This window comes from Tenacibaculum lutimaris (assembly GCF_003610735.1).
GTDB classification, from domain to species: Bacteria; Bacteroidota; Bacteroidia; order Flavobacteriales; family Flavobacteriaceae; genus Polaribacter; species Polaribacter lutimaris.
Genome location: NZ_RAQM01000006.1, coordinates 665,315 through 722,985 on the forward strand (window position 1 = coordinate 665,315; position 57,671 = coordinate 722,985).

Annotated in this window: 49 protein-coding genes and 1 tRNA gene (2 of these 50 running past the window's edge); 26 read left to right on the forward strand and 24 right to left on the reverse strand. The window is 32.2% G+C overall.

Going from position 1 to position 57,671, the window contains the following annotated elements; genetic code table 11:
• On the forward strand, positions 1-944 hold the final stretch of the coding sequence (locus C8N26_RS03210; RefSeq protein WP_120185975.1) for a PD-(D/E)XK nuclease family protein. Its footprint begins 1,813 nt before the window's first position; only the last 944 of its 2,757 coding nucleotides appear in the window; its start codon lies beyond the left edge, outside the window; it ends in the stop codon at positions 942-944.
• Here C8N26_RS03210 and C8N26_RS03215 read toward each other — a convergent pair.
• The 3 genes from C8N26_RS03215 to C8N26_RS03225 all read right to left on the reverse strand — a co-directional run bounded on the left by C8N26_RS03215 (position 941) and on the right by C8N26_RS03225 (position 2,094).
• Positions 941-1,474 carry a GNAT family N-acetyltransferase gene (locus tag C8N26_RS03215; protein ID WP_120185976.1) on the reverse strand — a complete coding sequence of 178 codons (534 nt, stop codon included), beginning with the start codon at positions 1,472-1,474 and terminating at the stop codon, positions 941-943. The genes C8N26_RS03210 and C8N26_RS03215 overlap by 4 nt on opposite strands.
• A 23-nt stretch (positions 1,475-1,497) precedes the next feature.
• Positions 1,498-1,571 (reverse strand) — tRNA-Ala (locus C8N26_RS03220).
• Between the two features lie 100 nt (positions 1,572-1,671).
• Positions 1,672-2,094: a molybdenum cofactor biosynthesis protein MoaE gene (locus tag C8N26_RS03225; protein ID WP_120185977.1), complete on the reverse strand. Its 423-nt coding sequence runs from the start codon at positions 2,092-2,094 to the stop codon at positions 1,672-1,674.
• Between the two features lie 111 nt (positions 2,095-2,205).
• On the opposite strand from C8N26_RS03225, the gene C8N26_RS03230 reads away from it, so the two are divergent.
• Positions 2,206-3,393, forward strand: a complete 1,188-nt coding sequence (locus tag C8N26_RS03230; protein ID WP_120185978.1) for a phosphoglycerate kinase — start codon at positions 2,206-2,208, stop codon at positions 3,391-3,393.
• Positions 3,394-3,529: 136 nt separating this feature from the next.
• Complete coding sequence (locus tag C8N26_RS03235; protein ID WP_120185979.1) at positions 3,530-4,570, forward strand: NADP(H)-dependent aldo-keto reductase; 1,041 nt, start codon at positions 3,530-3,532, stop codon at positions 4,568-4,570.
• Positions 4,571-4,622: 52 nt separating this feature from the next.
• On the opposite strand, the gene C8N26_RS03240 is transcribed toward C8N26_RS03235, so the two are convergent.
• From C8N26_RS03240 to trpS, 5 genes are all read right to left on the reverse strand, one after another.
• Positions 4,623-4,889, reverse strand: a complete 267-nt coding sequence (locus tag C8N26_RS03240) for a type II toxin-antitoxin system RelE family toxin (protein WP_120185980.1) — start codon at positions 4,887-4,889, stop codon at positions 4,623-4,625.
• Entirely contained in the window at positions 4,890-5,138 is a 249-nt protein-coding gene (locus C8N26_RS03245) for a hypothetical protein (RefSeq protein WP_120185981.1), read from the reverse strand.
• A gap of 147 nt (positions 5,139-5,285) precedes the next feature.
• The gene (locus tag C8N26_RS03250) at positions 5,286-5,591 is read right to left on the reverse strand and encodes a DUF6370 family protein (RefSeq protein WP_028891736.1); all 306 of its coding nucleotides are present in this window, start codon (positions 5,589-5,591) and stop codon (positions 5,286-5,288) included.
• Between the two features lie 75 nt (positions 5,592-5,666).
• Positions 5,667-5,921 (reverse strand): hypothetical protein, encoded by a 255-nt coding sequence (locus C8N26_RS03255; RefSeq protein ID WP_051435862.1) that lies wholly within the window; start codon positions 5,919-5,921, stop codon positions 5,667-5,669.
• A 133-nt stretch (positions 5,922-6,054) separates the two neighbouring features.
• Positions 6,055-7,023 carry a tryptophan--tRNA ligase gene (gene trpS, locus C8N26_RS03260; RefSeq protein ID WP_120185982.1) on the reverse strand — a complete coding sequence of 323 codons (969 nt, stop codon included), beginning with the start codon at positions 7,021-7,023 and terminating at the stop codon, positions 6,055-6,057.
• A 149-nt stretch (positions 7,024-7,172) separates the two neighbouring features.
• Between trpS and C8N26_RS03265 the strand changes: the two genes are divergently transcribed.
• Both C8N26_RS03265 and trhA read left to right on the forward strand, forming a co-directional pair.
• Positions 7,173-7,931: a lysophospholipid acyltransferase family protein gene (locus C8N26_RS03265; RefSeq protein WP_245962517.1), complete on the forward strand. Its 759-nt coding sequence runs from the start codon at positions 7,173-7,175 to the stop codon at positions 7,929-7,931.
• 3 nt (positions 7,932-7,934) lie between these two features.
• Positions 7,935-8,576 (forward strand): PAQR family membrane homeostasis protein TrhA, encoded by a 642-nt coding sequence (gene trhA, locus C8N26_RS03270; protein WP_120185984.1) that lies wholly within the window; start codon positions 7,935-7,937, stop codon positions 8,574-8,576.
• On the opposite strand, the gene C8N26_RS03275 is transcribed toward trhA, so the two are convergent.
• On the reverse strand, positions 8,573-9,049 hold the full coding sequence (locus C8N26_RS03275; protein WP_120185985.1) for a CYTH domain-containing protein: 477 nt from the start codon (positions 9,047-9,049) through the stop codon (positions 8,573-8,575). The genes trhA and C8N26_RS03275 overlap by 4 nt on opposite strands.
• Before the next feature lie 92 nt (positions 9,050-9,141).
• On the opposite strand from C8N26_RS03275, the gene recO reads away from it, so the two are divergent.
• From recO to C8N26_RS03290, 3 genes are read left to right on the forward strand one after another with little or no spacing between them, the layout of a single operon-like run.
• Complete coding sequence (gene recO / locus C8N26_RS03280) at positions 9,142-9,864, forward strand: DNA repair protein RecO (RefSeq protein ID WP_120185986.1); 723 nt, start codon at positions 9,142-9,144, stop codon at positions 9,862-9,864.
• A 3-nt stretch (positions 9,865-9,867) separates the two neighbouring features.
• On the forward strand, positions 9,868-12,369 hold the full coding sequence (locus C8N26_RS03285; RefSeq protein ID WP_120185987.1) for a TonB-dependent receptor: 2,502 nt from the start codon (positions 9,868-9,870) through the stop codon (positions 12,367-12,369).
• A gap of 11 nt (positions 12,370-12,380) precedes the next feature.
• Positions 12,381-12,662 (forward strand): DUF3817 domain-containing protein, encoded by a 282-nt coding sequence (locus C8N26_RS03290; RefSeq protein WP_120185988.1) that lies wholly within the window; start codon positions 12,381-12,383, stop codon positions 12,660-12,662.
• 100 nt (positions 12,663-12,762) lie between these two features.
• Here the strand turns inward: C8N26_RS03290 and moaD are convergent, their stop codons facing one another.
• From moaD to C8N26_RS03305, 3 genes are all read right to left on the reverse strand, one after another.
• On the reverse strand, positions 12,763-13,005 hold the full coding sequence (gene moaD / locus C8N26_RS03295) for a molybdopterin converting factor subunit 1 (protein WP_099214784.1): 243 nt from the start codon (positions 13,003-13,005) through the stop codon (positions 12,763-12,765).
• Positions 13,006-13,014: 9 nt separating this feature from the next.
• Complete coding sequence (locus tag C8N26_RS03300) at positions 13,015-15,480, reverse strand: DUF5686 family protein (protein ID WP_120185989.1); 2,466 nt, start codon at positions 15,478-15,480, stop codon at positions 13,015-13,017.
• 128 nt (positions 15,481-15,608) lie between these two features.
• On the reverse strand, positions 15,609-18,209 hold the full coding sequence (locus tag C8N26_RS03305; RefSeq protein ID WP_120185990.1) for an AsmA family protein: 2,601 nt from the start codon (positions 18,207-18,209) through the stop codon (positions 15,609-15,611).
• 119 nt (positions 18,210-18,328) lie between these two features.
• Between C8N26_RS03305 and queG the strand changes: the two genes are divergently transcribed.
• Entirely contained in the window at positions 18,329-19,255 is a 927-nt protein-coding gene (queG, locus tag C8N26_RS03310) for a tRNA epoxyqueuosine(34) reductase QueG (RefSeq protein WP_120185991.1), read from the forward strand.
• Positions 19,256-19,296: 41 nt separating this feature from the next.
• On the opposite strand, the gene C8N26_RS03315 is transcribed toward queG, so the two are convergent.
• Together C8N26_RS03315 and C8N26_RS03320 are read right to left on the reverse strand one after the other, a co-directional pair.
• Positions 19,297-19,938, reverse strand: coding sequence for a PAS domain-containing protein (locus C8N26_RS03315; RefSeq protein WP_120185992.1), 642 nt, complete (start codon positions 19,936-19,938; stop codon positions 19,297-19,299).
• A gap of 517 nt (positions 19,939-20,455) precedes the next feature.
• A complete protein-coding gene (locus tag C8N26_RS03320; RefSeq protein WP_120185993.1) occupies positions 20,456-21,073 on the reverse strand; it encodes a PAS domain-containing protein in 618 nt (205 codons plus the stop codon).
• A gap of 237 nt (positions 21,074-21,310) precedes the next feature.
• Here C8N26_RS03320 and C8N26_RS03325 point away from each other — a divergent pair, with 237 nt between their 5' ends.
• The 8 genes from C8N26_RS03325 (at position 21,311) to C8N26_RS03360 (ending at position 34,403) form a co-directional block, all read left to right on the forward strand.
• Positions 21,311-23,611: an NADP-dependent malic enzyme gene (locus tag C8N26_RS03325; RefSeq protein WP_120185994.1), complete on the forward strand. Its 2,301-nt coding sequence runs from the start codon at positions 21,311-21,313 to the stop codon at positions 23,609-23,611.
• Positions 23,612-23,677: 66 nt separating this feature from the next.
• On the forward strand, positions 23,678-24,259 hold the full coding sequence (gene ruvA, locus C8N26_RS03330) for a Holliday junction branch migration protein RuvA (protein ID WP_028891753.1): 582 nt from the start codon (positions 23,678-23,680) through the stop codon (positions 24,257-24,259).
• 21 nt (positions 24,260-24,280) lie between these two features.
• Positions 24,281-31,387 (forward strand): T9SS outer membrane translocon Sov/SprA, encoded by a 7,107-nt coding sequence (sov, locus tag C8N26_RS03335; RefSeq protein ID WP_211327781.1) that lies wholly within the window; start codon positions 24,281-24,283, stop codon positions 31,385-31,387.
• Positions 31,388-31,413: 26 nt separating this feature from the next.
• Entirely contained in the window at positions 31,414-31,794 is a 381-nt protein-coding gene (gene gcvH, locus C8N26_RS03340) for a glycine cleavage system protein GcvH (RefSeq protein ID WP_028891755.1), read from the forward strand.
• Positions 31,760-32,137, forward strand: a complete 378-nt coding sequence (locus C8N26_RS13650) for a VanZ family protein (protein WP_262607191.1) — start codon at positions 31,760-31,762, stop codon at positions 32,135-32,137. The genes gcvH and C8N26_RS13650 overlap by 35 nt, the downstream gene beginning before the upstream one ends.
• 63 nt (positions 32,138-32,200) lie before the next feature.
• A complete protein-coding gene (locus tag C8N26_RS03350) occupies positions 32,201-32,923 on the forward strand; it encodes an energy transducer TonB (protein WP_028891757.1) in 723 nt (240 codons plus the stop codon).
• Between the two features lie 106 nt (positions 32,924-33,029).
• The gene (locus C8N26_RS03355; protein WP_120185996.1) at positions 33,030-33,773 is read left to right on the forward strand and encodes an energy transducer TonB; all 744 of its coding nucleotides are present in this window, start codon (positions 33,030-33,032) and stop codon (positions 33,771-33,773) included.
• Between the two features lie 48 nt (positions 33,774-33,821).
• A complete protein-coding gene (locus C8N26_RS03360) occupies positions 33,822-34,403 on the forward strand; it encodes an acyltransferase (protein ID WP_120185997.1) in 582 nt (193 codons plus the stop codon).
• A gap of 135 nt (positions 34,404-34,538) precedes the next feature.
• On the opposite strand, the gene C8N26_RS03365 is transcribed toward C8N26_RS03360, so the two are convergent.
• From C8N26_RS03365 to C8N26_RS03385, 5 genes are read right to left on the reverse strand one after another with little or no spacing between them, the layout of a single operon-like run.
• Entirely contained in the window at positions 34,539-35,888 is a 1,350-nt protein-coding gene (locus C8N26_RS03365; protein WP_120185998.1) for a DUF2029 domain-containing protein, read from the reverse strand.
• Positions 35,889-37,379 (reverse strand): cellulose synthase family protein, encoded by a 1,491-nt coding sequence (locus C8N26_RS03370; RefSeq protein WP_120185999.1) that lies wholly within the window; start codon positions 37,377-37,379, stop codon positions 35,889-35,891.
• Positions 37,379-38,071, reverse strand: coding sequence for a glycosyltransferase family 2 protein (locus C8N26_RS03375; protein ID WP_120186000.1), 693 nt, complete (start codon positions 38,069-38,071; stop codon positions 37,379-37,381). The genes C8N26_RS03370 and C8N26_RS03375 overlap by 1 nt, the downstream gene beginning before the upstream one ends.
• Before the next feature lie 50 nt (positions 38,072-38,121).
• Positions 38,122-39,702, reverse strand: coding sequence for a 4Fe-4S binding protein (locus C8N26_RS03380; RefSeq protein WP_120186001.1), 1,581 nt, complete (start codon positions 39,700-39,702; stop codon positions 38,122-38,124).
• Between the two features lie 44 nt (positions 39,703-39,746).
• Positions 39,747-41,087, reverse strand: a complete 1,341-nt coding sequence (locus tag C8N26_RS03385) for an NAD(P)/FAD-dependent oxidoreductase (RefSeq protein WP_120186002.1) — start codon at positions 41,085-41,087, stop codon at positions 39,747-39,749.
• A gap of 252 nt (positions 41,088-41,339) precedes the next feature.
• Here C8N26_RS03385 and C8N26_RS03390 point away from each other — a divergent pair, with 252 nt between their 5' ends.
• Positions 41,340-41,801: a VapA/VapB family virulence-associated protein gene (locus C8N26_RS03390; RefSeq protein WP_051435865.1), complete on the forward strand. Its 462-nt coding sequence runs from the start codon at positions 41,340-41,342 to the stop codon at positions 41,799-41,801.
• Positions 41,802-41,902: 101 nt separating this feature from the next.
• On the opposite strand, the gene C8N26_RS03395 is transcribed toward C8N26_RS03390, so the two are convergent.
• From C8N26_RS03395 to C8N26_RS13700, 4 genes are all read right to left on the reverse strand, one after another.
• Positions 41,903-43,996 (reverse strand): S46 family peptidase, encoded by a 2,094-nt coding sequence (locus tag C8N26_RS03395; protein WP_120186003.1) that lies wholly within the window; start codon positions 43,994-43,996, stop codon positions 41,903-41,905.
• A 142-nt stretch (positions 43,997-44,138) separates the two neighbouring features.
• On the reverse strand, positions 44,139-45,023 hold the full coding sequence (locus C8N26_RS03400) for a sterol desaturase family protein (protein WP_120186004.1): 885 nt from the start codon (positions 45,021-45,023) through the stop codon (positions 44,139-44,141).
• A 141-nt stretch (positions 45,024-45,164) separates the two neighbouring features.
• Positions 45,165-45,911, reverse strand: coding sequence for a uroporphyrinogen-III synthase (locus C8N26_RS03405; protein WP_028891767.1), 747 nt, complete (start codon positions 45,909-45,911; stop codon positions 45,165-45,167).
• A 14-nt stretch (positions 45,912-45,925) separates the two neighbouring features.
• A complete protein-coding gene (locus tag C8N26_RS13700; protein WP_120186005.1) occupies positions 45,926-46,564 on the reverse strand; it encodes a DUF4271 domain-containing protein in 639 nt (212 codons plus the stop codon).
• Between the two features lie 76 nt (positions 46,565-46,640).
• Between C8N26_RS13700 and C8N26_RS03415 the strand changes: the two genes are divergently transcribed.
• From C8N26_RS03415 to C8N26_RS03425, 3 genes are read left to right on the forward strand one after another with little or no spacing between them, the layout of a single operon-like run.
• Positions 46,641-47,363, forward strand: coding sequence for a polyprenol monophosphomannose synthase (locus C8N26_RS03415; protein ID WP_120186006.1), 723 nt, complete (start codon positions 46,641-46,643; stop codon positions 47,361-47,363).
• 4 nt (positions 47,364-47,367) lie between these two features.
• Positions 47,368-48,705, forward strand: coding sequence for a dihydroorotase (locus C8N26_RS03420; protein WP_120186007.1), 1,338 nt, complete (start codon positions 47,368-47,370; stop codon positions 48,703-48,705).
• Positions 48,706-49,170 (forward strand): DUF4296 domain-containing protein, encoded by a 465-nt coding sequence (locus tag C8N26_RS03425; protein ID WP_120186008.1) that lies wholly within the window; start codon positions 48,706-48,708, stop codon positions 49,168-49,170. It begins immediately after the preceding gene.
• A 7-nt stretch (positions 49,171-49,177) separates the two neighbouring features.
• Here the strand turns inward: C8N26_RS03425 and C8N26_RS03430 are convergent, their stop codons facing one another.
• Positions 49,178-50,176 carry an NAD-dependent epimerase/dehydratase family protein gene (locus C8N26_RS03430; protein ID WP_120186009.1) on the reverse strand — a complete coding sequence of 333 codons (999 nt, stop codon included), beginning with the start codon at positions 50,174-50,176 and terminating at the stop codon, positions 49,178-49,180.
• Positions 50,177-50,238: 62 nt separating this feature from the next.
• On the opposite strand from C8N26_RS03430, the gene tyrS reads away from it, so the two are divergent.
• The 5 genes from tyrS to leuS form a co-directional block, all read left to right on the forward strand.
• Positions 50,239-51,543 (forward strand): tyrosine--tRNA ligase, encoded by a 1,305-nt coding sequence (tyrS, locus tag C8N26_RS03435; RefSeq protein ID WP_120186010.1) that lies wholly within the window; start codon positions 50,239-50,241, stop codon positions 51,541-51,543.
• Between the two features lie 465 nt (positions 51,544-52,008).
• The gene (locus C8N26_RS03440) at positions 52,009-52,326 is read left to right on the forward strand and encodes a hypothetical protein (RefSeq protein WP_120186012.1); all 318 of its coding nucleotides are present in this window, start codon (positions 52,009-52,011) and stop codon (positions 52,324-52,326) included.
• Between the two features lie 95 nt (positions 52,327-52,421).
• Positions 52,422-54,506 carry a TonB-dependent receptor domain-containing protein gene (locus C8N26_RS03445; RefSeq protein WP_245962520.1) on the forward strand — a complete coding sequence of 695 codons (2,085 nt, stop codon included), beginning with the start codon at positions 52,422-52,424 and terminating at the stop codon, positions 54,504-54,506.
• 63 nt (positions 54,507-54,569) lie between these two features.
• The gene (locus tag C8N26_RS03450; protein ID WP_120186013.1) at positions 54,570-55,112 is read left to right on the forward strand and encodes a DUF2911 domain-containing protein; all 543 of its coding nucleotides are present in this window, start codon (positions 54,570-54,572) and stop codon (positions 55,110-55,112) included.
• A gap of 197 nt (positions 55,113-55,309) precedes the next feature.
• Positions 55,310-57,671 carry the 5' portion of a leucine--tRNA ligase gene (gene leuS, locus C8N26_RS03455; RefSeq protein WP_120186015.1) on the forward strand. 458 nt of this gene lie beyond the right edge of the window, so only the first 2,362 of its 2,820 coding nucleotides appear in the window; its start codon is at positions 55,310-55,312; the stop codon falls past the right edge of the window.

A 57,671-nucleotide genomic window follows, 5' to 3' on the forward strand; every position in this document is an offset into this window, starting at 1 on the left:
TTACAGAAAAAATTATAAGTCCGAAAGTAGTAACATCACCTGTGCAGTTAAAAGAAATTCAAAAAGATGATAAGGTCTTAGAACGTTTGCAAGAGTTGGCTCAAAAAGGAATATCTCCTTCTGCCCTAACTAATTATTTATACAATCCGATTGCATTTTATAAGCAGAAAATTTTAAAAATAAATGAGCTAGAAGATGTGGAAGAAACGGTCGCTGCAAATACGATGGGAACAGTAGTACATGATACTTTAGAAGAGTTGTACAAACCTTTTATAGGGAAGTTTTTACAAGTGAATGATATTGATGGAATGTTGAAAAAAACCAAAGAGCTCATTACATTTTATTTTTCGAAGCATTTTAAAAATGGAGATTTAACCACGGGTAAAAACAGATTGATTTTTGAGGTAGCCAATCGTTTCGTAGAGAATTTTTTAGCTAAAGAAAAGCAATTGTTGAAAGATGAAAATAATCAACTAAAAATTATCGCCACTGAGCAAGAACTGTCTTCAGAAATTATGATTGAGGGAATTAATTTTCCGATAAAAATTAAAGGAATTGTCGATCGTATTGATGAATTGAACGGTGTTACCAGAATTATCGACTATAAAACAGGAATGGTGGATAGTACAAACTTAAAAGTACTCGATTTTGAAGCCATACGTGATTTAAAATATCATAAAGCGATTCAGGTAATGTTGTATGCTTTTCTGTATACCCAACACACTCAGTTTAATTTTGAGAAACCATTAGCAGCAGGAATCATTTCGTTTAAAAACTTAAAAAGTGGTTTTTTACAAATGAATTTCTCATCCAACTATCGAAAACCTGATAATGCCATTACAGAAGAAAAATTAGAGGAATTTATGACCGAAATAAAAGCCGTATTAACAGAGTTGTACAATCCAGCAATAAGTTTTGTTGAACCAGTTAATTTACCATACTAGATAGCTAAATAAACAATTTCCCAATCTTGGTTATTACTCGTATAGGTTCTTAAAGTTTTAAAACCGATAGCTTTATGCGCGTTGATAGATCTAGTATTTTTTTCGTCTATTTCAGTAATAATACAATCATATATTCCTGTAAATTCCTTCTTCATTTTGGCATACAAACCTCTAAAAATACCTTTTCCACGAAAGTTTTTGTCTATACAGACTTGTCCCATTAAAATATAGGGTTTAGCTCCTTTTGAAGTTGTGTCTATTTCATCAAACATTGGGATGAGAATAGGAATGTCGTTTCTGAAAATTTTAGACATTGATAAAGCATAGCCAATAACTTTACCGTTATTCTTAGCAATGATATGCGGGTGCACATCGTTCATTTTTTGTAGTATTTCTAAATCATGACGAACGGTAACAAAACCTTGTTCTTTTTTATCGGTTTCTGATAATTCTTCAGGCAAGTTTTGTCGCTGCAAATCCAATATCTGAAGCAAATCGGTTTGGTTAGTAGCGGTAGTAAACTCAATCATAATTAGAAGATAAAATTAGAAAGTGGAGCATATCGGAGTCGAACCGATGACCTTTTGACTGCCAGTCAAACGCTCTAGCCAACTGAGCTAATGCCCCTAATTAAGACTATTCTTTCAAACAAAGGAAGAGAAAAGGTTTCACTTACCACATTCGTTTTGCTTTGTTTGAAATGAGATCTTTTCCAAATATAGTATTTTTAAGGATGTGCATTTACCCAAACTTCACCATCTTCAAAAAATTCTTTCTTCCAAATAGGAACCGTTTTTTTTAAAGTGTCAATAGCATACTGGCAAGCATCAAAAGCAGCTTTTCTATGTGGAGAAGAAACAGTAATAATTACAGGAACATCACCAATAGTTAACAAACCTTCAGCGTGATGAATGGCAATCTTTGTGACTCCAAATTTTTCTAAGGCAGCATCTGCAATTTTTTGCATTTCTTTAATTGCCATAGGCTTGTAAGTAGAAAAATCAAGTTGGGTAACCTCTTTGTTTTGAGTAGCATTTCTTACAGTACCCACAAAAACAGCAATTCCACCACAAGAAGGATCAGCTACAAAATCGTAACATTCTTGTAAGTTGAGTTTCTCAGAGGTTATTTTTATTGATGTTGTATTCATATTGTTAGCACGTAAGTTTAACAAAGATATAAGATTGAAAGCTCAAAAAGAATAGAAACCAATCAGATTTAAATAATTATTTTTGTTAGCTGAAACAGAACACAACTTAAGATGAAAACATTGAACGATTTCAATTTTGAAAATAAAAAAGCATTAATCCGAGTAGATTTTAATGTGCCTTTAAACGATACTTTTGAAGTAACTGACGATACAAGAATCCAAGCAGCAAAACCAACTATTATAAAAATATTAGAAGATGGTGGTAGCTGTGTTTTAATGTCTCACTTAGGGCGTCCAAAAGGAAAAGAAGATCAATTTTCGTTACGTCATATTGTTAGTAAAGTAACAGAAGTTTTAGGTGTACAAGTTAAGTTTGTAGATGACTGTATTGGCTCAACTGTTGAAGATGTGGTTACAAACTTAAAAAGCGGTGAGGTTTTATTATTAGAAAACTTACGTTTTTACCCAGAAGAAAAAGCAGGAGATGTTGCGTTCGCTGAACAATTATCTAAATTGGGAGATGTATATGTAAATGATGCTTTTGGTACAGCACACAGAGCCCATGCTTCTACTGCTATTATTGCACAATTTTTTCCAGAAAATAAATGCTTCGGAAACTTATTAGCAACAGAGATTGAAAGCATTGATAAAGTATTAAACAACTCAGAAAAACCAGTAACTGCGATTTTAGGAGGAGCCAAAGTATCGTCTAAAATTGGAGTGATTGAAAATATTATTGAAAAAGTAGATCATATCATCGTTGGTGGAGGAATGACGTTTACGTTTATCAAAGCTCTAGGAGGAAAGATTGGAAATTCACTAGTTGAAGAAGATAAATTAGAGTTAGCATTAGAAATATTAGCTAAAGCGAAAGAAAACAATACAGAAATTCACTTACCAGTAGATGCAGTTATTGCAGATGCTTTTTCAAACGATGCAAATACACAAGTAGTAGATACTAATGAAATTCCAGATGGATGGATGGGATTAGACTGTGGACCTAAAACCGTTGAAAAATTTGCTGAAGTTATTGCAAAGTCAAAGACTATTTTATGGAATGGCCCTTTAGGTGTTTTTGAAATGGAAAAGTTTGCAGAAGGAACCATTGGTTTAGGAAATGCAATCGCAGAAGCTACTAAAAATGGAGCATTCTCGTTAGTAGGAGGAGGAGATTCGGTTGCCGCTGTAAAACAATTCGGATTTGCTGATAAAGTAAGCTATGTATCTACAGGTGGAGGAGCGATGTTAGAAATGTTAGAAGGACAAACTTTACCAGGAATTGAAGCAATTTTAAAATAATTCGTCATTCCGAACGAGGTACGAGGAGGAATCCCATTAAGAAAGTAACTTTCAAGTTAAAGATTTCTCAATCGAAACTCTTTCGAAGTGACTATTGGTTTGCGGTAAAGTAAGCCTTTAATAATTACAGAATAATATGAAATACACAACATTACCTAATACCGATGTAAAAGTTTCAAAAATTTGTTTAGGAACTATGACATGGGGTAGACAGAATACTGAAGCAGAAGGTCATGAACAAATGGATTATGCCTTAGAACAAGGTGTGAACTTTTTTGATACTGCGGAATTATATTCTGTTCCTGCTACTCCAGAAACATATGGAGCTACGGAAAAAATTATAGGCTCTTGGTTCAAAAAAACAGGAAACAGAGAAAAAGTAGTGTTGGCTTCTAAAATCGCAGGAGGAGGTGATTACACAGCACATATTAGAACAGGTGGTTTCAACAGGAAGAATATAAGTGAAGCCATTGAAGGCAGCTTAAAACGCTTACAAACTGATTATATCGACTTATACCAACTGCACTGGCCAGATCGTGGTGTAAATTGTTTTGGGGTACGTGATTATCCGTATAAAACCTCTGCAAAAGAAGCTGAAAAACATCTAGAGATTTTAGAAACGTTGAATGATTTTGTGAAACAAGGAAAGATTAAACACGTTGGTTTGTCTAACGAAACTCCTTGGGGAACTATGAAGTACCTACAAACTGCAGAAAAACATAGTTTACCAAGAATGGTGACGATTCAAAATTCGTACTCATTAATTCATAGAGGATATGAAGTTGGAATGTCTGAGGTTTCGATGAGAGAAAATATAGGTTTGTTAGCGTATTCTCCATTAGCACAAGGGGTGTTGACAGGAAAATATATCGATGGAAAAACTCCAGAAGGTGCAAGAGGAACATTATTTCCAAGATTTATAGCTAGATATAAAAATGAAGGTTCAGAAAGAGCGGTTTTAGAGTATCAAAAAATAGCAAATAAACACGGATTAACGTTAACTGAACTATCATTAGCATATATCAATCAGTTGCCATTTGTAACGAGTAACATAATTGGAGCGACTAAAATGAGTCAGTTAAAAGAGAATATCAATTCTATCAATATTGAATTGTCAGAAGATATTTTAGCAGAAATAGAAGCGGTGCACAAAGTAATTCCGAATCCAGCACCATAACTTGAATAGAATCTAAAATAAAAAATCGATGTAAACTTTACATCGATTTTTTTTATGGAAATAATTTATAAATATCGTTTCGTTTTACAAAACGAGCAATCGTAATTTCATTATTAGAATAATAAATACCTAGACGATAGTCGCCTATTCTTATTCGATAAGCATCCGGGTGACCAGATAACTTTTTTACACTAGAAATCTTAAATAAGTCATCAGTTTCTTCAAGTGCTATAAAAACTTGTGAAAGAGACTTTAATAGTTTTTTCTCTTTAATTTTTTTTAAGTCTTTAGCTAAGCTTTCTAGGTAAATTACATTCATTTATTCTAACAGTTTAAAAATTTCATCTTTACCAACTGTTTTAGTTCTATCAGCTTGTTGCATTAAGAGTAATAAGCCTAAATCTTCTTTTTGTTCTTCGGTTAAACTATCTAATTGTTCCTTTTCCTTTTGAATAACAAATAATTCAATAGCTTTTTCCATTAAAGCTTTTACACTTAATCCTTCAAAAGCGGATAACACTTTCAGTTTGGTAAGAAGAGTATCGTTTACTTCTACCAGTTTTTTCATTAATTGTTTATTTTAATTAGTTTAGTACAAATATATATATTATATATAATATATTCAAAATAGTTTTATATATAAAAACCGAAGTAGATTTTCTACTTCGGTTTTTTTGTCTTTTATCTAGGAATCTTGTTTCTAAAAATCTAAAAACTATTCCTCTACTATTTTAAATGAAGAAGCTTTAAACTTACCGTCTTCAACTTTTCCAGTAACTTCTGCTTTTCTAACAACATTACAAAAACCAGTGTTTTTATCGTGTGAGTCTCCATAGTCGTCTATGTGAGCGCCATCAACAAAATAGGCTTGACCGTCTATTTTTACAGCTAAATCACATCCATTTTGGCTATCTAAACCAAACAGACATTGTCCACAAGAAGCTTCAACAATTTGTGTTTTTTCTTTAGGGGTGCTACAAGCAACAATACCTAAGAATACTAAGATAAATATATTTTTCATGTTGTCAATTTATAAAAAATAAAATAAAAAAAACCAGAGTAAAAATTACTCTGGCTCATAGTTTACTTTTATATCCTAACTTTCTTCTTCACCAACAGGCTCTCCTTGTGTGGTAACAGAACCAGTACTTGCGTTTCCGTATACTGGTGTTTCATTTCTTAGAATATCAATTACTCTTGCGAAGTTGTCAGCTGTCATGTATGGGGTTTCTTCTCTTTTTCCTTGAAATGTTGTAAAGTAAAATTTACCCAAATCAATTTTAGGATCCCATAATGCTTGGTAACTTTTAAGTTTTGTCCATCCTGTCGTTCCTTGTGCATAATGTGGCATAATGATTTTATTTTGAGGTTAATAGTTGTGTAAAACTATTAAAAACTAAAATCAAAATACTAACTCAATTCCCTATTTCTAAGCGGGAGATACTCCTGAATTTTTCAGGACAGAAAAACTCAATTAAATAAGATTAATATCCTATTTTACCACGTACTCTTTGTAAAACATCTTTGGCAATAACTTTTGCTTTCTCAGCTCCTACAGCTAAAGCTTCATCAATTTCATTACGATTTTCCATGTAGTGATTATACTTTGCACGCACATCAGAAAACTTTTCTAAAATTAATTCATATAAAGCTTGTTTTGCATGTCCGTAACCATAACCTCCATTTTCATAATTAGCACGCATTTCAGTTATTTGCTCTTCCGAAGCTAATAATTTATATATAGCAAAAACATTATCAGTATCTGGATTTTTTGGATCTTCTAAGGCTTTACTATCTGTTTGAATAGCCATAATTTGCTTACGCAACTTTTTGTCTGGTAAGAAAATATTGATGAAATTATTTCGAGATTTACTCATCTTTTCACCATCAGTTCCAGGAACTAATTTCGTGTCTTCATTTATCTTTGCTTGAGGCGGAACCAATGTTTCACCCACAATATTGTTAAATCTGTTTGCAACATCACGTGTCATTTCTAAGTGCTGTAACTGATCTTTTCCTACAGGAACAACTTCAGCATCATATAACAAGATGTCAGCAGCCATTAACATAGGATAGGTAAATAAACCAGCATTCACATCTGCTAAACGATCTGCTTTGTCTTTAAAACCGTGTGCTAAAGTTAAACGTTGATACGGAAAGAAACAGCTTAGATACCAAGTTAACTCAGTAGTTTCAGGAATGTCGCTTTGGCGATAAAAAACGGTTTTGTTAATGTCAATACCACAAGCAAGCCAAGTAGCCGCTACACTATAGGTGTTTTCGCGCAATTCGTTACCATCTTTAATCTGAGTTAAAGAGTGCATATCTGCAATGAAAATAAACGATTCGTTTTGTGAATCATTAGCCATTTCAATAGCAGGTAAAATTGCTCCTAATAAATTTCCTAAATGTGGGGTTCCTGTACTTTGTACACCTGTTAAAATTCTTGACATAAATCTGTTTTGAAAATTTTTTACTTAAGTAAGCAAAAATAAGCTTAAAATTCATCAAACAAAAGAAATTACTACATTCGCATTTCTTATTTAATCTTCTTTTTTAAGTTGATAAGAAAAAAGAGTTATCCATTTTTAATTTTAGAGGCTTGAAGTACATTTTTTTCCCTATTCGATTTATTTGGCGTGTTTGGTTTTACTTGTTAATGGTCGTTTCAGTTTTGTTAATGGCTCCTTTTTTGTTGATTTTAACATCAGATGAAAAATACTATCCGGTTTTTTGGAAAGTTGTTAGAGCTTGGGCCTTCTTTTTAATTTACGGAATGGGCTTTAGATTGAAGGTTGAAAAAGAACAAGAGGTTGATAGAAATAAAAGTTACATGTTTTGTGCCAACCATGCATCATTTATAGATCCTTGGATATTGATAGTGCTTAGTAAAAACCCCATTGTTTTTGTAGGGAAAAAAGAATTGGCAAAATTTCCTGTTTTTGGTTTTTTTTACAAAAAAGTGGTAATTATGGTTGATAGAAGCGATTCTGAGAGTAGAAGGAAAGTATATGAGCAAGCACATAGTAGATTAAAAAACGGTACAAGCGTTGCTATTTTTCCTGAAGGATTGGTTCCTGATGAAAGTATTGTTTTAGCACCGTTTAAAAATGGAGCGTTTAGTTTAGCGATAGAACACCAAATACCAATTGTTCCTCAAGTTTATTATGATGGAAAACGTTTGTTTTCTTGGGATTTTTTTAAAGGATCCCCAGGAACATTAAGGGTAAAACAATGTGAGTTTATTAAAACAGAAAACTTAGTTCAAGAAGACAAAAGAAAACTTAAAGAGCAAACATACAATATGATATACAATGAATTGATAAATGATGAGTTGTATATGAAAGATACTAATCGATAAATAATGAGCGAGAAATTAAATCATCGTTATAGCGAAAAAGAAGAAAGACTTAATGTGCTTTCTCATGGTTTAGGATTGCTGCTAAGTATTATTGCTTTTCCTTTGTTACTACAAAAATCATTTGAGTATGATACTTTTTGGAAGGGAGTTAGCCTAGTGATTTATGGAATAAGCATGATTGTTTTATACGCAGCATCTACTTTTTATCATGCAGCTAAAGAACCTAACCTTAGGCGAAAGCTTAATATTTTTGATCACGCTGCTATTTATGTGCTCATAGCAGGAACGTACACTCCTTTTTGCTTATTGGTTTTATCTCAGAATTTAGGTTGGTATTTGTTTATTGTAGTTTGGATTTTTGCGTTAACAGGAGTTGTTTTAAAGTTATTTTTTACAGGAAGGTTTAATAAATTATCAACAGCTTTATATTTACTAATGGGATGGCAAATAGTGTTTTTAATTAAACCGTTAATTGATAGTTTTTCTAGCGAAGGTTTATTCTATCTTTTTTTGGGCGGGTTTTTTTATACTGTTGGGGCTATTTTTTATTCGATAAAAAAACTAAAATACAATCACGCAACTTTTCATGTTTTTGTATTGTTAGGAAGTTTAAGTCATTTTATAGCTGTTTATTTCTGCATTTAAGAAATCCAACTAATAAAAGGATGCTTACTCAAGTTTGAGTTGTAATATTTTGCAATACCTGTAACTTCTTCTCCTAACCATTCAGGTTTTGTGAAATTTTCATCTTCATTTTTTAGCTCAACTTCGGCAATTAGTAAACCGTTGTTTTCTCCTAAAAACTCATCTACTTCAAAAGTATGATTGTCAACTTTTACTAAATATCGGTATTTTTCTATAATCCCTTTTTCACAAAGATTAAAAAGACTCTCAGCTTCATTTTTATCAATTTCTCTTTCCCATTCAAAACGAGTTGTTCCGCTAGTATTAGATGCTCCTTTGATTGTTAAAAAACCCTTGTCGTCTTTTATTCGAACTCGTACTACTCGTTCTTTGTCTGAATTTAAAAACCCTTGTTTTATATAATTTTTTTGAAATGAAATTTCTTTAAAAGCTTCTGATTTTACTAAGAATTTTCTTTCTATTTCTACAGTCATACCAAAGTGCGTCAAATTTGTACGAAAGTACCATTTTTATAGCTATTATTAAATATCTTTGATTGATGATTTTAACTGATAAATTCGATTAAATGGCAGTTGTTACTACAAAAGCTATTGTGTTAAGTTCGCTAAAGTATAGTGATACAAGTTTAATTGTAAAATGTTTTACGTTACAAGAAGGAGTGAAATCGTATATGCTAAAAGGGGTTTTAAAAGCTAAAAGAGGAAAATTAAAGGCAGCTCACTTTCAACCGTTAACACAATTACTAATTGCAGCAAATCATAGTAATAAAAGCTCTTTACATTCTATTAAAGAAGTGCAGGTAATTCACCCGTATGAAACAATACATACTTCAGTAGTAAAACAATCAATCATCTTGTTTTTGTCTGAAATATTATCAAAAATCATTCAAGAGGAAGAAGAAAATGTTCCATTGTATCAATACTTAGAAACATCTTTAGTTTGGATAGATACTCATGATGAGGTAGCTAATTTTCATCTATTGTTTTTATTAAATTTATCTAAGTATTTAGGGTTTTATCCCGACACTTCCGAATCTGATAAAAAAGCCTTTAGTTTGTTAGAAGGAAGTTTTACTGATTTGGTATATGAAAAAGGAAACTTAACAGGTAAAGAAATTAATCTTTTTAAAAGTTTGTTAGGCATAAATTTTGATGCAATAAATTCAATTTCCTATTCAAAAAATGATAGGCAAACTATTCTTCGAATTATCATAAAATATTATGAATTACATTTAGAAGGATTTCGGAAACCTAAGTCGTTAGACGTGTTAGAAACTGTTTTTAGTTAACTTATGAAACAAATAATTACTGTATTTTTTTTACTAATTGTAACCACAATTTTTTCACAAAACCTTACTGTTATTGATGCAGAAACAGGAAAGCCTGTTGAATCAGTTACTGTGTTTAATAAAAATAATACAACTTATGCTGTAAGCGATGAGTTTGGGAAAGTTGATATTTCAACGTTTTTAAAAAATGAAGTATTAATTTTTTCGCATGTTTCATATGCAGAATATCAAGAGAAAAAATCAGTTTTAAAAGCAAACAACTATCATGTGTATTTGTCAAAAAACTCAGAACAGTTAGATGAGGTAGTGGTTTCGGTATTTAAGAACAGGGAAAAAACAAATCGTATAGCAGAGCAAATTGCCGTAGTTTCATCAAAAGAAATTGAAAAGTTATCACCACAAACATCTGCAGATTTATTATCGAGTGTACCTGGAATAAAAATTCAAAAATCACAATTCGGAGGAGGAAGTCCAGTAATGAGAGGAATGGAAAGTAACCGAGTTTTATTAGTGGTTGATGGTGTACGAATGAATAATGCGATTTATAGAAAAGGACATTTGCAAAACTCAATTACAGTGGCTCCAAATTTACTGGATAGAACTGAAATTGTTTTTGGTCCGTCATCAGTAATTTATGGTTCAGATGCTTTGGGAGGAGTAATTCACTACTACACAAAAACACCAAAAATATCAGAAAAAGGCAGTGAAATTAAAGGGAATACTTTTTTACGATACAGTTCTGCAAATAATGAGGTAACTAATGTGGTTTCTACTGAGCTTAGGTTTAAAAAATGGGCTTCATTTACTAGTGTGTCTCACAGTAATTTCGGCGATTTACGAATGGGGGAAAATCGCTCTCATGGTTTTGATGACTGGGGTAAAGTACCTTTCTACTCTAATAATACAGATAGTTATTACAACGATACACCCGTTGCAAATTCTAATTTAAATATTCAGAGAAATACTGGTTACAGTCAAACAGACGTATTACAGAAGTTTTATATTCCTTTTTCAAAAGACACCGATTTTAAGTTAAATATTCAATATTCAAACTCTTCAAATATTCCACGTTTTGATAAGTTAACCGAGTTAAAAGGAAATGGGAGTTTAAAGTTTGCTGAATGGTATTATGGACCGCAAGAAAGATTATTAATCTCTCCACAATTACTTATCAATCCGAAGAAAAAATGGATGGATAAAGGAACAATTACCTTAGCATATCAAAACATAAAAGAGAGTCGTATTCAACGAAAATTTGGAAGTTTAGACAGATCTTATAGAAAAGAAGCAGTAGATGTTTTTAGTTTGAATGGAGATTTTACAATTCCGTTAGCAGCACACAGAAATTTAGGCTATGGAGTTGAGTTTGCTTATAACGATGTTGCTTCTAATTCTTACGGAAAAACATTACGAGTAAAAGGGAACGAAATTATAGGGTTTGATGGTGATTTTGCAGTGCAATCTCGTTATCCTGACGGTGGGAGTAGCTATTTAAGCTCTGCATTTTATGTAGATTATCGTCAAGATATAAATGCTAAATCGACTTTAAATACAGGAATTAGAGGTACACATACAGTATTAAAAGCTAAATGGATAGATGAAACATTCATAGATATTCCTCAAAACGATATCCGATTAGACAATCAATCAATTACAGCAACGATAGGTTACGTATATAAGCCAACAAGAAATTGGCAATTGAACGGAGTTATTTCTTCAGGTTTCCGTTCCCCAAATATTGATGATGTAGGAAAAATTAGAGAGAAAAGCGGTAGGTTAACAGTTCCTAATACCGAGTTAGGACCAGAGTATGCGTATAATTTTGAAATAGGGCTTCAAAAATACTTTAACAATAGAAAGTTTAGAGTTGGAATGAATGCCTATTATACAATATTAGACCAAAATATAACGAGAATTCCGTACGAGTTTTTTGGGCAAAGCACCGTTTTCTATGATGGAGATGAATACAATACTACTGATGGAGAAATTTTAACGAACTATAACAGAGGAAGAGCTTACATAACAGGATTTACAGCGAGCTATGAAGGTAAAATATCTAAAAATTGGAAAACTTCAGGATCAATAACCTATACAAAAGGAAATACATTAAAGTCGGAAGAAAAAGGAGTGCCAGATGAACCATTATCGTCTATTCCACCATTATTTGGTCGTTTCGATTTAAGTTATGTAAATAAGAAGTTTGAAGGAGGAGCTAATCTAGTTTTTAACGCTAAAAAAGATATATCTGACTATAATTTAACAGAAGGTATTGATAACCATGACCAAACACCAATTGTGAATCCTGATGCAGTAGAAGATATTGATAAATACTACGGAACTCCTAGTTGGATGACTGTTGGATTATATGGTAAATTCCAGTTCACAAAAAACATAGCTTTACAAGCGCAATTGTCTAACTTATTTGATGAACATTATAAGGAATTTGCTTCTGGAGTTTCAGCTGCAGGACGTAATATTTCAGTATCTTTGCTAACCAATTTTTAAGTAAAAAATCAATGATTAATTTTTTTAAGTTAGTAAGTTTATTAGAAGGAATATCTTATATTTTATTACTTTTTATAGCGGTTCCAATTAAATATTTACAAGGAAATCCAGAGTATGTAAAAATGTTGGGTATGCCTCACGGATTGTTATTTGTAGGGTATATCGTATTAGCAATTATGTTGAAATACGAGTTAAACTGGAACGGTAAAACTTTCGGAATTGTTTGTTTACTTTCTATCTTACCTTTCGGAACCTTTTTCGTGGGGAGATATCTTAAGCAAGAAACAGTATAATATTGATTTAATGTGTTAATGATTTAATGTAATAATGACTTTCTTAATGTTCATGCTACATTAAATCATTATTACATTAGCCAAGTATATCATTGAACAACTACCCTCCGCTAACTGGAGGAATAATTGCGATTACATCATTTTCTTTTATGAGTATATCGTCTGTAGCGTAACTTTCGTTAATAGCTACAGCATACGAACTCATTTTTTGTAGCTCAGGGAATTCTGATAGAAGAAATTCTTTAAAGTTAGCAACAGTGCTTTTGCTAGGAAGTTCAATTTCTAATGAAGAACTATCAACTAAATCTGTTGCCATACCGAAAAATAGAATGCTTATTTTCATATAACAAATCTACAATTTTATACCGAAAACAACTCTGTTTTCATGTTTTCCGTTAAAGTAAGAGCGAGCAAAATCTACACGTAAAAAACGCCATTTTCCAAAACCAACATTGTCTAAACCAATAGCAAATTCAGAATAAGGTTTGTTACCTGCAGTAAATAATCCTTTTGCTCCAGTAACTAGATGAAAGTTAAGTTTATTTAACAAAGGAACCTTGCTTAATAATGCTCCTTTAAAGTTATATTCTCCATGGAGCTCAGCGTATTTATCATTAGAACTTAACTTATAATACGGTAGCATGTAAAAGTTGTCCAAATAGTTGCCTTTTGGAGCTATTAACAAGCGATTTCCGTTAAAATGAGCATAATCCATAAAGGGAATGTCTTTTTTCTCTAAGAACATACCTCCTTTCGCTTTGTAAGCAAATTCACCCCAGTTACCTAGGTTGATTTGTTGATACAATTGAGAAAAAACCACATCTGAATTCCACTCAGAATTTCCTGATCCGAAGTTTTTTTGATAGCCAATGTATAGTGATGGGTACTTACGACTAGGAATGTTGTATTTTCCATCAGGATATGATAAATATTTTTGTCCAAAATTAATGTTCGCTCCTAAAGAAAAAGTCCACATTTGATGAGGTGTAAAACCTGTTGAAAAATCGGCAGGATTTTGCGGATTGTTAGAAGTGTAATCTATATCATCTTGCGGAAACATTACATAATCAGTTGTATTAAATAAAGGTTTTCTATCTGCAAATTCTAAAGAAGAAAACATACGTATTCCGTTAGTTACTTCTTGAGAAAAGGATGCTTTAGCAAACGTTTTCTCGTAAATTTTTAAATAGTTTCTTTCAAAGCCAACAGAGCTTATTGTATTCCAAAACTTAGAAATAGGCTGTTTTGGGTTAAATTGTGGTGTGGCAATTCCTCCAAAAATTGTTAAAACAGGTCGTGTAGTATTGTTCCAACGATAGTTAAAGTTGGCTGTAGGACGCACTTTTTTCTCTGAAAAACCATAATTAATATCAGCCCCAATACTAAAACGTTTTCCCTTTTTGTTAAGTGATTTTCGGTAGTTAATACCTAAAGAAGAATTCCATCCTTGCACCGTATTAAAGTTAAGATTTTCAATAGGAGAAGAAGTGCTTATCGACCACTTGTTGTAAGAGTCTTGATAAGTGTAACCAGAAAGAATATCCAACGGTTTAAACTTATTGTTTTTTATATCAATCGAATCTAAATATTTCTTCGATTTTCGAATAGTTTTTATGCTGTCTTTTAATTTGTAATCCGATATTTCTTCAGAAGTTAAAGTTACAGGGCGAATTTTATTCCAGTATAGCGAATCCTTTTCAGTAGCATTTTCTGCAAACGAAAGCACCTCGTTACCAAAAGTATCTTTAGTAAAATTAGGATTAAAATTATAGTTAGAATAAGCAGCAGAAAAGCGTCCGTTAAAATGAAACCCAAAAAGCCCAGCTTTAAAATCTATGGTTTGCGTAACGGGCACCCAGGCTTTGTTTTTAGCAGAGAAATTATAGTTTTGTTTAATATGTAGAGAATCTACAATAGGCAAGCTTATTTGTGCGCCAGTAACAATAACATCCGCACCATAAATAGCCCAATCATCTTCAACTATATAGATGAATCCACTAAAAACCCGATCATTTTTACGTTTTGGTAAAAGTTGAATTTTGTTAATTAGTGTTCCGTTTTTATCATAAAAAACACCCGTTAGTTTATAGTTGTAATAACCAAAAGCACCATTTGCAATAGGAGAAATAACTTTAACATCAGCCAAATCAAAAGAATTTTCATAAAAGTTAAAGTTTACTTCTTCTGCTTGATTAAAACTAATACCGTTGTCTTGCCCGCTAACTTTTGAAGCTATAATATGTTCTTTAAAGTTTTTAGGTCTTTTTTGGAAAGCGATTTTTGAGACCGTTTCAGAAAGGTATACCACACCACTTCGGGTAGAATCCAATCCACCGCCCATATCACCAATGTCCTGTCCTAAAAACTTCTTCGGTAAATCTTTTACCTTAAACAAACCACGAGAGTAAAAATCGGCAGTATACTCAGCAAACTTATCTGTGTTTTTAGCTTTATTAGCAATAGCATTTCTAATAATTTTGTTAGCAGGGTTTTCTTCAGAAGAAACAACCACTTCATCTAAAATCACTTCTTCTTCTGTTAAAGAAACATCTAATGTAAAAGGAAAGGAATTTATTTCAACTGTTCTTTTAATAGTTTTATAACCTAATATTTGAAAAATTAGGGTGTGATTTCCTGTTTTGGAGAGTGCTAATTCATAATCTCCATTGGTGTTAGTTGTTGTGCCTGTAATCGTGTTTTCTAAGTAAACACTTACAAAAGAGATAGGTTGTTTTTTAGTGTCTGTAACTCTTCCTTTAACCTGAGAAAAGGTTATTGACGAGCATATTAGAAATAAAAAAGTAGTTATATTTTTCATAGTCAGTTAGTTGATAGTAACAAACATAAAAGAAGAACTTTGTAAAGTGTATTTAAGAAGTGTTAAATAACTTACAAAGTTCTCTTAATTATAGTAAGACTATGAGGTAGAAAAAACGTTACATAAAATTACTTAACTGTATCTTTCTGTTGCGTTTTTTTCTTTTTTCCAAATAAGCCACCTAAAACGTCTGTTACTTTTTTAACAGTTTCATCCTTTTTAGTGGTTGTAGTAGTACTGTCTTTCTTTTTGCCTCCTAATAAACCTCCTAAGGCGTCATTAACTAATTTATTTTTTTGTTGATCAATTAGTGTTTGACTTAATTTACTAACCGATGAAGACATGTCTGTTTTTATAGAAGGATTCATCATATTACCTGTAATGTTAGCAGTAACAGGCACTGTAATATTTTGTTGGTCTTTTGCACTTAATTTTGAAAGTAGTCCTTGTGCTTCATTACCTAAATATTTTGCAGGAACATTCAACGTAACATTATAGTTCATTGTTTTATCAAAACCATGGCTTCCACCAACAGTAATGCCAATGTCTTTATACTTTAAATCAAATGGTTTTACTACCACTTTACCTTCTTTAAAAGACAGGTGTGTTTTAATATCTGATAAATCTAGTTTTGTTAAGTCTATAAACGATAATTTATCATTTAGTAAACTTAACGCTTTTGTTTTTTCAGGATTGATACTAGTCGTTAATAGTTCAGCCAATGCTTTACCAGAAACGGAAGCCAAGTTTAGTGTAAAATCATCATTTAAACTACCAGATAAATCAATGTCTGAATTTAATTTACCACTCATAGCACCCGCAATTGGGCTTAATGATTGTAATAAATCTAAACTAGTAAACGATTGTGCTATATCGAAAGATTTAATACCTAGTTTCATGTCGAAAGTAGGTTTTTCTTTTTGTGTATTAACTTCCCCATTTAAAGCAATTTGACCATTAAAAATACCAGCATTCATATTTTGTAAGATGGCTTTTTCGTCTTTTAAAAGAAGTGTTCCGGTAACATTTTTTAAAGTTAAGTTATCATAATGTACCGTTTTTGCATTTGCCTTTACAGAACAGTTCAAGAAAGCAGGGATTTTTAAAGATTCACTAGGCGTGTTTTGATTAGAAGTTTCTTCTTTTTTCTCAGACGTTTCTGGATTTTCTTGCATAAAATCACTTACATAAAAGGCATTTGAATTTAAGTTGAAGTTTCCTTGTAATTTGTTGTCAGAAAGTAAAAAACCTAATAAGTTTTTAAGGGTTCCTGTAGCGTTTAAATCACTTTTTCCTGTAGTAGCATCAAACTTAGTTAATGAAACAGTACTTGGGGTAAAAGTAACAACGGTGTTTTTAATATGAAGAGGATTTACAACATCTTCCGAAGAAAAAACAAAATCGCTTACCTCTATTTTTCCATTGTTTTTAATACGACTTACAACACTGTTTTCTATAGCTTTCATGTCAAATTCAGTATGTAAATCTGCCTTTAAAATACCGCTTAATTCGTTTTGTAAATCAATAGGATATGCTTGATTTAATTTAGCAAGATTTAGTGTTCCTTTAACTGTAGCATTTACTTTAGGGTTGGTAGTTAAGTTGTATACATTACCTTTTCCAGAAAAGGTGTCTTCATCAATTTTAAAAGATAAATTATTAATAGAAACAAAGATGTTTTCAACTTTACCAGTAGTATTCTTAATTTGTGTATCTATGTTGATGTTTTGAACACTTTTTGGTAAATCAGGGTATTTAAACGAAGCATTGTTAGACTTCATAGTGATGTCTAACTTCGGAATGTGTTTATCGTCAATAATTCCGTTTATTTTTCCATTCACACTAAAGTTACCTGTAGTAGAAACATTGGCGATACTTTTAGTATAAGCTTCAGGAATTAAGCCTAAGAAGTTTTTAAAGTCCGACGAAGGAGTCTTAAAGTTAATATCAACCTCTTGATTATTTTCGTTTATTTGAACATATCCATCGAAAATTAAAGGTAAATTATTCAATTTAGCTTCATTTTTCAAGAAAGAAAACTTCATGTTCGTTAAGTCCATTCCAAAAATAGCATCTAATTCTATTTTTTGATTTTTAGCATAAGAATTACCGTCCATTCCAAAAGAAACTAAGGTAGATGTTTGGGTGTCCAACTCAGTGTTTGATTGAGAGAAGTCACCGCTACCACTATGGTTTAATTCGGTTAATTCAAGGTTTAATTTACCTTGTTTGTCATTGTATTTTATTGTAGCATTGTTAATAGCATATGAATTAATAGATAGTCCGAAAGTAGATGGTTCTTCATCTTTTATCTCTTCTGTTTCAGAAGATTTAGCAATATCATAGTTGGCATTTCCTTTTTTATCAACTAATACGTTTACCAAAGCATCATCAATAGTAAATGATTTGATATTTAGCTGTTCAGAAGAAGCCTTAAAAAGCTCCGTAAGTTTTAGCGCTAAATTTACTTTTTTAGCATATACTAAAGTGTCTCCCTCAAAAGGAGCCTTATTAATAACCGTTAGATTAGATAGTTGTACCGATGCGTTTGGAAAATTTCTAAGTAAACTTAAGCTCGAATCGCTAAAATCAACCTGAGCGTTTACATTATTATTAATGGTAGTTTTCACCAAGTTCATCACTTTATCTTGAAACAATAAAGGGATACTCACTAAAAGGATGAAGAAAAAAACAATAATACCTACTATTATTTTATAGATCTTTTTCATAATGAATAAAGTTTGTCATGTAATACTAACGAACAAAGTTCAACAATTATTTGTAAATAAAAAGTCAATGAAATGATAAATTTTCTTTTGGTAATTTTGCGCTGATAAAATCACATATTTTGAATCAGAAATTACAATATTCAAACTTTATAAAAGAACAAGCAAAACGCTTGGGTTTTTTGGGTTGTGGTATTGCTAAAGCTGACTTTTTAGAAGAGGAAGCTCCTCGTTTAGAAAAATGGTTACAAAATGGATATCATGGTGAGATGCATTATATGGAAAATCATTTTGATAAACGTTTAGATCCACGTTTATTGGTTGACGGAGCGAAATCTGTAATTTCTTTGTCGTACAACTATTTTCCTTCGGAAGTTCAACAAGAAGGAAGTTATAAGATTTCAAAATATGCTTACGGACAAGATTATCATCATATAATCAAAGATAAACTGCGTGAATTGTTGCAGTTGATAAATGATGAGATTGGAGAAGTTTCCGGACGTTGCTTTGTAGACTCGGCACCAGTTATGGAACGAGCATGGGCGCAAAAATCAGGGTTGGGTTGGAACGGAAAGCATTCGTTATTAATTCAAAAACAACAAGGCTCGTTTTTCTTTTTGGCTGAATTAATTATCGATTTAGAATTAGAATACGATAAACCTTTTAAGACAGATCATTGTGGTAGTTGTACTCGCTGTATTGATGCGTGTCCAACACAAGCTATTTTACCTAATAATACGGTTGATGGTAGTAAGTGTATTTCGTATTTAACAATTGAACTAAAAGATGCGATTCCGTCAGAATTTAAAGGAGAAATGCAAGATTGGATGTTTGGTTGTGATGTATGTCAAGATGTTTGTCCGTGGAATCGTTTTTCACAACCACATGAAGAAAGTTTATTTGCACCTCAAGAAAACTTGTTACAAATGAATAAACGCGACTGGCAAGAGTTAACACAAGAAACCTTTAGTAAAGTTTTCAAAAAATCGGCAGTTAAGCGTACTAAGTTTTCAGGATTATTAAGAAATATTGACTTTATAAAACAATAAAACCGCTTTTAAAAGCGGTTTTATTTATGTTTTTTGAAAAATTATTTAGGGTTTGTTTCTCCAAAGAAAAACCAATTAATTCCTTTTTTGATTCTACCTCCTTCTTTAGGTGTTTCTTGCTCTACAGACCCATTTGATCCAGCAGCTCCGCTATCTTCAAATAATTTTACAACAAAATCGTCATAAGAAGAATTTACTTCTTCTTGTAAATAAGAATTGAAGTATAATTCACTAGCTTTTTCACCTTTTACTTTTTCTATCTCTAAAAGTGTTTTGTATAAAGATTCAATTTTTTGAATTACACTTTGTGGTAAAGCTTTTCTTCTACCTGTGTAACCTGTTATTTTCCCTTTTTCATCTTTTTCAACATCAAAATCTGTGATAACCCAATAGTATCTGCCAGTTCTTGTTAAGTTTTTTACAATAGCATGAAAGTTGTTTCCTTGTTTTAAGTTGTCCCATAACACCTTAAATACAACTTTAGGCATATCTGGGTGTCTGATGACGTTGTGAGGTTCTCCAATAAGTTCTATTTTATTATACTCTGAAGCTTCTTCAAAAGCATCATTCATGTATAAAATAGTCCCTACAGGATCTGTTTTACTAATAATAGTTTTAGACTTGTCCCATTTAACCTCTTCGTCTATGACTTTAGATGGTCTAAGAGCATTGTTTGTGTCCATTTGTTTTGTTTTAATAGTTATTCGGGGTGGTTTACTTGTAATAAGGGACCAAAGATAAGGTTTTTTGTGTCAAAAAGCCTTTAGGTTTTTCTTATAAGGGTTAAAATTTGTTAAAAGATAACCTTTATTTAATTTTGTTTAACAACTATAATAGCAATGTGTTAGTTTTGTTTTTTGAAAGATAGATATGTGTTATTTTCGTGAAAAAACAAAAAAGAATAGAAGAAAAAAAGGGCTGAAACAGAAGTTTCAACCCTTTCGAAAAAACATTTTAAAGGGGATTTTTGGGATATGTTTTTATGTTGGATTGGTATCTCCAAAGAAGAACTAGTTTACTCCTTTTGTGAGTTTGTTTTGATTTTTCTTCACTTCTTCTTTTTTGGTAATTTTTTTATTAAATAAAGTAACAAGAAATCTCGTTGTAGGTTTCAGTTTCGGATAAAAGGGTTGAAATTTAGTTGTTTCAACCCTTTCGAAAATACATTTTTAGGGGAATTATCGGGGATGTGATATATTTTTATGTTGGATTGGTGTCTCCAAAGAAGAACCAGTTTAATCCTTTTTTTAGCGGATTTGTTTCTGATTTAACTTTTTCAGCTTCCTCTTTAGATAGCTCTTCGTTAAATAAATCAACTACAAATTCATTATAACTTTTACCTACTTCTTCTTTTAAATAAGCTTCAAAATACATTTCACTAGCTTTTTCTCCTTTTAGTTTTTCTAATTTTAAAAGAGTCTTGTAAATAGGTTCAATTTTTTTTACAACACCGTCAGGTACTGCTTTTCTTCTTGCTGTATATCCTGTAATTTTACCTTCGTCATCTTTGTCAATAGTAAAGTCAGTAATAACCCAGTAGTATCTTCCAGTTCTTGTTAAGTTTTTAACGATAGCATGAAAGTTCTCTCCCTTTTTTAAAGCATCCCATAATACCTTAAAGGCTACTTTAGGCATATCAGGATGGCGAATAATGTTGTGAGGTTCTCCTACTAATTCAATAGTGCTATATTCACAAGTATTAGAAAAAACATCGTTAGCATATAAAATTGTTCCGTAGATGTCAGTTTTACTTACAATGGTTTTAGTTTTATCCCATTGTACTTCTTCGTCAATAATGTGTCTTTGTGTAGTTTCCATTTCTATTGGTTTAAGGTTAGGGCAAATTTGAGGAGAAAAAGAAAGAGTAAATATGACTTTTGTCAGGTTATCAATTATTTTTTAATAATTTTATTTAGAGGCTTTGTTATTCTTAGATTTAGTCCTTAATATTAAAAGGTGTTTAAGAAGATAATATAACTTTTATCGGGTAGTAAATTATTTTTACTTAACAAACAAAATGTATATTTGTAAGTTCAAACAAACAAGAACGAACCTATGAGAGATTCTAGAAAAAGGCATGAAGCTTTACTTTATCATGCCAAACCGAAGCCAGGAAAAATAGCAGTAGTACCTACCAAAAAATACGCAACTCAACACGATTTATCATTAGCGTATTCACCAGGAGTTGCTGAGCCTTGTTTAGAAATAGCGAAAGATAAAAACAACGTTTATAAATATACATCAAAGGGTAATTTAGTAGCTGTGATTTCAAACGGAACAGCTGTTTTAGGATTGGGTGATATTGGCCCTGAAGCGTCTAAACCAGTAATGGAAGGAAAAGGATTGCTATTCAAGATTTTTGCTGATATTGATGTTTTTGATATTGAAGTTGACACAACAGATGTAGATAAATTTGTTGAAACAGTAAAAGCAATTGCTCCTACTTTTGGAGGAATTAACTTAGAAGATATCAAAGCTCCAGAAGCTTTTGAAATTGAAAGAAGATTAAAAGAGGAATTAGATATTCCTGTAATGCACGATGACCAGCACGGAACCGCAATTATTTCTGCAGCAGCCTTAAAAAATGCATTAGAGATTAATAAAAAAAATATTGAGGATGTTAAAATAGTGGTGAATGGAGCAGGAGCAGCAGCTATTTCATGTACACGTTTGTATGTAGCTCTTGGAGCTAAACGCGAAAACGTAATCATGTGCGACAGTAAAGGTGTCATTAGAAAAGATAATGAGAATTTAACCTCTCAAAAAGCTGAGTTTGCTACACATATAGATGTGAATACTTTAGAAGAAGCCATGTTAAATGCGGATGTGTTTATTGGTTTATCTAAAGGAAATGTGGTTTCTCCTGAGATGTTATTGTCTATGGCAAAAAATCCTATCGTTTTTGCAATGGCGAATCCAGAACCAGAAATTGATTACGATTTAGCAATAGCGACAAGAGAAGATATTATCATGGCAACAGGAAGGTCAGATCATCCTAATCAGGTGAATAATGTGTTAGGTTTTCCATTTATTTTCCGTGGAGCATTAGATGTGCGTGCTAAGAAGATTAATGAAGAAATGAAAATGGCAGCGGTACATGCGTTAGCAGACTTAGCAAAACAATCAGTACCGGAACAAGTAAACATTGTATATGATGAGGTAAGCCTTTCTTTTGGAAAAGAATACATCATTCCAAAGCCATTTGATCCAAGATTAATTTATGAAATTCCACCAGCAATTGCTAAAGCTGCAATGGATTCTGGTGTAGCTCAAGAACCTATTGAAGATTGGGATAAGTACCGAGAAGAATTAATGGATCGCTCAGGAACAGGAAGCAAAGAGGTTAGAATGTTACATAACCGAGCTAAGAAAGCCCCTAAACGATTAGTGTTTGCAGAAGCAGATCATTTAGATGTGTTAAAAGCAGCGCAGAGAGTTTATGAAGAAAAAATTGGACACCCAATTTTATTAGGAAGAAGAGAGATTATTTTAGAATTAAAAGCTGAGTTAGGTTTTGATGCTGATATACCGATTATTGATCCTAAAACAGATGAAGAAGAAGCTAGAAGAAATCGTTATGCTGAAGCTTTCTGGAAAACAAGACAACGCAAAGGAGTTACATTTTTAGAAGCACAAAAATGGATGCGCGAGCGTAACTATTTTGCAGCAATGATGGTGAATTCTGGTGAGGCAGATGCTTTAATTACAGGGTACTCTAGACCTTATCCTTCAGTAGTAAAACCAATGTTAGAACTGATTGAAAAAGATCAAGGAGTAACAAGAGTTGCAGCAACAAATATGATGCTAACCAAGCAAGGTCCAATGTTCTTGGCGGATACAACTATCAATATTAATCCAACTGCAAAGGATTTAGCTAAAATTACACAATTAACATCGGTGTTGGCTAAAATGTTTGGAATGAAGCCAAATGTAGCAATGTTAGGTTTTTCAAACTTTGGTTCTTCTAAATCTGAAAGCTCAACAAAAATTAGAGAGGCAGTTTCATATATCCATCGCAATTATCCTAATGTTGTTGTTGATGGTGAGTTACAAGCAGATTTTGCTTTGAACCCTGAGTTATTGGCTAAAGAATTCCCGTTTTCTAAATTAAATGGAAAAAGAGCCAATGTTTTAATTTTCCCTAACTTAGAGTCGGCAAACATTACGTATAAGTTAATGAAAGCTGTAGATGAAGTAGAGTCTATCGGACCTATTTTATTAGGAATGAGTAAACCAGTGCATATTTTACAATTAGGTGCTAGTGTAGATGAAATGGTAAACATGGCTGCGGTAGCAGTTGTTGATGCTCAGAACAAAGAAATGAAAGCTAAAAAGAAAGAGCTTCAGAACTCTTAGTGGGTTAGGAGACTTTTTTTAAAAAATAATTTTGTCTATTTTAGGCAAATAGAAAAAAATCGCTGGATGATAACACAAATTAGGGGGAAGCTTGTGGAGAAAAATCCTACATACGCCGTTGTTGATTGTAACGGGGTAGGATATTTACTGCACATTTCACTAAACACATATTCATCATTACCAAATGATGAATATGTGTTGTTATATACACACTTATCTATTAGAGAAGACGCACATACATTATATGGTTTTTCAACCAAGATGGAGCGAGAAGTATTCTTATTATTAACTTCAGTTTCAGGTGTAGGGCCAAGTATTGCGAGAACTATGCTGTCTTCAATGACTTCTAAAGAAGTTCAACAAGCTATTGCTTCAGAAGATGTAAAGCTAATACAATCGGTTAAAGGAATTGGAGCAAAAACAGCACAACGCGTTATTGTAGATTTAAAAGATAAAGTTTTAAAAACCTTTGATCTTGATGAAGTTTCTGTGGTACAGAACAATACAAATAAAGAAGAAGCGTTATCTGCTTTAGAGGTTCTTGGCTTTGTTAGGAAGCAAGCCGATAAAGTAATAGGGGGAATATTAAAAGAAACACCTGATGCAAGTGTTGAAATACTTATAAAGCAGGCGTTGAAAAAATTATAAAAAAGTTTGGAAAAAACAGTTATGAATAGACTATTAACGATACTTACTTTTTTTGTAAGTATTGTTTCGTTTTCGCAAAATACGCAAAACGATAGTACAAAAACTGTTAAGAAAGATACTGTTGTTCCTCTCAAGTATAATTTTAAAAACAATCAAAACGGAGCCCTTTTTTTAAACAACCCTAGTCAAAAAGTAGTTACTTATGATAAGGTGTTGAACAAGTTTATGATTGTTGAAAAAGTAGGAGATTACTATGTAGGAACTCCTGTTTTTATGACACCAAAAGAGTATGATGAGTATCGTTTAAAGAATGATTTAAAAGATTATTTTAAAGAAAAAGTAGATGCTACAAATCCGAAGAAAAAAGGAGGTGATGCGGCTCGTAAAAATTTACTCCCTAAATATTATGTAAATTCCAAGTTTTTTGAATCTGTTTTTGGCGGAAATACAGTTGAAGTAAATCCAACAGGACAAATTAATATCAAACTAGGAGGAGTTTATCAAAACAATGAGAATCCTCAAATTTCTGTTGAGAATCAAAGTAGTTTTACATTTGATTTTGATCAACAAATTAGTGCGAGTATACAAGCTAAAGTAGGGAAGCGATTAAAAGTAACCGCAAATTACGATACACAATCTACTTTCGATTTTCAAAATGTTATAAAATTAGAGTACACACCTACCGAAGACGATATTATTAGAAACATTGAAGCTGGTAATATTAGTATGCCGATTAAAAACTCGTTAATTAACGGAGCACAATCGTTATTTGGAGTAAAAACACAATTGCAATTCGGTAAAACGTATGTTACAGCTGCTTTTTCACAACAAAATTCACAGTCTAAAACGGTAATAGCCGAAGGAGGGGCAACAATTGAGCCTTTTGAATTGCGAGCTTCTGATTATGATAATGACAGGCACTTCTTTTTATCTCAATACTTTAGAGAAAACTATTCAAAAGCACTAGAGAGATATCCATTAATTAGCAGCCCTATTAGCATTACTCGTATAGAAGTTTGGGTAACCAATAGAAATCAAAATGTAAGTGATTATCGTAGCATTGTCGCTCTTGCCGATTTAGGAGAGTCATATGATGTCAATGAGGTAAATCCAACAGAAATAACAACAACAGGATCGCCTGCTCAAGTTAGTATAAATGGAAATTTAAGAAACTTACCGTATAATGAGGTAAATAACTTAGCAAGTTTATTAACTGATCCACTTCAACAAATTAGAGACGTAGCAACGGTAGACAATGCAATAAATAGTATTGGTGTTCCAGCTAGACAAGGATTTAACTATACGTATTTACAAAATGCTCGTAGATTACAGCCTAATGAGTTTAAGTTACATCCTCAGTTAGGTTTTATTTCGTTAAACAGACGATTAAATGACGGAGAAGTTTTAGCAGTAGCTTTTGAATATACTGTTGTAGGAGCTTCGAACGGAGAAACAGTTTTTAGAGTAGGGGAGTTTTCAAATGACGGAGTTGTAGCGCCCTCAAACATAGCAGTAAAATTATTACGTAGTGAAATTTTAAATACGGTACGTCCAGGAACAGCTACGACAACCAGTCCCGGAGAACCTTTTCCTACATGGCGTTTAATGATGAAAAACGTGTATGCTTTAGGAGCATTCCCATTACAACGTGATGGTTTTCGTTTCGAGTTATTGTATCGTGATGACGAAACAGGAACACTACAAAATACCTTGCAAAATGCGGCCAACACATCATTAAAAAATGAACCTTTATTAAGGTTGTTGAACTTAGATAAGTTAGACCAAAGTGAGTATGCAGTTACAAACGGAGATGGTTTTTTCGATTATGTAGAAGGGGTTACGGTAAATTCAGAGAGAGGGTATATTTTGTTTCCTGAACCAGAACCTTTTGGAGAAGACTTATTACTAAAGTTAACGAATCCAACAGATCAAACTAAATATGGTTTTGAAGAATTATATTTAACAACCAAGATTCAAGCAAAAAATGAATACCAAAACTTAGATAAATTCTTTTTAAAAGGATATTTTAAATCAGAAACGAGCAGAGGAATTTCTTTAGGAGCGTTCAACGTTCCAAGAGGTTCAGTACGTGTTACTGCAGGAGGAAGACAACTAGTTGAAGGGGTTGATTATGTGGTAGATTACCAGTTAGGTCGCGTACAAATTTTAGATCCAGGTTTAGAAGCATCAGGAATTCCGATTAATGCTTCAGTAGAAAATAATACGTTCTTTAATCAACAAAGAAAAACATTTATAGGAGTAGATGTAGAGCATCGTTTTTCAGATGATTTTATTTTAGGAGGAACCTTTTTAAATGTTAGTGAAAAACCAATTACTCCTAAAGTAAACTTTGGAGGAGAGCCTATCGATAATATAATGTTAGGGTTAAATTTAGATTACTCTTCAGAAGTGCCTTATTTAACAAAACTAGCAAACAAATTACCTTTTGTAGAAACCGAAGTTCCTTCAAACGTTTCGGTAAGAGCAGATATGGCTTATTTATTACCAGGTGCTCCTAGTGGAATTAATGTAGATGGTACAGCAACTTCATATTTAGATGATTTTGAAGCTTCTCAAATTCCAATCAATTTAAGTTCGCCACAACAATGGTTTTTAGCAAGTACACCCGAATCACAAGGATTTGATGGAGGTGCTTTTGGATTGGAATACAATTATAAAAGAGGAAAATTAGCATGGTATAATGTTGATCAGTTATTTTACGGTAGCGGTAACAGACCAGGTAATATTGATGAAAATGAACTTTCTAGAAATGAGGTTCGTCAAATTCGTTACAATGAATTGTTTCCAGAAACAGATTTAGATATTACCCAACAAAACTTGGTGCGAACATTAGATTTGGCATATTACCCTGCTGAAAGAGGACCGTATAACTATAATGAAAATGCAAATACAGTAACCTCTGAAGAACGATGGGGGGGGATTATGCGAGCATTAACTACCAATAATTTTGAGCAAGCAAACGTAGAGTACATTCAGTTTTGGTTAATGGATCCGTATGAAAATTACTCAATCACAGCTGAAGAAGGGTTGCCAGCAGGTATTGATCCAAGTGCTCAAGTTAATCAAGTAGGAAAGTTATTCATTAACTTAGGAAATGTTTCTGAAGATATTTTAAAAGACGGAAGGAAACAGTATGAAAATGGACTTCCTGCTGATGGACAAAAGGTAGATGGAGGAAATGTTGAAACTTCTATTTGGGGAACAACGCCTATCAACCCATCAATCATATATGCTTTTGATTCTAGTAATGATGCAAGAACCAATCAAGATGTTGGTTTAGACGGGTTGAGTGATGAAGAAGAAAGAGCAAAATTTCCTGCATTTGCAGGATTAGAAGATCCAGCAGGAGATAATTTCCAGTTTTTTAGAGGAGGAGCAATAGAAAGTACTAATCCTTCGGTTTTATCACGTTATAAAAACTATAATGGTACAGAAGGAAATTCGCCAACTGCAAGTCAATCAGGAGAATCATATCCAACATCATCAACTACTTATCCAGATACTGAAGATATTAACAAGGATCAGACAATGAATCCGGTAAATAGTTATTTTGAATATGAGGTGTCATTAAATAAGACAGATTTAATAAAAGGGCAAAATCATATCATTGATGTTAAAACACAAAATGTAACTTTATTAAACGGTTCAACAAGAAGCACTACTTGGTATCAGTTTAGAATACCTGTAAGAAATGTTACAGATGCTCAAAAAATCAATGGAATTTCTGATTTTAACAGTATACGTTTTATACGAATGTTCCTAACCCAGTTTAGAATGCCTGTGGTATTACGTTTTGGAGAGTTGGAATTGGTTAGAGGAGATTGGCGTCGTTATACGAAAACTTTACCAGAGTCAGGAGTACCAGTTCCTATTCAACCTGAAGAGTTAAATAAGTTTGAAATAGGTGTGGTAAGTATTGAGCAAAACCCAGACCGTTATGAATTACCACCAGGAATTGAACGAGAAGAGTTACAAGGAACCAATAGAATTCAACGTCAGAATGAACAATCAGTAACTTTAAAAGTTACCGATTTAAAAGCAGATGACGTACGAACAATTTATAAAAATATTAGTATCGATATGCGTAGGTATAAAAACTTACGTATGTTTTTACATGCAGAAAGCCCAAATACAACAGAAGGAGCAGGTAATGATGATATGGTAGCAATTATTCGTTTAGGTACTGATTTAAATGATAATTATTATCAAATAGAAAAACCATTAAAAATATCTACATCAAATGCATCACCTGAGGACGTTTGGCTACCAAAAGAAAACAACTTAGATATTTTGCTAGAAGAGTTAGCAAATCTTAAAATTCAAAGGCCAACAGGAGATCCTATTTCTAACATTTTTGAAGGTGTAAGTTCTAAAGGATTGGATATTTCGGTTAAAGGTAATCCGACATTGGCACAAATAAGAACCATAATGTTAGGGGTTAAGAATGCAACCTCTTCTCCAAAATCAGTAGAAGTTTGGTTTAATGAATTGCGTGCTGTAGGTTTTGACAATAAAGGAGGTTGGGCAGCTGTGGTAAATGCCGACGCAAACATGGCTGATGTAATGGATGTGTCTTTAGCAGGTAGAATGTCTACTATTGGTTTTGGTAACGTAGAAGATAGAGTTCAGCAACGAAGTATTGAAGAAGTTAAGCAATACAGTGTAGCAACCAATGTTCAGTTAGGTAAAATGATGCCTAAAAAATGGAACATGCAAGTGCCAATGAGTTATACTTATGGTGAAGAATTCAGAGATCCAAAATACGATCCGCAGTTTCAAGATGTAGAGTTAGAAGATGCAATTGATAAAAACCCTAACAGTAAGAATGCCCAAGATTACACAAGAAGAAAGAGTATTAGTTTTATCAATGTAAAGAAAAACAGAAACCCAGAGAGTAAGAAAAAGCCTAAGTTTTATGATGTAGAAAATTTCTCTGCTTCGTATGCACATAGTGAAGAGTTTCATAAAGATTACAATATTGAAAAGTATGTGAATAAAAACGTAATGGCAGGAGCTAGTTACAACTTCAATTTTGTGCCTTTTAACATAGAACCTTTTAAAAAGTCAGAAGGATTTAAGAGCAGGTATTTACAGTTTATAAAAGATTTAAACTTTAATCCAGTACCTAAAACGGTAGCAATTAATTCAAGAATTAATAGAAACTACAATAGCCAACAATCAAGAAATTTAGTTCAAGATATTGGTCTAACAGCGCAACCAGAACTTATACAGCGAAGATTTTTATTTAATTGGGATTATACAATTGGTTTTGATTTAACAAAATCGTTACAATTAAACTTTAATGCAACAAATAATTATATTTATGATAGTTTTGGTGAAGATGAACAATTAGAGGTTTACGATCAATTTTTTAGTATTGGTAGGCCAGATAACTATCATCAAAAACTAAACGCAACTTATAAGTTACCATTAGATAAGTTTCCTTTTTTAAACTTCATTAATGCCGATTATGGTTATACAGCAGACTTTGACTGGAAAGCAGGATCGCAAAGTTATATTGAAGAAGTTGGAAATATGATTCAAAATGCAAACACTCATAACTTAAATACCAATATAGATTTTGGACGTTTTTATAAAATTATTGGAGTAGATAAGTTATTGTTAAAAGGAGTAAAAAAACAACCAACTCAACAAGGTGCTGCTACTTTAGGAGGAAATCAAGTTACTCAAAAAGCAAAGCTTAAAAAGAAAGCTACTTTTGGGCAAAAGCTAGGAAAAGGCGTTTATGATGTATTAACATCAGTAAAAAGAGCAAAAATAAGTTACTCTCAAAATAATGGAACTTTGTTACAAGGGTACAAACCTTCGGTAGGATTTTTAGGAAGAAATAGTTATGATGGAGGTTTAGCACCAACATTAGGATTCGTTTTTGGTAGTCAAACAGATATTTTAAACAGAGCAATTGAAAACGGATGGTTAATTACCCGTAATGCTGGTGAGGAATATTACAGTAAAAACTATGCTAAAACAAGATATAAAAAGTTAGATTATACTGTATCAGTAAAACCGTTTAGAGATTTAACAATCGATTTACGAGGAAATAGAATTCAAACGAGTAATTTAACACAGCAGTTAGATGTAGTTTCTAACGGAAACGGAGGTTTTGAACAGGATCCTAATATCAAACCTTTTGAAACAGGTAATTACAGTATTAGTCATTTTATGTTGGGAACTGTTTTTACAGATAATGAAACGCTGTATCAAAACTTTTTAGATTACAGACAAGAAATTTCAGGAAGAATAGCTAATGAACAAGGTATAACTGCTAACGATCCTAATCCTGCTAATAGTGATCCAGGATTTAAAACAAACGGACAACAAGCAATGTTGCCTGCATTTATTGCAGCTTATTCTGGTAATAGTCCTAATTCGGTAAGTACAGGAGTCTTTAAAAACATCCCTATTCCAAACTGGACACTACGTTATAATGGTTTTATGAAATATAAATGGTTTAAGAAAAACTTTAGCTCATTTACCTTATCACACGGATATAATTCTCTTTATACTATAGGTAATTATACGAATAATTTACAGTATGATGCGAATAGTACAACAAATACAAATACTTCTGGTAATTATCAACCAGAACTCTTAATTTCGTCGGCAACTTTAATTGATGAGTTTTCTCCATTAATAAAAGTAGATTTTAGAATGAAAAACTCTATTTCATTTAAAGGAGAAGTAAGAAAAGATAGAACATTAACTTTAAACTTTAACAATAATACGTTAACAGATATTAAAGGAACAGAATATGTTTTAGGATTTGGATATAAGATTAGAGATGTTAAATTTGTCACCAGATTTACAGGAAAGAAAGAAACCTTAAAAGGAGACATAAATTTAAGAGCAGATGTTTCGTTAAGAGACAACTTAACGTTGATAAGAAGTGTTGATAAAGAGAATAGTCAGATAACAGGAGGAGAAAAATTATTTGGATTAAAATTTATCGCCGATTATAATTTAACTAGTAATTTAACCGCTTCTTTTTATTATAATCATCAAACGTTTGAGTATGCAGTTTCTACCACTTTCCCAAGACAATCAATTAATGCAGGAATTAATTTAGTATATAACTTAGGAAATTAAAACAAACACAATAAAAAATAATTACAATGAACATTCCATCAGAATTAAAGTATACCAAAGACCACGAGTGGGTTAAGGTAGAAGGAGATGTAGCAACTATTGGTATTACTGATTTTGCACAAGGTGAGTTAGGAGATATCGTATATGTAGATGTTGATACCTTAGATGAAACATTAGATGCTGAAGAGGTTTTCGGATCAGTAGAGGCAGTAAAAACAGTTTCAGATCTTTTCATGCCTTTATCAGGTGAAGTAGTAGAGTTTAATGAAGCTTTAGAAGATGAGCCAGAATTAGTAAACTCTGATCCATACGGAGAAGGATGGATGATAAAAGTAAAATTATCTGACGATTCACAAGTAGCAGATTTATTAAGTGCTGAGCAATATCAAGAGCTTATTAAAGGATAAACTAATAACAATAGCAATACTTATTACACTAGGTATTGCTATTGTTAGTTTAATAAAGCTAGGAAAGTCACCTATACAAATAAACCATTTAGATAAAATTAAGCATGCTTTCGCTTATTTTGTTCTAAGCCTTGTGTGGTTTATCGCCTTAAGAACAACAAAAATTAATAAGTATTTAATAGCTTTTGGTTGTTTTCTTTACGGCATAATTATTGAGGTTCTACAAGTTATAATCACATCACATCGATCAGGAGAGATTTTAGATGTAATCGCAAATACGACGGGTATTTTAATAGCTATTATTATTTATAATTCTTTTTTTAAGAAAAATGAAGCTATTTAAAGATTATGCTTGTATAAGTTGAAATAAATTAATTAAATTAGCGAACTATTAAAAACATTTAGGATGGAAATCAAGAAAAATCCAAAATCAAACTTAGAAAACTACAGTAAACTATTTGTACAAATAGGTTTGGTTTTTGCTTTATTTGTAACGTATGTTGCTATTGAACATAAAACATATGATAAAGAATATGCTGACTTAGGTATGGCTAATATGGCTTCTGAAATTGAAGAAGAAACTATAGAGCTTCAAATTGAGCCACCAAAACCAAAGCCAAATACACCACCACCACCAGCTCCTGAAAAAATTGAAGTAGTAGAAGATGAAAAAGAAGTAGAAGAAACGGTTATTGAATCTACAGAAACAGATGAATCTGAAGAAATCGTTGTTGAAGATATCGAAGAGGTAGAAGAGGTAGAAGAGGTAGTAGAAGATGTACCTTTTGCTATTATTGAAGAAGTTCCTGTATTTCCTGGATGTACTGGTACAAAACAACAAAAGAAAGACTGTTTAAATAAGCAATTACAAAAACACGTTCAACGTAACTTTAACGCTGAATTAGCTAACGAATTAGGTTTAGCACCAGGTAAAAAGAGAATCTATGTTCAATTTAAGATTGACAAAGATGGTTCTATTACTAGCGTAACAGCAAGAGCTCCACACCCAAGGTTAAAGCAAGAGGCTGAAAGAGTAGCTAGAAAAATTCCTAAAATGCAACCAGGTAGACAAAGAGGTAGACCAGTAAGAGTTGGTTATACATTACCTATTACATTTAACGTAGAGTAGTAAATTACTTACAGATCATAATAAAAAAAGCAATCCTAAAAGGATTGCTTTTTTTATTGGCATATTTCTTGTTTTCAACTAAGTAGTAATTTAAAATAAATGAACTATGAAAACAACAAAAAAGAATGCTAGAAAGCAGTTAGAAAAATTCTCAACTATTTTTACTCAGTTAGGGTTGGTACTCACTTTATTTATAGTTTTTCTAGCCTTAGAGTATGAAACAGAAAAAGATGTTGCGGTTTTAAAACCATCAAATAGTGAGTTGTATGAACCTATTTATACCTTTAAACAACCTGTTGTCTTAAAAAGGGTAGAGGAGGTAACAGAAAAACCGAAGAAAAAAACAGTAGTTAAAGAAATTCTTAAGCAAAAAATAGTAGACAACAATACTGAAATTACTACAATAATTGAAATGCCTGTTGATGAACCTATAATAGATGTAACAGCAATATCACAAGCAAAAGAAGAAGAAATAATTGATAAAGCAGACGACCCGATATCAATTAAAAATGTACAAAATACTCCGGTATTTAAAGGTTGTGAAGGCTTGTCTGAAGTTGAAAACAGAAAATGTTTTGAACGAAAAATTCAACAACATGTTCAACGAAATTTTAATTCAGTTATCGCACAAAAAGTAGGGCTAAGTTCCGGAAAATATAAAATCTTAACGCAGTTTGTTATTGATAAATCAGGTAACGTTACGAATATTCAAATTAGAGCACCACATATGAAATTAGAAAAAGAAACGGATAGAGTGGTGAATAAAATCCCACAGTTTCAACCAGGAAAACAGAATAACAAAGAAGTAAAAGTAAAATATACCTTACCAATTCTTTTTAAAGTAGAATAATAATTAAAAGCTCAACTATTTAGGTTGAGTTTTTTTATTTTTGTTTGTATGGATATAGATAAAACGTTTTTTGCACACGAAACAGCTGTTATAGATGATGGTTGTATAATTGGAGAAGGGACAAAAATTTGGCATTTCAGTCATATTATGCCTAATTGTACAATAGGGAATAACTGTAACTTAGGTCAAAATGTGGTGGTATCTCCTCAAGTTGTATTGGGTAGTAATGTAAAAGTTCAAAACAATGTTTCTATTTATACAGGAGTTATTTGCGAAGATGATGTTTTTTTAGGACCGTCTATGGTGTTTACGAACGTTATTAACCCGCGTAGTGCTATTAAAAGACAAGATCAATACTTACAAACCGTTGTAAAAAAAGGAGCGAGTATCGGCGCTAATGCAACAATTGTTTGCGGCAACAATATAGGTGAGTATGCTTTTATTGGTGCAGGAGCTGTAGTAACTAAAGAAGTTGCTCCTTATGCATTAGTAGTAGGGAATCCTTCTAAGCAAATTGGATGGATAAGTGAATATGGTCATCGCTTAGATTTTGATGAAAAGGGATATGCTGTTTGTTTTGAAAGCGGAGGAAAATACCAACTGAAAGATAATAAAGTTACAAAGTGTTAACCAAAGGTTTATAAAGGGTAAAAAAAAGATTAAAATTTTTTTTAAAAAGTATTTGTAAAAAAGAAAAACTTATTTATCTTTGAATTGTGGTTTAAAAACCACTTTCTTTTTCTTTTTCATAGCAATTTTTCCCACTCAATTATGAGTGGGTTTTTTTATGCTTAACTCCCAAATTATAAAAGAGTATAAAATCGCATATTCTAAGGCAATTAACCAAAGGTTTTCTTTCCAAGGAATGTTAGCGTAAGCTTGATAACTTAATATTATAACAAAGCTCCACACTAAGGGATAACAATATTTAGTAAATACCGATAAAATTAAAAGAGTACCAATATACCAAGGATGCATAGTCGTACTTATAAAATAATAAAAGGACAAACCTAACAACATTGCCGTTATTAATTGTATCGCAGATATATTTCTTCGGAAAAAAGTAAGAATCAAAAGAAAGCTAATGGTAAGAATAGGTATCATTTTACCTATAATAGCAATCTCGTTGTACCCTCTAAATAAATATCCTACTTCTCTAGCAATATAGTAGAAGCTAGCATTAAACTCGAAATTTCGAAACCAAAGCCCTACAGAATTCGAGTAATTCGTCATAAATTCAATAGAAAAAAAAGGAAGGAAGGTTATGGCAATTGTTAATAGTACAACTGTATAAAATCCAATTAACTTTTTAATTCCTGTAATATATGAAATGTCATTTTTTATAAACCATTGATAAAATAAGGGTAGAAAAAGTAACGGAATTAGTTTTACGGAAACTGCACAGGCTAATAAAACACCCGCCCAAATCCATTTTTGCTGTTGTAATTTGTATAAACTCCAAACTAGAAAAAATAGCATTACAGGTTCAAAATGTAAGTTTCCTGTAAATTCAATAATTACAAACGGGTTTAAAATGTATAAAAAGATATTATGAACGGGTAACTGTAATTTTTTTAAGAGCTTTTTTCCGAAGTATAAAATTCCAATATCAGCCAAAATAATGAGGATGCGCATAATTATTACACTTCCTAAAATACTGTGTTTTGAAAACAAAGCTGCTAATAAAAAACACAATTGATTAATAGGAGGGTAGTTGGTGTAATGACTTCCATTTAATTGTCCCATTCCTTTATACAATTCTGTCGCTTGTAAAATAGGAGCGTTGTTTTGCTCAATAAAAGTTTGAGGTAATGATAAATAAGGGTTGAATCCTTCTAAAATCATGCGTCCATCCCAAATAAACCGATAAAAATCTTGCGATAAATTAGGTATGGCAAATAAGAATATTAACCTAAAAAGAATTGCAATAGCAACCCAATTTTTAAAAGAAGTCTGTTTGTTTTGTAGCAAAAAATAAAAAGAACCAAATAAGCCAATCCACAAAACAAGTAGTTTGTAAAACTCGGTGCGCTCTAAAGAATAGGCAAAAATGGTGTAAAAACATATACTAACAAATGTTAGTATAATAAAGTTGTATTTTTTAAGTAAAGACATTTATGCCTTAGAAAATAGCGATTTATAAAATACATAACCAAAACCAACAAACAACATTAAGTGAAAAGGAAACATTCCAAAATCACCGCCTTTATCTCCAACAATAAAAGCACTATACATTCCAAATGCAAAATACAGCGTTAATGCTCCTTCAATAATTACATGTAACGAAGGTTTTTTACGAATGTATTTGTTGTTTTTCCAGTTGTCTTTTAATGACTTAATATTGAATTTTGGTGTTCTTACAAACTCACTCTTCTTCCCTAAATGACCTTCTAAAACAGCAATTGTATTATGTAAAGAGAACCCCATAGCAATAGAGAAAAAGGCAAAAAAGGCTCCAATGTATTTTATAAAGTTCAAAGCCCCTCCTCCATAAGTTCTCTTGTACATAAACCAATAACAAATAAAGAAAATTAGCGTACTTATAATGAAGAAACTCATTACTAAAAAGTAAATTTTTAAATGTGCATACTCATTTTTAATATACAACATAGGTATACTTAAAATAGCAACTAAAAAAATACAAGTAAACATTGAACTATTGAGAAGATGCAGTGTTCCGTGAATTTTAGTTTTTAAAGGAATGTTCTTACTAGTAAGAATCCTTTTTAGCATTTTTTGAAAATTTTCGGCGCCACCTTTATTCCATCTAAACTGTTGCGAACGAGCAGCACTGATTACAACGGGTAATTCAGCAGGGGTAACAACATTTTCTAAGTATTTAAATTTCCAGTTTTTTAATTGTGCACGATAACTTAGGTCTAAATCTTCAGTTAAGGTGTCTCCTTCCCAATTTCCTGCATCATAAATACATTCTTTGCGCCAAATACCAGCAGTACCATTAAAGTTAATGAAATGCCCTTGACTATTTCGTCCTACCTGTTCTAAAGTAAAATGAGCATCTAAAGCAAAAGCTTGAATTTTTGTTAAGGTTGAATAGTTTCTGTTAATATGCCCCCAACGAGTTTGGACTACCCCTATTTTAGGGTCTTTGAAATAAGGAACCGTTTCTAACAACCAGTTTTCTTTAGGTAAAAAATCTGCGTCAAAAATAGCAATGAACTCTCCTTTGGCTGTTTTTAGTCCTTCTTTTAAAGCTCCAGCTTTAAACCCTTGACGATTTTCTCGTCTAATATGTTGAATGTCTAATCCTGTTTTTTGAAGTTCTGCTATTTGTTTAGCAGTACTTTCAACCGATTCGTCTGTAGAATCATCAAGTACTTGAATTTCTAATTTCTCACGAGGATATTTAAGTTTTGCAATATTATTTAATAAACGTTCCATGACATACAACTCATTAAAAACAGGCAACTGTATGGTTACATAAGGAATTTCGTTCGGATTTGAAAAATCAAATTTAGGTGAGTTGTCTTGTTTTTTTCGTGCTTTTAAATAATTTATTAGCAGGTTAAATTGTGCTAAAGCATAAAGCAAAATAAGAACTAATGATATGGTGTATAGCGTAATTATTATATATTCTAAGATCATTATTTAAAGCTATATTTAAAAATCCAACCTAAAATTTTAATGCCGGCTAATATACTACCTTTTACTGTTCCTGAAACTTTTGAAACACCTATTCTATTTCTGTATTTCATTGGTATTTCGGTATAACTTAACTTTTGTTTTAAGGCTTTTAATTGCATTTCAACCGTCCACCCATAAGTTTTGTCTTCCATTTGTAAAGCTAAAAGCTTGTCGTATTTTATGGCTCTAAATGGACCTAAATCAGTAAACTTTGCATTAAAAAATAATTTCATTAAGATTGTAGCTAACCAGTTACCGAAAATTTGTTGCGGAGTCATAGAACCTTGTTTGCGTAAGTGTTTTACACGAGCTCCTACCACAAAATCTATATTGTCTTTAAGTATAGGTTCAACAAGCTCGTTTAGTTGCTCTGGATAATCAGAATAATCTCCATCTAAAAAAACAATGATATCAGGTTTTTCATTTTTGAGTGAAATATATTCCATTCCCTTTAAACAAGCATACCCGTATCCTTTTCTATTTTCAGAAAGTACCGTAGCTCCTGCATTTTTAGCATTAACTTCGGTATTGTCAGTTGAATTATTACTAATTACAATTACTTCATTTACTATAGAAGGAATATCGTTTATAACAAGAGCAATAGAATCTTGTTCGTTATAGGCGGGTATGATTACTTTGATTAAAGGTTTCATTTGCTGTTTTAAAGCGTGCAAGGTATAGTCTTTTTAGAGTTGAATAAAATTTATTTTTTATTTACTAGTTTCATCAAATCTACATCATTACCAAGTAAAATTTCTGTAGGATTGATACGTCCTTTTTCTGGACCATTTTCTAATTTTAATACACCTCTAGGACATACAGCCGAACAAATTCCGCAACCAACACAACTAGCACGTACTATATTTTCTCCTTTTTGAGCATAAGCACGTACGTCAATACCTTGTTCACAATACGTAGAGCAATTTCCACAAGAAATACATTGCCCACCATTGGTAGTAATTCTAAATCGAGATTTAAAACGTTGTACAATTCCTAAATAAGCAGCTAGTGGGCACCCAAAACGACACCAAACGCGGTTACCGAAAATTGGATAAAATCCAGTACCAATAACACCTGCAAAGATGGAGCCTATTAAGAAACCATAAATATCTTGAATGGTTTGTGTTTTAATTCCTAATACTTCTTGACTTCCAGAAAAGTAAGAGTATAATGTAAAACCAGTCATTATTAGAGCAAATACAAGAACTCCATGTACTATCCAACGTTCAAACTTCCATGCTTTTAATGATTTATCTGATAGTTGTCGGTAAGGGTCACCTAAAGTTTCTGCTAGTCCACCGCAACCGCAAACCCATGAGCAGTACCAACGTTTTCCGAAGAAATATACCATCACAGGAACGATTACTAAGGTTAATACAATTCCCCAAACTAAGATAAATAATCCGAAGCCACCACTAGCGATTAGCTGGTCTAAGTTCCAACTAAAAAAGAAATCATAATCTAACGGAAAAGCATTTTTAAAATCGTACCAAGGTTTTTCAAAACGAACTAAGATTTCTGGAATTAAAAAAGCAAAAACAATTTGAAAAAATAAAACAGATGTTGTTCTTAAGGTTTGGTATTTATTATGACGATATTTTATGTACATTCTTATAGCCATTACAACCATTACTACACAATACAAAAAGCCATATAAGAACCATTGAGAAGCTAGATTTCCGCTTAAATATTGGCTAATTGGATCAACAATATATGTCCAATTTACGATGAAGTCAGGATAGAAGTAAAGTAGCACGTAAAACCCTACTAAAAATAGAAAAACCAACCAACCAATCCAACCTCTATTAGTAGCAGGATTCAGCCAAATCCCGTTGTTTTTTATACCAGGAGAGCCAAGAGTTATTACTGTTGGAATGATATATAATAAGGAGCCAATAATTCCTAAACCGAAGGTTAGTAACCAAAAAAGACCTTTATTTTCTTTTATAACTCCTGTTCCTGCTTCTTTTGCTATTTCATAAGAAAAACTATGTGGTTTACTCCAAATAACTTTATCCCATTCACTATTTTTTTTGTGAGTAGTATTAGCTATTTCCAAGGCAGAAGTAATTTTAGAAGAAAATAAAAAAGGATTTGAAAATTCTTTTCCAACAACATTATTCTTTATATCATTAATAAAAAGCTCACTTTTGATGCCTTTATTAGAGATTACTTTTTCAAAAAGTTTTGAACTAAGTTCATATTTCCCTAAGAAAATGAGAGAAACGAAAATACTTAATCCAAGTAAAAAGATGCTTAAACCTATGGTTTGTATTTTTTTCATTATGATTCGTTTGATTTACCTGATGCACCTAAGAAGGTTTATGTTTAAATGCTAAAAATGCGTTTCCAGCTTTTCTTTTTTAATTGAATATTGGTATTGTTTTCTTTGTTGAATTTTGCCACAATTTCTGGTTCATGTAGCTTGTAAAATTCTGGGTCAAAGTTAGCGTCTGCAAGATGTTCTAATATATAAGTTACAGAACGTTTTTCTGTTAATACTTTGTCAAAAAAGGCATGACGCATACGTATTCCTAAAGTGTTTATTCCGATAAATTCTTGGGTGTTTTTATCGTAATTTAATCGAATACATTTTTTGCCGCCTTCATGTTCCCAGTAAAAATGAGCCTCATTTTCTTTAGGTTGTGGCCATACCCAGCCGTAAGTTTGGTATTCGATATCAATAAATTTAGCAGAGTTAAACCAGTGTCCAGGGTTGTATTGAGTTTTGTTGCCACAAATAGTTTGGGCAACGGTTTCTCCCATCATTCTACCCGTATACCAAACGGCTTCAATAGGACGTCGCAATCCGATAGCTTCGTGTTGTTCAGCACAATCTCCAATAGCATAAATATCTTTGATGTTGGTTTCTAGAAAACGATTTACTTTAACTCCTTTGCCAAGTTCAATTTCTGAATCTTTTAAAAAATCGATATTTGGAGAAACCCCAGCGGTTAACCCAACAACATCACAAGCTATTTCTTCGCCAGTTTCTTCAATAATTACAGATTTTACATGCCCGTTTTTATCAGCTTTAATTTCTTTAAGATTCACTCCTAAGCGTAAATCTATATGGTTTTCTAAAATCTCGCGATTTATCATAGTTGATTCTTCTGGGGGTAAAATTTTATTCCAGAAACTATTTTCACGAACCAAAAAAGTAACAGGGATATTTCTACTATGAAGCATTTCGGCAAGTTCGATACCGATTAAACCACCACCAACAATAACAGCTCTTTTACAAACTTTGTTATTAGGAGCATATTTTTCAAGTGATTCTAGGTCTTGTTTGTGATACATGCCCATGACTCCTTCTAAATTTTGTCCTGGCCATCCAAATTTATTAGGTTTAGAACCAGTAGCTATAACTAACGTATCGTAAGATAGTTTTTCACCATTACTAAATTCAATTTCTTTGTTTGATGAATGTACTTTGGTAACATAACCTTTTTTGAGCTCTATTCTATTTTTCTTCCAAAACCATGATTCGTAAGGTTGTGTATGTTCAAATTTCATGTGTCCCATATACACATACATTAATGCTGTTCTTGAAAAAAACTCTTCAGTTTCAGAAGAAATAATGGTAATTCTTTTATCTGATAATTTTCTGATGTGTCTTGCAGCTGTAACCCCAGAAATTCCATTACCAATAATAACAACGTGCTCCATAAATGTTGATTTGCAGTTTAGGTCGTTGTTAAAGTTAAGAACTTAATCTAGCATCTTAATTTAGAACGAATATAAACAGCGAGGAAAATTGAAAGGAATTGTTTTTTTGTTTTCTATACCTGAATATCAATCACTTATGGGTATTTGTGAAGAAATTGATTATTTAATTATGAATTTTGATACAGAGGTTAACCTAAAAATAAGCTCTGTTATTAACAGGGTTAAGAATAATTTAAATTAAAAGTTATTATTATGAAAACAGCAACAAAACAAAACCAATTAGTTGAAGATTTTGAAAACAATTTTAAAAATCTTTTAAGTTCAGAATCTATTTCAAAAGCAGTAGAAGATCTTGAAAATGTAGATAGTGAATCTCTAAAAACTGCTTCAGCATACGGGGCACATGGAGCTTTAGCAAGTTTAGTTTTTTATGTAAAAGCACAGTGTAGTATAAATAATGGAAAAACGTTTAATGGTAATGCTTGGGGGATAAGTTTTCCTGGTGGAGGAGCATTGTTTGGAGATGTATATTTAAGTAATGCAGGTTCATTAGACCAGTTGTATAAAGAGACTACTAGTTTTACATTTACAGCAACTCCAGTATATACTGCGTTTTATTTTTTTGATAAAAACTCAAAATTACTTGGACACTTTCAAGCAGGGTCTGTATCTACTGCTACTGGTACCGGAGGAGGTTCTGGTAGTTGGTCTTAGTATATGATTAAAGTCTTTTAAAATTTTTAATCAAGTTTTAAAATAAAAAGAGGTTGTCTTATAGATAAGACAACCTCTTTCATTATAAAGTATTCTTTCTTTTATTTTTTCTTTGGATGTACTAATTTCATTTCATCAATTAAATGCTTTGCTCCAGCATATTTATCAATGATAAATAAAATATAACGAGCATCAACCATAATGTTTCTACAAATTTCAGGATCGTAATTCATATCACTCATGGTTCCTTCCCATACACGGTCGAAGTTTAACCCGATTAAATTTCCGTGAGCGTCGATAGCAGGACTACCAGAGTTACCTCCTGTTGTATGATTAGTACCTAAGAAACATACTGGTACTTTTCCGTTTTTATCAGTGTATTGCCCAAAATCTTTTGCATCATATAAATCACGTAACTTTTGTGGAACGTCAAATTCATAATCTCCAGGAACGTATTTTTCAATAACTCCGTCTAAATAACTTACAGGGTTGTAATATACTGCATCTCTTGGTGAATACCCTCGAACTTGACCATAGGTAACACGTAACGTACTGTTAGCATCTGGGAAATAACGAGCTGTAGGCAATGCCTCCATTAAAGCTTTCATGTATGTTTTTTGTAAAGCAGTAATAGGTTGGTTTTTTTGTTGAAACTCAGGATCTATTTTCGTGAAAAACTCTTCAATCATAGGTTTCGCATATTTGTAAGCAGCATCTTTGTTTAAGTTTTTTACTACTTTTTCAGCGTTTCCTTCAAATAACTTTAAGGCTTTGTCTAAGTTTGTAAAGCTAGTTTTATTGTAGATAGAAGCATCTACATTTTTAGGGTTGTATAAAGGCATTACATTGTTAAATACTCCTTTATCTACGTTCGCATCAAAGTTTTTATGTATTCCTTTAAGTCTGTTGATGTATGAATTTCTAGCCTCATCAAATTTTTCAGGTTTATTTAAAGCTACTTGTTCTAATTGGTAAGCTCTAAATGTCATTTGCATTAATTCGTTTGTTACCAAGAAAACTTCAATAAAGTTTCTTCTTCTAATATTGATATCGGCAAAATCAGCATATAATTTTTCAAATTCTGGAAGAATATTTCCGTAGCTAGCTTCTAATCCTTTTTCTTTTAATGCTTTTTTAAAAGTAGCTTCGAAAGCTTGACGCTCAGCAATAGCATTACTCTTTTTTATACCTAAGTTTTCACCAATCCACTTTTTCCAAGCATTTGCAATACGCGCTTGTTTTGATGCGTATTTGATACGAACAGCATCGCTAGCTTTCATTTGTGCATCAATTTCTTTTAAAGCAGCTTCTCTAATAGCAATATTACTTGGGTTGAATTCTTGTGTAATGTGTTGAATAGCTACCGCAGGTAAGTATTCGTTAGTAGTACCAGGAAAACCAAAAACCATCGTAAAGTCACCTTCTTCAATTCCATCTAAAGAAACAGGTAAAAAGTGTTTTGGCTTGTAAGGAACGTTGTCTTTACTGTATTTAGCAGGACGATTGTTTTTATCAGCATAAATTCTGAATAATGAAAAATCTCCAGTATGACGAGGGAAAACCCAGTTATCAGTATCACTACCAAATTTTCCAATACTACTTGGTGGGGCACCTACTAAACGAACATCTTCAAATTTTTCTGTAACAAATAAGAAGTATTGGTTTCCTTTGTAAAAAGGTTTTACTCTAACACCTTGCCAAGCTTCTTTTTGTACTGTTTTTTGAATTTCGTTGATGTTTTTATCTATTGTTGATTGCTTTTCGCGCTCATTCATTGAGTTAGTAAGACCATTTAAAGCTTGTGTAGTTACATCGTCAATACGAACAATAAACTCAACATATAACCCTTTGTTAGGTAATTCTTCTTTCTTACTCATAGCCCAAAAACCATCTTTTAGGTAATCGTTTTCTAAAGAAGAGTGTGATTGAATTTGCCCAAAACCACAGTGGTGATTGGTTAATATTAATCCTTCAGGAGAAATAACTTCACTAGTACAACCTCCGTTAAAGTGCCCAATAGCATCTTTTAAACTTGAGTTGTTTACATCGTAAATGTCTTTTGCAGTTAATTTACTTCCTAAAGAAGTCATTTCTTGTTCGTTCATTCCTTCTAAAAGGGAAGGAATCCACATACCACCTTGTTGTGCAGTAACTTGAACGACAATAAATAAGAATAGAATTTTTATGTACTTCATCTGTTTATTTTTAAAAGCGATAAAGATACAAATTGAGAACAAACTACTTAAAGAAAGCTAATGAAGTAATAAGTTAAAATACGTTAAAAATTACTCTTTTTTGGTGATGGGAGTATTGTGAGTTTTTTAAATTATGGAAATTCTATTTTTTTCCTAACGGATACATTTCTTGGTGAATAAAATCTTTAGGGAATTTTTCATCTCCATCAAATCCAAGTTCTATGTCACGTCCGTTATAGGGAATATAGTCAGTTTTAAAAATGTAATCCCAAATGCTAAGTGTAATTCCAAAATTCACTCCCATTCTTCTGTCTTCAGGAAGTTCTTTTGCATGATGCCAAATATGCATTCTTGGATTGTTTAAAATGTATTTTAACCAGCCATAATCCCAATTAATATTAGCATGATTTAAATGACCGATAGTAATATTAAAAAAGTGAACAATAGCTACATCTTGTGCTGTAAACCCACCCATAATTGCTAGCGGAATGTACTTCATTGAGTTGTAAACAACAGGCTCCATCCAGTGGTAACGAAGATGTGCAGCAAACCCCATTTGTTTTACTGAGTGATGTACTTTGTGGAAGTTCCATAAAAATTCATATCGATGCAGTAACGTATGAGTAAACCACTGAACAAAATCAATAATGATAAAAAACACCAAAAGTCTAGCCCAATAGGGAAATGTATTGATGTCGAACAATTGAAAATTAGCAACCGATAGTCCAACTAAACTTAAAATATCATTAAAAAACTGCTCAACTGTATTTGACAAAGCAATAAGTACGATGAGGTTTAATAAAAAGAAATTGAAGAACATGTAAAAGGTGTCTAGCCAAAAATCTTTTCGAAATAAAGGTTGGTTTTTACGCCATGGAAACACAATTTCTAACCCCCAAACTACTAGAGAAATAATAATTAATCCGTAAAAATAATTTTCCCAGTTTAGCTCCATTAATACTGATTGTTTGATGTAGTTCCAGTAACCAGTGTATGAGTTTTTTATGATGTCTAGGTATTTATCCATATGTTTTTAGGGTGAAAATATTTCGTAAAATTAATGAATAAAATACGTTTGAAATGTTACTTGGGTTACAATGATTTGTTAAAAACAAAAGAGACTGCCTTTGTAGACAGTCTCTTTGTTGTATGTGAAAAATTAATTTACTTACTTTTTGTTCACCTCTTTAATGTACTTTTCTAAAGCCATGGTCATTGAAGGAGTTTCAGGTGTTGGTGCAGCAATATCTACACGTAAACCTCTATCTTCAACAGCTTGAATAGTTGAATTACCAAATACAGCGATTCTAGTATTGTTTTGTTTGAAATCAGGGAAGTTTTCAAATAAACTATCAATTCCTGATGGACTAAAGAATACTAAAATATCATAAAAAACATCTTCTAAGTCAGATAAATCACTTACTACTGTACGGTATAAATCAGCACGTTTCCAGTCGACTCCTAACTTATTTAATTCTTCTGGAATTAAATCTTTCAATTTATCAGAAGAAGGCAATAAGAACTTTTCGTCTTTATGCTTTTTAATTAATTTAGTTAATTCAGGAAATGTTCTGTTTCCAACATAAATTTTACGTTTTCTGTAAACTACATACTTTTGTAAGTAGTAAGCCACTGCTTCTGACTGACAAAAGTACTTCATGTCATCTGGCACTGTAAAACGCATTTCTTCTGCAATTCTAAAAAAGTGATCAACAGCATTTCTACTAGTTAAAATAATTGCAGTGTAGTTTTTTAAGTCTACCTTTTGAGCTCTTACCTCTTTTACAGGGATTCCTTCGACATGTATAAATGAGCGAAAGTCAACTTTTACTTTTTGTTTTTCGGCTAAGTCGAAATACGGTGAAGTTTCTGTCTTTGGTTTTGGTTGAGAGACTAAAATAGTTTTCACTTTCATAAACATTCTCTTTATTACGTAGTTGTTGTTTTATAAAGAATTAATAGCGGTGCTATTTCAAGGGTGCAAAAGTACAAAATAAAATAGAACAACTTACTAAGAACAAGTTTTTTATTATTGTTTAATATTAAAAAAGCCCTAACAATGAATAGAATAGCGAAAGATGAAATTAAAAAAAGTTTGTTTGAAAAAGTGTATTGGTATAATATGATAAAAGGGAGTAACCATATACAAAGTACATACAAATAGCCTGATTTTGTGTATAAAAAATAGTTAATAATAGAAGTTAGCCCTAATATATTAGCAATTGCACGATCTAAAAACAACCTTAGAGAAAGGTATGTTGTAACAAAGAAAAAGAGCCCTAGAAAAGCTAAAAAACCTTGAGGGTAAAACTCTGCAAGTAAGGCTTGGAATAAAAACAAAGAAATTACAATCGTAGAAAAGAAAAATAAAAATAACCTAAAAGGCGTAAAAAAAGAATCTCCTTCTTCAATTCTTTTATGAAAAAAACCAGGAGAAATAAAAGCAACAACGTAGCCATACAATTGGGTAGGCTTAAGCAGTTTCATCAAGGCTAGCAGTATAATTGCGGTAACAATAACCAAGGTTACCCAACTACTATCATTAATAATTCGCTCTATTGCTTGCAATTGTTTTATACTTTTTAATTAACACAAAATTAGTAATAAATTAGTGTATCTTTGCCTTGATTTATATGAAAATTACATGAAGTCAGACGCCTTAGTCATAATCCCTACTTATAACGAAAAAGAAAACATCGAAGCTATTATTCGAGCAACTTTTAGTCAAGAAAAGGCATTTCATGTATTAGTAGTCGATGACAATTCACCCGACGGAACTGCTAAAATCGTAGAAAATCTACAAAATGAATTCCCTAATCAGCTTTTTATTGAAAAAAGAGAAGGAAAAAGCGGTTTAGGTACTGCATACATTCACGGATTTAAATGGGGTATTGCCAAGAAGTATGATTACATTATTGAAATGGATGCTGATTTTTCACATAACCCTAACGATTTAATTCGACTGTATAATGAATGCGCTATTGAAGGAGCAGATGTAGCAATAGGATCAAGGTATTCTGTGGGGGTAAATGTAGTTAACTGGCCAATGAGTAGGGTGTTGTTGTCGTATTTTGCATCAAAATATGTAAGATTTATTACACGAATGCCAATTCATGATACTACAGCTGGTTTTGTATGCTATAAAAGAAAAGTATTAGAAACGATTAGGTTAGATAAAGTGAAGTTTGTAGGTTACGCATTTCAAATAGAAATGAAATACAAAGCTTGGAAACATCAATTTAATATAAAAGAAGTTTCGGTTATTTTCACAGATAGAGTATTAGGGAAATCGAAACTTAGCAAAGGAATTATCAAAGAAGCTGTCTTTGGCGTGATAAAAATGAGAATTAACGGATTACCAAAATAACAACATGCAATCATATTTAATTAAAAACGCACAAATCGTAAACGAAAACAAGGTTTTTAAAGGCGATGTTTTAATAGAAGGAGAATTTATTAAGGAGATAGGAAAAAACATTTTACCAACTGATAATGTGTTAATGGTTGATGCTGAAGGTAAATACTTAATTCCTGGTATGATTGATGACCAAGTACATTTTCGTGAACCGGGTTTAACACATAAGGCTAACATTGCTACAGAAAGTAAGGCAGCAATTGCTGGAGGAATTACGTCGTTTATAGAAATGCCGAATACAGTACCTCAAGCAACAACTCAAGAATTGTTGGCAGATAAGTTTGATATTGCAAGTAAAACATCATACGCAAACTATTCGTTTATGTTTGGTGGAACTAATGATAACTTAGAAGAGTTATTAAAAACAAACCCTAAAGATGTTGCGGGTATCAAGTTGTTTTTAGGTTCTTCAACAGGAAACATGTTGGTAGATAATGAAGAGGTACTCGAAAAAATATTTTCTTCAACTAAAATGTTAATCTCTGTACATTGTGAAGACGAAGCAACTATTAGAAAAAACACAGAAGAGTATAAAGCAAAATATGGAGATGATATTCCTGTAAAATATCACCCGTTAATTCGTAGTGAAGAAGCTTGTTATTTATCTTCTTCAAGAGCAATTGAATTAGCAAAGAAAACAGGTGCGCGTTTACATATTTTCCACTTATCTACAGAAAAAGAAACACATTTATTTAGAAATGATATTCCGTTAGAAGAAAAGCAAATTACTGCTGAGGTTTGTGTACATCACTTATGGTTTACAGATACTGATTATGATAAAAAAGGAACGCTCATTAAATGGAATCCTGCGGTAAAAACGCAAAAAGATAAAGATGGATTATGGAAAGCCTTGTTAGATGATAGGATTGATATCATTGCAACTGACCATGCACCACATACTTTAGAAGAAAAGGATAATGTATATACAAAAGCACCTAGTGGAGGGCCGTTAGTGCAACATGCTGTTACAGCTGTTTTAGAAAAGGTAAATGAAGGAGTGTTGCCAATTGAAAAAGCGGTAGAGAAGATGAGTCATAACCCAGCAAAAATCTTCAAAATTGAAAAAAGAGGTTTCATAAAAGAAGGTTTTTATGCTGATTTAGTTTTAGTTGACGCTGATAAAAAATGGACAGTAGATAAAGAAAATTTACTGTATAAATGTGGATGGTCACCGTTTGAAGGAGTTGAGTTTTCAAATCAAATAACACATACATTTGTAAACGGAAACTTAATGTATAACGAGGGGGTTTTTAACGAAGAAATTAAAGGAAAACGATTATTATTTAACAGATAAATGAAGCCTTTTTTTTACATATGTATTGGTTTGCTTTTGGTGTCGTGTACCAGTAATACGATTTATAAAAAGCCTGAGAATCTTATACCAAAAGATTCGATGATAGCTTTATTAACTGATATGTATATAGCTTCTTCTGCTAAAAATCAAAAAAATAAGTTTCTAGAACGGGAGAAAAATTACATGATTTTAGTATATGAGAAGTATAAGATTGATACAACTCGTTTTGATATTAGCAATACTTATTACACATCACAAGTTGATGAGTATACAGAAATCTTAAAAAAAGTAAAATCTAATATAGATTCTTTAAATGATTTATATAGAGAAAAACTTAAGTTTAAAGAAGATATAGAAGGAACCAAAGAAATAAATAACGATTCTATTTTAAATAAAAAACATTTGCTTAAAAAGCCAGAAGAATTAATAGAAAGAGATTATAAAGAATTAGAAAAAGTAAATTAAGAACCTATTATTTAAAGTCTTTACAAGTTTCTGAAATTACTTCATTAATTGAGGCAAACTTAAAATCAAGTTGTTCTATAATCTTTTTTGAAGTATAGAATGATGTATTATGAGCAGATTTAGCTGAGTTTTTGGTTAGTAAAGGCTCTTTTCCTGTAAGTTTCGTTAAAAACCAATCAATCCTCCAAAAAATAGCAGTCATTAATTTCCCTACTTTTTTAGAAGGTCTTTTTTTATTGAGATTATCAGCAATACCAAATAGAACATCTTTAAACGATTTATTTTCTGAAACAAGAATAAATCGTTCATTTTCTATGTTAGAATTCATCAAGTTTATCATTGCTTTTACCACATCTTTAACTCCAACAAAACCAGTAACACCTTCTGTGTAAAAGCTAAGGCCATTATTTATTTGAGTAAACATTTTCCCAGAACCTTCATTCCAAAAGCCACTACCTAAAATAACACCAGGATTCACAATTACAACGTCTAAACCTTCTTGACTTCCTCTCCAAACTTCCATTTCAGCGCCATACTTCGTAATTGCATATCCATGATTTTCGTCAGAGTCAACCCACTCGTTTTCTTCATTAATTGGCTTTCCATTAATAGAGTTTCCTACAGCTGCGATAGAGCTTACAAAACAGAACTTTTTTACGTTTGCATCAATAGCAAAATTGATAAGATTTGCAGTTCCTTCAATGTTAACTTGACGCATTTTTCTATAATCTTTTGGATTGAAAGAAACTAAGGCAGCACAATGGTAAACTTCAGTAACATTTTTAAAAACAGACTCTAAAGAAGGAGTGTCGGTAATATCGGCTTGAACCCACTCAATTTTTGAAAAGTACTGCTGTACATCATCCGTGTAAAAAGAAAAGATTTTTTTAACGTGTTCACGCTTTTCTTCTGTTCTAAAAATAGCTCGAATTGTATTGTTTTTTTGGCTTAAATGATATAATAAATGCGAGCCTACTAAACCTGTTCCTCCTGTAACTAAAATCATACAGCGAATTTAGTTTATTTTGGTTGATAAACTTATCTTTGCGTCTTTAAAAATAGAATAAAATGACCAAGAATTTAGTAGAAGAATTACGATGGCGTGGAATGATTCACGACATTATGCCAGGAACCGAAGAACAACTTCAAAAAGAAATGACATCGGTTTATATTGGTTTTGATCCAACTGCAGATTCGTTACACATTGGTAGTTTAGTTCCAATTATTTTACTAGTTCATATTGAAAAAGCAGGGCATCAGCCAGTAGCTTTAGTAGGAGGTGCAACTGGTATGATCGGTGATCCGACAGGAAAATCTGATGAGCGTAATTTATTAAATGAAGAGTCTTTAGCTAAAAACGTTGAAGGTTTAAAAAGAACATTAGGTCGCTTTTTAAATTTTGATAACGGAGCCAAAAACACTCCTTTATTAGTAAACAATTACGATTGGATGAAAGATTTTTCATTTATCGAATTTGTACGTGATGTTGGAAAGAGAATCACTGTAAACTACATGATGGCAAAAGATTCTGTAAAAAAACGTATTACAGGAGAAGCAGGTAACGGAATGAGCTTTACAGAGTTTACGTATCAATTAATTCAAGGGTATGATTTCTATCACTTATATAAAACCTTAAACTGTAAATTACAAATGGGAGGTTCTGACCAATGGGGTAATATTACCACAGGTACAGAATTGGTTCGTAGAATGACTCCAGGTGAAGAAGTAAAAGTGTTTGCTGCTACTTGTCCGCTAATTACAAAAGCAGATGGTTCTAAATTCGGAAAATCTGAAGGAGGAAACGTTTGGTTAGATGCCGATAAAACTTCAGTATACAAATTTTACCAGTTTTGGTTAAATACATCTGATGAAGATGCTGAGAAATATATTAAAATATTTACTTTTTTAGATAAAGATACTATTGAAGCATTAATAGAGGAGCATAAAGAAGCACCACATCAAAGAGCTTTACAAAAGAAGTTAGCTGAAGAGGTAACAACATTTGTGCATTCAAAAGAAGAATTAGATAAGGCTATTGCAGCATCTAATATTTTATTTGGGAACTCAACAGCTGAAGATCTAAAGAATTTAGATGAACAAACTTTCTTAGATGTGTTTGATGGGGTGCCTCAAGCTGAGGTAACTTCTGAAGATATTTCTGAAGGTTTAGATATGATTTCTGCTTTAGCTGCTAAAACAGGTTTTTTAAAGTCTAATGGAGATGCTCGTAGAGCTTTAAAAGAAAACTCAATATCAGTAAATAAAGAAAAAGTAAGTGAAGACTTTGTAATCACTTCAAAAGATTTAATAGCTGATAAGTACGTGTTATTACAAAGAGGTAAAAAGAATTATTTTTTATTAAAAGTAACATAAGCAATAAAACATATAATTTAAAAAGCCCTTGATAGAATTTCTATCAAGGGCTTTTTGCATTTATAAACAAAGGGAAACTTTTATGAAACAGCTTTAAAATCAAATGTTAAAGGGCATCTTTTACAATTAATGCCTTTCTTTTGATACTTATTACAACATTTACTTTTAGGTTTAATGCAGTTACTTGAGCAAACTGAATTACAAACTGTAACTTCCTGTAGTCTTTTTACAGGAGTAATAGAGGTAACTTTCTTGGTTTCAGTATAAAAAACAATCATTATCTTTTCGTAAAATCCGTGCAAATATAAGTTTTTTATTTAGAATAAATTAAAATAAAAGAAAAAACCTTAATTTTTGTTATTGGTTATCAGTAAGGATAGTTGTATCTTTGTGTGAGTAAAAAATGCCCCTTTCTTGTTAAAAAAACTTAGCATATATTTTTTTGTTGCATTGTACATAATAGCCATGTTACGTCCCATAGCTCCTTTTGTAGAATATGCAGTAAATTATGATTATATATCAAAAGTTTTGTGTATCAACAAAGATAAACCAGAGTTAAACTGTAACGGTAAATGTCAGTTAATGATGGAACTTGAACAACAACAAGATGATGATTTTAATTCGTTGCGAATCTCAATGGAAGAATATCCTATCGGGTTTGTTTCAGTTTTAAATTTAGACTTAGAAGAAAAACAGTTTATAAAAGAAAAAGAATCATTTTCTCATAAGAAAAATTATTGTTTTTCATTCAATCAGGAAGTATTTCATCCGCCTACAATTTAATTTTTCATACAGTTTTTCACATCGTAAACAATTCAAAAGTTTTTTGAATTGATAGGTGTTGCTATACAATTATGTAAAAATTAAACCCAATTTTAATGAAAAATTTAGGATGGATGCTTCTTAGCATCTTTACTATAACTATGTCTGCACAACAAAAAAAAGACACAGTTAAACAAGAAACTATACAATTAAACGAAGTAATTGTCGACGGAAAAATAAAAATAAACCCTGTTCATGCTACTGTTAAAAATGATTATCAAAAAAAAGTAATTCAACCTAAAAATGTAGCAGACTTATTTTCTGAAATCAATGGGTTTTCAGTAATAAAAAGAGGGAACTACGCAATGGATCCAACATTCAGAGGTGCTGCTTATGAACAGTTAAATGTTATGTACGATGGAGGTACAAAAGCGGTAAATGCTTGTCCGAATAGAATGGATCCGATTACCACACACATCATTCCAGAAGAAATTTCAAAAATTGAAATTATAAAAGGGCCTTTTACAGTGAGATATGGTGCAACTTTTGGAGGTATTGTAAATATGGTAACTGAAAACCATAGATTATTAGATAGTGGGTTTCATGGAAAATTCTCATCAGGATATGAAACAAATGGAAACTCATTTGTAAATATGTTACAGTTACAACATGTTACCAACAAGTTCGATGTAATAGGAAATGTAGGGTACCGAAATTTTGGTGATTATAAAGACGGAAACGGTACAGAGATACCATCATCATTTACCAGTACCGATTACGGGGTTGAATTAGGTTACAACCTTACCGAAAATCAACGCTTACAAGCACATTGGCGTCAATCTTTTGGTAGAGATATAAAGCATGTAGCGTTACCAATGGATACCGATTATGACAACAGTACAATTGTGTCGATAGATTATAAAGCAATAAACTTAGGGAATACATTGAAAACAATTACCACTAAAGGTTTTTACAGTTATGTAGATCATTTAATGACAAATACAAATCGTCCGAATTTCAACATGGTTTTTGCCTCATCACCAGTAGAATCAACTACCATAGGAGGTAAAGTAGAGTTTGAGTTTAATATGCATGAAGATTTTAATTTGTTTGTAGGAAGTGATATCAATCACATTAAAAGAGGAGGAAATCGTACACGTACTATAAAAATGATGAACGGTATGATGTTGCCAATGCCTATGGTTAAAGTAGATAAGATTTGGCAAGATGCTTATATAAATGATTTCGGTGTGTTTTCTGAAGCAAAATTCAACGTGGCACCTAAAACTGTGTTAACTACAGGAGTTCGAGTAGATTTAGTAAAAGCTAACGCCAAAGATTTAGAAGCAGATTTTGCCACAATATATCCTGAGGTAAAAACAAATGAAACCAATGTGAGTGGTAATATTTCTGTAAAGCATGCATTTTCTAAAAAAGCAATTTTAGAAGCTGCATTTGGTAGAGGAGTGCGTACAGCAAATATGGCTGAGCGTTATATTAATCACTTTACGATTGGCTCAGATTCTTATGAATATTTAGGAAATCCGATGTTACGACCAGAAGTAAATAATCAATTTGAGTTAGGGTTGAAAGGAAAACTGGGGTTGAATAACAACTTGCAATTACATTATCAAACATCAGCATTTTATTCAATTTTTGAAGATTATATTTCAGCGGTGGTCGATCCAACCATTCCAAGGAAATTTATGCCGAATCAACAACCAGAATTTACAAAAGTGTTTACAAATATTGAAGATGCAAGTAAAATAGGATTTGAAGTAGCGGCTAAGTTACAAATGTTTAACAATTACTATTTTCAAACAGAAGTAGCCTATGTAAAGACAAAAAATGAAGATTTTGATGAGTCGTTGCCATTAAATCCTCCTTTTACGTCAAAAATTTCTGTTGGTTTAGACAAAGAAAAATATTGGGCAAAAGCACAATACAATATTGTGTCGAAACAAGAAAATATTGCGCCTTCTTTTGGTGAAACAGTAACAGAAGGGTATCAAACTTTAGATGTTAAATTAGGTGTTAAACCTTTTAAAAAATTTACATTAGGGTTTGCTTGTTTAAATGTTTTTGATGAAAATTATACGAACCATTTAAATTTCTCGTATAAGAACCAAGCAGACTTGCCTATGACTAGAATTAACGAACCAGGAAGGAATTTTACAGCTTTTTTACAGTATAAGTTTTAGTGTTTGTGTAAGGATGTTTAAATTTGGTGACTAATCTCCCAATTATTAACTAAAAATTTAAAAATGAAAAAATCAATTTTATCAATTATTGTATTTGCTGTAGCTCTTGTGTTTTCTAATGAAGTTGTGGCTCAAGATTTTCCGAATCTAGATAAAAGCCCAATGGATGCAGCTACATATCCAAGTAGTTACAGAAATTCAGATAAAAAAGTAAAAGTTATTTATAGTCGTCCTCAATTAAAAAGAAGACCCGTATCTCGTTTAGCAGTTGCAGGTAAAGTATGGAGAACAGGAGCAAATGAAGCCCCAGAAATTACTTTTTACAAAGATGTAACCTTTGGAGGGAAAGAAGTAAAAGCAGGAACATACTCGTTATTTACAATTCCTGGAGATAAAGAGTGGACTGTAATTTTAAATACTGCTAAAAATGTTTGGGGAGCTTATTCTTACAACGAATCAGATGATGTAGTACGTGTAACAGGAAAAGTTTCTAGAGCAAACGAAAACATTGAAGCTTTTTCAATTGCTTTTGATGGAGAAGAAGATGCTTTTAATATGTATTTAGGATGGGGTAACGTTGTAGTTACTGTACCTGTTAAAGGATAATTTTTTTAAAAACAAATAAAAGGCTTCATTGGTTTTGTACTAATGAAGCCTTTTTGTTTTTATAGCTTTTCACATCCAAACGATAATTGTAAATTTGCAGCTTCAAAATCACGTCATTGCGAACAAAGTGAAGCAATCTCATAAAAAGATTACTTCGTCATTTTCATTCCTCGTAATGACAGGAATAAACTAAAAGAATGCAATACAATCACCAAGAGATAGAAAAAAAGTGGCAAAAGTACTGGGCAGATCAAGGTACGTTTAAAGCTGAAAATGATTCTGATAAACCAAAGTATTATGTGTTAGATATGTTTCCTTACCCATCTGGAGCAGGATTACACGTAGGGCATCCGTTAGGATATATCGCATCTGATATTTATGCACGTTACAAGCGCCATAAAGGATTTAATGTATTGCATCCACAAGGGTATGATTCTTTTGGGTTACCTGCTGAACAATATGCGATTCAAACAGGACAACATCCAGCAATTACGACAGAAACGAATATTAAAACTTACCGTCGTCAGTTAGATAATATCGGGTTTTCATTCGATTGGTCTCGAGAAGTTCGTACTTCAAATCCAGAATATTATAAATGGACGCAGTGGATTTTCATTCAATTGTTCAACTCTTGGTATAATAAAGATACTGATAAGGCAGAAGATATTTCAACCTTAGTAGCAAAATTTGAAGTAGAAGGAAATGCAACTATAAATGCAGTTGCTGATGAAGATATAACTATTTTTTCTGCGGAAGAATGGAAGAGCTTCTCTGACAAAGAACAACAAGAAATACTATTACAATACCGTTTAACTTTTTTATCGGATACTGAAGTAAACTGGTGTCCAGCACTAGGGACAGTATTAGCAAATGACGAAATTGTAAACGGAGTTTCAGAGCGTGGGGGGCATCCAGTAGTTCGTAAAAAAATGACTCAATGGTCTATGCGAATTTCTGCGTATGCACAACGTTTATTAGATGGATTACAAAATATTGATTGGCCACAGCCATTAAAAGATAGCCAAACTAACTGGATTGGTCGTTCACAAGGAGCGATGGTGTCTTTTGATGTGGATGGACACGATGCTAAAATAGATGTATTCACAACACGTCCTGATACTATTTTTGGAGTGTCTTTTATGACCTTAGCTCCAGAGCACGAGTTAGTGTCACGAATCGTGACTGATGAGCAAAGAAAGGCTGTTGAAGAATACATAGAGGCAACAGCAAAACGTTCTGAGCGTGATCGTATGGCTGATGTAAAAACCATTTCAGGAGTGTTTACAGGTGCGTATGCGTTGCATCCGTTTACTGGAAAGCAAGTACCAATTTGGATTGGTGATTACGTATTAGCAAGTTATGGTACAGGTGCGGTTATGGCGGTACCATGTGGTGACCAACGTGATTATGATTTTGCAAAACACTTCGGATTAGAGATTCCAAATATTTTTGCAGATGTTGATATTTCTGAAAAAGCAAACGATGCTAAAGATGGAATTAAATTAGCAAACTCTGACTTCTTAGACGGTTTAAACTATAATAAAGGAATGAAAACTGTAATCTACGAATTAGAAAAACGTGGATTTGGTTACGGAAAAATAAACTATCGTTTACGTGATGCAGTATTTAGTCGTCAACGTTATTGGGGAGAACCATTCCCAGTATATTACAAAGACGGTATGCCGCAAATGATTGATGCAAAGCATTTGCCAATTGTATTGCCAGAAGTTGAGAAATACTTACCAACCGAAGATGGAAAACCACCGTTAGGGAATGCAGAGGTTTGGGCATGGGATACAACAACAAATACTGTTGTTGAAAATAGCAAGATTGACAACGGAACTGTTTTCCCGTTAGAACTGAATACTATGCCAGGGTGGGCAGGAAGTTCTTGGTATTTTAACCGTTATATGGACTCGAATAACGAAGGAGAGTTTGTAAGTAAAGAAGCGGTTGACTATTGGAAACAAATAGATTTATATATTGGAGGTTCAGAACACGCTACAGGACACTTATTATATGCGCGTTTTTGGCAAAAATTCTTATTTGATAGAGGATTGTTACCAGTAGATGAGTTTGCTAAAAAACTAATCAACCAAGGAATGATTTTAGGAACTTCTGCTTTTGTGTATAGAGTTGAAGGAACAAACACTTTCGTTTCTAAAGGATTGATTGAGGGTAAAAAAGTACAGCCTATTCATGCAGATGTTTCATTGGTAAACTCTTCTGATGAACTAGATGTTGAAGCTTTTAAAAAGCACCCATTAAATATTGATTTTAAAGATGCTGAATTCATTTTAGAAGATGGTAAATACATAGTAGGTCGTGAGGTTGAAAAAATGTCAAAATCGAAATACAATGTTGTAAATCCAGATTTAATTTGTGAGGAGTACGGAGCAGATAGTTTACGTTTATTCGAAATGTTTTTAGGACCGTTAGAGCAAACAAAACCTTGGAAAACATCAGGGATTTCAGGAGTGTATTCTTTCCTAAAGAAATTATGGAAATTGTTTACCAATGAAAACGGAATCAATGTTTCTGACGCTGAACCAACGAAAG

Excerpts from the sequence above, each read along its gene's own strand:
- recO (WP_120185986.1), top strand. The coding sequence starts at position 9,142 with ATGGCAGTTGTTACTACAAAAGCTATTGTGTTAAGTTCGCTAAAGTAT.
- gcvH (WP_028891755.1), top strand. The coding sequence starts at position 31,414 with ATGAACATTCCATCAGAATTAAAGTATACCAAAGACCACGAGTGGGTT.
- C8N26_RS03285 (WP_120185987.1), top strand. The coding sequence starts at position 9,868 with ATGAAACAAATAATTACTGTATTTTTTTTACTAATTGTAACCACAATT.
- C8N26_RS03255 (WP_051435862.1), bottom strand. The coding sequence starts at position 5,921 with ATGCCACATTATGCACAAGGAACGACAGGATGGACAAAACTTAAAAGT.
- trpS (WP_120185982.1), bottom strand. The coding sequence starts at position 7,023 with ATGTCAAGAATTTTAACAGGTGTACAAAGTACAGGAACCCCACATTTA.
- C8N26_RS03440 (WP_120186012.1), top strand. The coding sequence starts at position 52,009 with ATGTTACGTCCCATAGCTCCTTTTGTAGAATATGCAGTAAATTATGAT.
- ruvA (WP_028891753.1), top strand. The coding sequence starts at position 23,678 with ATGATAACACAAATTAGGGGGAAGCTTGTGGAGAAAAATCCTACATAC.
- moaD (WP_099214784.1), bottom strand. The coding sequence starts at position 13,005 with ATGAAAATAAGCATTCTATTTTTCGGTATGGCAACAGATTTAGTTGAT.
- sov (WP_211327781.1), top strand. The coding sequence starts at position 24,281 with ATGAATAGACTATTAACGATACTTACTTTTTTTGTAAGTATTGTTTCG.
- tyrS (WP_120186010.1), top strand. The coding sequence starts at position 50,239 with ATGACCAAGAATTTAGTAGAAGAATTACGATGGCGTGGAATGATTCAC.
- C8N26_RS03225 (WP_120185977.1), bottom strand. The coding sequence starts at position 2,094 with ATGAATACAACATCAATAAAAATAACCTCTGAGAAACTCAACTTACAA.
- C8N26_RS03245 (WP_120185981.1), bottom strand. The coding sequence starts at position 5,138 with ATGAAAAAACTGGTAGAAGTAAACGATACTCTTCTTACCAAACTGAAA.
- C8N26_RS03240 (WP_120185980.1), bottom strand. The coding sequence starts at position 4,889 with ATGAATGTAATTTACCTAGAAAGCTTAGCTAAAGACTTAAAAAAAATT.
- C8N26_RS03365 (WP_120185998.1), bottom strand. The coding sequence starts at position 35,888 with ATGTCTTTACTTAAAAAATACAACTTTATTATACTAACATTTGTTAGT.
- C8N26_RS03315 (WP_120185992.1), bottom strand. The coding sequence starts at position 19,938 with ATGGACACAAACAATGCTCTTAGACCATCTAAAGTCATAGACGAAGAG.
- C8N26_RS03380 (WP_120186001.1), bottom strand. The coding sequence starts at position 39,702 with ATGAAAAAAATACAAACCATAGGTTTAAGCATCTTTTTACTTGGATTA.
- C8N26_RS03305 (WP_120185990.1), bottom strand. The coding sequence starts at position 18,209 with ATGAAAAAGATCTATAAAATAATAGTAGGTATTATTGTTTTTTTCTTC.
- C8N26_RS03400 (WP_120186004.1), bottom strand. The coding sequence starts at position 45,023 with ATGGATAAATACCTAGACATCATAAAAAACTCATACACTGGTTACTGG.
- C8N26_RS03215 (WP_120185976.1), bottom strand. The coding sequence starts at position 1,474 with ATGATTGAGTTTACTACCGCTACTAACCAAACCGATTTGCTTCAGATA.
- C8N26_RS03430 (WP_120186009.1), bottom strand. The coding sequence starts at position 50,176 with ATGATTTTAGTTACAGGAGGAACAGGTTTAGTAGGCTCGCATTTATTA.
- C8N26_RS03325 (WP_120185994.1), top strand. The coding sequence starts at position 21,311 with ATGAGAGATTCTAGAAAAAGGCATGAAGCTTTACTTTATCATGCCAAA.
- C8N26_RS03275 (WP_120185985.1), bottom strand. The coding sequence starts at position 9,049 with ATGACTGTAGAAATAGAAAGAAAATTCTTAGTAAAATCAGAAGCTTTT.
- C8N26_RS03415 (WP_120186006.1), top strand. The coding sequence starts at position 46,641 with ATGAAGTCAGACGCCTTAGTCATAATCCCTACTTATAACGAAAAAGAA.
- C8N26_RS03350 (WP_028891757.1), top strand. The coding sequence starts at position 32,201 with ATGGAAATCAAGAAAAATCCAAAATCAAACTTAGAAAACTACAGTAAA.
- C8N26_RS03370 (WP_120185999.1), bottom strand. The coding sequence starts at position 37,379 with ATGATCTTAGAATATATAATAATTACGCTATACACCATATCATTAGTT.
- C8N26_RS03355 (WP_120185996.1), top strand. The coding sequence starts at position 33,030 with ATGAAAACAACAAAAAAGAATGCTAGAAAGCAGTTAGAAAAATTCTCA.
- C8N26_RS03425 (WP_120186008.1), top strand. The coding sequence starts at position 48,706 with ATGAAGCCTTTTTTTTACATATGTATTGGTTTGCTTTTGGTGTCGTGT.
- C8N26_RS03450 (WP_120186013.1), top strand. The coding sequence starts at position 54,570 with ATGAAAAAATCAATTTTATCAATTATTGTATTTGCTGTAGCTCTTGTG.
- C8N26_RS03300 (WP_120185989.1), bottom strand. The coding sequence starts at position 15,480 with ATGAAAAATATAACTACTTTTTTATTTCTAATATGCTCGTCAATAACC.
- C8N26_RS03235 (WP_120185979.1), top strand. The coding sequence starts at position 3,530 with ATGAAATACACAACATTACCTAATACCGATGTAAAAGTTTCAAAAATT.
- C8N26_RS03405 (WP_028891767.1), bottom strand. The coding sequence starts at position 45,911 with ATGAAAGTGAAAACTATTTTAGTCTCTCAACCAAAACCAAAGACAGAA.
- C8N26_RS03360 (WP_120185997.1), top strand. The coding sequence starts at position 33,822 with ATGGATATAGATAAAACGTTTTTTGCACACGAAACAGCTGTTATAGAT.
- trhA (WP_120185984.1), top strand. The coding sequence starts at position 7,935 with ATGAGCGAGAAATTAAATCATCGTTATAGCGAAAAAGAAGAAAGACTT.
- C8N26_RS03385 (WP_120186002.1), bottom strand. The coding sequence starts at position 41,087 with ATGGAGCACGTTGTTATTATTGGTAATGGAATTTCTGGGGTTACAGCT.
- C8N26_RS03395 (WP_120186003.1), bottom strand. The coding sequence starts at position 43,996 with ATGAAGTACATAAAAATTCTATTCTTATTTATTGTCGTTCAAGTTACT.
- C8N26_RS03230 (WP_120185978.1), top strand. The coding sequence starts at position 2,206 with ATGAAAACATTGAACGATTTCAATTTTGAAAATAAAAAAGCATTAATC.
- C8N26_RS03375 (WP_120186000.1), bottom strand. The coding sequence starts at position 38,071 with ATGAAACCTTTAATCAAAGTAATCATACCCGCCTATAACGAACAAGAT.
- C8N26_RS03420 (WP_120186007.1), top strand. The coding sequence starts at position 47,368 with ATGCAATCATATTTAATTAAAAACGCACAAATCGTAAACGAAAACAAG.
- C8N26_RS03250 (WP_028891736.1), bottom strand. The coding sequence starts at position 5,591 with ATGAAAAATATATTTATCTTAGTATTCTTAGGTATTGTTGCTTGTAGC.
- C8N26_RS03320 (WP_120185993.1), bottom strand. The coding sequence starts at position 21,073 with ATGGAAACTACACAAAGACACATTATTGACGAAGAAGTACAATGGGAT.
- C8N26_RS03445 (WP_245962520.1), top strand. The coding sequence starts at position 52,422 with ATGAAAAATTTAGGATGGATGCTTCTTAGCATCTTTACTATAACTATG.
- C8N26_RS03290 (WP_120185988.1), top strand. The coding sequence starts at position 12,381 with ATGATTAATTTTTTTAAGTTAGTAAGTTTATTAGAAGGAATATCTTAT.
- C8N26_RS03390 (WP_051435865.1), top strand. The coding sequence starts at position 41,340 with ATGAAAACAGCAACAAAACAAAACCAATTAGTTGAAGATTTTGAAAAC.